This is a genomic window from Thermococcus sp. GR6 (genome assembly GCF_012027415.1).
Lineage (GTDB): Archaea > Methanobacteriota_B > Thermococci > Thermococcales > Thermococcaceae > Thermococcus > Thermococcus onnurineus.
The window spans coordinates 761,128-817,990 of sequence record NZ_SNUM01000001.1; the positions used below are offsets into that span (position 1 = coordinate 761,128).

Genomic DNA, 56,863 nt, shown 5'->3' on the forward strand with positions numbered 1-56,863 from the left:
TGGCCCTTGTTATCCAAAATACTGTAGCTTTGGGATTTATCCACTGTTTGAGCCTGTTGATATCCTCGCGTGTTATCATAACCAGTCCTGACTTGCTTTCCCACTTGCCAAACTTCCCAGAGACGTCATCTTTTGTATAATAAAGAAAAGCTCCCGAGGGAATATCCTGCTTACCTGAAACTTCAATATGGGGAAAAGGGTTGAACACAAATTTGATTGCCCCCACAGCGGCTATGAGTCTGAAAAGAGCGCCAAGAGAAAATCCTACTGGAACGAACTGATCGAGATTCCTGGTAAACGGATACGTGAGGTTCAAAGCTCCAAGGAGTATCAAGCCCCATGGAAACAGTGCATCTATACCATGGCCTGAAATCTTATGGCGTTTCAGCACCAAGCCGAAGTATATAAGGGCTCCGCCATAGGCAAAGGACGGAAAGAGGGAGCTCAGGATAAAGTTATCCCCAAAGACATTAGTGGCTAAGAGAAGCAACCATACATACGAGGCAACCAGAAACACTGAGAGATACACAATGTGTTTTAACTTGCTCACCTCGTACTTTAAATGAATTGCTCCCCAGATAAGTAGAGTCGCTATGAAGAAGTTGGGGATCTCGGAGACGATTCTGTAGGCCTCAGAGCTTAGTTCAATACCTAGGGGGTCAAAAATGTAGCTCTCAACATCGAGAGCATTAATGAAAAAGGCAGCACTCAACAGCGCCCAGCCCTTTTCCTTGGTTTGATACGTCTTGTACGCCACGGCAAAAAACAGCAACCATCTTGAAAGAAAGTTAACATGTGGGATAATATCCCCCCAAATCATCTTTCCATCACCACCTTCTCCTGTCTCACTACCACGAGGCTGTTGCTTGGTATGTTCTTATCCACAACAACCCCCGGCCCGACGAAGGAGTTGCTGCCTATCTTCCTGCCAGGGTAGATGGTCACGTTTATGCCCACCTTGACGTTGTGGCCTATTATCGCCCCAAGCTTTCTCTTTCCAGAGTCCTCGAGTTTGCCCTTTATCTCGACTTTTATGTTGCCTTTATCATGTCTGAGGTTTGCAGTGATCGTTCCAGCGCCAAGGTTTGTGTTTTCTCCAATTATCGAGTCTCCCACATAGTTGATGTGGGGAGCGTTGCTGTGATCCATGATTATGGAATTCTTAACTTCGACGGCGTTGCCTATGTGGCAGTTGTCACCTATACTCGTGTATGGCCTTATGAAGCAGTTTGGGCCGATACGAGAGTTCCTTCCAATCTTCACTGGGCCGATGATATAGGCACCGCTCCTAATGATGGTTCCCTCACCAATCTCAACAGGGGGAACGAGAGTCGCACCTTCCTCCACTATGCCCTTAATCTCGTGCCTCAGCTTATTCTTTAGGAGGTACTCATTGAGCTCGAGGAGGTTCCACGGTCTTCCAACGTCGTTCCAGTAGCCGGAATAGGCCGCGTAGGTTACCTTTTTTCCGGCTTTTATCATAAGGTTCAGTGTGTCGGTTATCTCGTACTCCCCTCTCTTGCTCAGCGGCGTTTTTGAGATGAATTCAAAAACATCGGGCTTGAAGATATAGACACCGAGATTAGCGTAACCGGAGACCTTTCCGGGCTTTTCCAGCACAGCCTTGACGAGGTTTCCATCCACCTCTATCTTTCCGAAGTGACTCAGATCCTCGAACTCTTTAACCAGCACTGCAGCATCTGCCTTTTCCTTCTTGAATGCCTGGATGAGCTCCTTAATGCCATCTATCTCGAAGTAGATATCGCCGTTGGCAACTATGAACTCTTCTCCTTCAATATAATCCTTAGCTGACTCCATGGCCTTGGCAGTTCCTTCCCCTTCAAGCTGGTCAACGTAGGTTATCGGCTTTCCGTTGAACTCATCTCCGAGGGCTTCAATCAGCTTCTCTTTCTGGTATCTGACTATCAGGATGAACTCGTCCACAAACGGGTCAAGGTTTTCGAGAACGTACTCGATTATCGGCCTGTTGGCAACCTTGAGTACAACTTTCGGTCTGTCGTCTGTGAGGGGCCTCAGCCTTTCACCCTTTCCAGCGGCGAGCACTACAGCCTTCAAAGGATCACCCCCAAGATACAGACAATCACCGCGATTGAACCGAAGAGTATAAGGAAGGTCCTCCTATTCAAGGACTCCGCGAGCCTGAGAAGGAGGTTCATCGTGAGAATGCTTGTAGCGAAAGATGCGAGGAATGCGGTAAAGAGAAGGGCCACTGGGAGGTCCGGATCCCAGCTCTCTATAAACGCAAGCCGCATAATGAGGTACAGCGGGGCGACGAGAAAGCTCAGCTCAAGGGCGCGTTTTACGCTCGCCCCCGTGCTCAGGAGGACCGTTAAAGTGAGTCCGCTCCTCGATATGCCCCCAATAAGAGAAATTCCCTGGGCCAAACCGACAACCAGGGAGTCGATGAGCGTGGGTTCATCCTCATGCTCTCGGAGACAATCATCAACGCCCCTCAGAGGGACGCTAACGCGTCTGGCCATTAAAAGTCCGGCGGTAATCATGACCAGGCCAATGATGGCGTTAATTATGTCCGCGGTCTTTGGGCTGAGGATTTCCGGAAGTCCCACAACCACCGGATACCCGATGAAAACTGTAAACAGCGAGGAATAAAAGACGAACTTTCCATCCGGGTCAATGCTCATCCTGATAGCCTTTTGGGCGCCCGTAGCTATTTTCTCTCGAAAATGGAACAGGATAGCGAACAGAATCCCCAGATAAGCGGGGACAAGGTAGCTTTCGTACAGCGGATCAATACTCTGGAGCATTAGGTTTACAGAATACCCTTCGGGGCTGATTGGAAACCACGAGGACAGTGCAACGATGATGCCCGAAATCAGGGGGAGGTAGTATTCAGTCAGATATATCATGGTGACCACATGAAAGGTTTTAACCCTACGGGAACATAAACTTTTCGAGGGAGTGATATGAAACTGACGGTTCTCTACGAAAATAACTCGGGTTTTAAAAAGGGCCTCCTCGGGGCTCATGGCTTCTCTGCCCTGGTGGAACACCGGGGAGTTAGGGTTCTCGTTGATACTGGAATGGACGGGAGGATCCTTCTCAACAACATGGAGGAGTTCAGAGTAAAACCAAGAAAAATCAATTACATATTCATCACCCACGGTCACTACGACCACACGGGCGGGCTTAAAGTGTTCCTCAAAGCGAGGGGAAAACCTATCAAGGTGATAGCTCATCCAGAGATATTCCGGAGGAGAATAGCACTTAAGCCACACAGGCGCGATATAGGGATTCCGTTCACGAGGGAAGAGCTTGAAGCTCTTGGAGCCGAGTTTATTTTAAGCGAGAAGCCCCTCGAGTTCGCGTCCGGCTTCATCAGCTCCGGCGAAATCGAGAGAAGAGCCTGGGACAGGGCGGTAGGTTATCTCGAAGATAAAGGGGAGCTCATCAAAGACCCCGTTAGGGACGACATCGCTCTCATAGTCGACCTGGGAGAGAGCGCTGCAGTTATCACTGGCTGCGGCCATTCCGGAGTTCTTAACATAGCCTGGCACGCCGAAGACGTTTTGGGGAAGCCCGTTAAAGCCCTAATCGGAGGGCTGCATCTCCTCGGTGCGAGCAAAGAACTCCTTGATGACGTAGTTGAGAGAATTGACGCCGAGAAGCTGTACGCAGGCCACTGTACGGGCATAGACTCCTACGCCTATCTGAAGGCGAGACTTGGGGATAGAATAGAACCCCTCCACGTGGGCAAAACGGTAGAGCTCTAGCGAACCTTTAAATACCCCGCCGAAAAGCTAACCACCGCGAGAGAAAAGGAGAGGTGAGAGAGATGAAGAACCCATTCGAGAAGATGCCAACTGTCCTTACTGCTGATGAGCTCATCGATAAAGCCTTCCGAAGGGCTGAAAAAGCCGCATCAGCATTTACCCCCAAGGGCAACCGGGTAATGAAAGCTCGGCAAAGGGAGGAGCTTAGGGTCAGAACGGTCTCCAATGTAGTAAGGGACAACCTCAGAAAGATACTCGACAGAACGCCGGGCGTTTCGACGCTTCCGAAGTTCTACCAGGACCTGGTTGACACGCTCGTTGACCGGGACCAGTTCCACCGCTCGCTGGCCCACGTCAACTGGGCGATAAAGACTATAAGGAACCTTGAGCAGAGATACGTTGAAAAGATACGCTACTCCAGAGACCCTGAAGAAATAGCCAAGCTTAGAAGGCAGTTCTACGGAAGAGTTGCAGACGTTATTAAGGAGATAGGAGACGACCTTGAGTACCTCAACCAGGCAAGAAACGTCCTCAAAGATTTACCGGTCGTTGATCTGGAACTTCCAACCGTTGTCATAGCCGGCCACCCAAACGTTGGCAAGAGTACTTTGCTGAGGGCCCTGACTAACGCGAAGCCTGAAGTTGCCAGCTACCCGTTCACCACAAAGGGCATAAATGTCGGCCAGTTCGAGGAGCACTACCTCAAGTACCAAGTCATTGATACCCCGGGACTGCTCGACAGGCCGCTGAGCGAGAGGAACGAAATCGAGAGGCAGGCAATTCTCGCTTTGAAGCACCTTGGGAGAGTGATAGTCTATATCTTCGACCCGTCAGAGTACTGCGGCTTCCCCATTGAGGAGCAGATGCACCTCTTCGAGGAAATCTACGAGGAGTTCAAAGACTTCCCGTTCATAGTTGTCCTCAACAAGGTGGACATCGCCGACGAGGAGAAGATTAGGCAGGTCGAGGAGTTCGTTAAGAGTAAAGGCCTTGAGCCGCTGAGGATTTCAGCGCTGAACGGCGAGGGGCTAGACGAGCTCAAGAGACGCGTCATAGAGTTGGTACAGCCAATGGTCGAGGAGCAGGCACGGAAAATAATGGAGAAGGAGCTGAAGAAGTTCAGGGAAGAGGAATTCTAGCTCTCTTTTCCCATCTTCTCAACCTTGACGCCGCAGTAGGGGCAGAACTCCAGATAGAGCGGTCTCATTGCCCCACAGTTCTCGCACTTTTCCTTCAGCCTTGCCCCGCAGTTGGGGCAGTAGAGGTAGTCATCCTTAACCGAAAATCCACAGCGGTAGCACCTGTTCTGTCCTATCCTGCGTCTGTAAACCCTCTCAGGCTTGAGGTACTCCTTCCTCAGGTAGTAGAGCGCCGCAGCTGAAGCTCCTGCCCCGAACAGACTCAGCCCTATCATCTGGATCGTGCTCCATATCGCTGAGAGGATTAGGTAGATGAGCAGCAGTGAAGAGTAGGCTATCAGAGAGGTTGTGTAGATGTTCCTGCGCTTTCTGAAGAGCAGGAATGAGATTATGAAAATCGGCAGGGCGAAGAGGAGCTTTAGCGCCAGGACTTTGAGCCTGTAAATCTGATACTCCCGATTGTACTCGTCCCAGATTTTTGCGTTCATCTCGCCTATAAGCGCATTCAGCTCCATCCACTGCCGGTGGACCTCTCCATAAGCGCCTTTAGCTGCTAAATACCTCGCGTATGCCCTTTCGTAGTTCTCCTTTGCCTGAAGGTATTCCTGCCTCAGCTCCTCCGTGGCATTGCCACTCTCAATGGCCAGGCGGTACTCCTCGCGCTTGAAGAGGTAAACCCTCTCCGCCTCAGTCAGGTTGTCCTCGGCCACTTGATACATTTTAAATAACTCCCGTTCCAGGGTAAGTAGCCTGCTCTGATTGTCGAGGAGCTCGTCTATTCCGTACTTGGTCTGGTAATCAGAATAGTCTGGCTCCGCAGGGATGCGTTCAAGCTCGCGAAGAAAGTTGATGCTCGCCAGAAGGAGGAAAATGACAAAAAGGGTTGCAAGTATCTTCTCAGCTCGGGAATATTCATTCTCCATAGGACACCATCACTGTAAATTGGTCGCCATACCATATAAGGGTTTGGAACTCATGAAAAGTTGACACAAAGACGTCAGAACCGAACATCTAAAGGAAAGCTAAAAGGGCACATCCAGAGGAAGAAGGAGAAATCAGGCGTTTTCCTCCTTGATGAGGACGGCGTTAACGACGCCATGCTGGCCGGGTCTGCTGGTAACGATGGCCCTGCCGATCTCAGTCTCGATGATGGCACCCTTGGTGATGATGTTCCTCCTAACGTACTGCCTGTTGGCCGGGTTCTCAACGACTCTGAGTACCTTAACCTTCTTGCCCTTGCCACCGTCGAAGACGTTGGCGTAGAGGGCCTCAATGAGCCTGACCTTCCTGTTGCCACCGTAGGTTCTGATTATCTTCTTCTTTTCCCTGCCCTCGGCAACTTTCGTGAAAGCGGGCTCCCTTCCAAGCTCCCTCTTCCTCTTCTTCCTAGCGAGGATAATCCTTCCACCTGAAGGCTTCTTGAGTGACCTTCCCTGCCAGATAGCCATTTATCTCACCTCATGAGCTTAATCTTCAACCTATCGCCACTTTGGGCGGTTCGTTTATAAGCTTTTCTGGAAGAATTTTTAAAGCCTTGTCCCCATTACTCCATCGGGTGGTGGTATGGGAGCTATAGATGCCTTCACAAAGACCTTTTCGATAGTTCTCGCCAACAAAAGGCTCTACCTCCTCGTTCTGACAATGACGCTCATTCTAGCCCTGCTGTCAGTATATCTAATACCAAGCGACTTTGAGTACACATACAATCAGACCTCCATCCAAAAGGGCAATGTCATAGTCGAGGAGTACGGGACGCCGATAACGGAAGACGAGATGGACATGCTGATTGAGTTTCTCAAAGGCCTGATGATTTACCTCATCATAACCATCGTTCTAAGTTCGATCGTTGAGTACGGGATAACAAAGGGCATTTTCACGTACCTTAACGATGAGGACTACAGCCTCGGCGAACTGCTTGCGGATGGACTCAAACATTTTCCGGGAGTGCTGGTGATAAACATAATCTATAGCCTCATAATGCTCGTTTTCATAGGCGTCGCGGCCATTCCAATGGTTGTGGGGGCGCTGTTCCTCCCGGCTGGAGCCGTGCTCATACTGATTGGCGTGGTTCTTTTGTTCTTGGTTCTGGCCTTCACTTTGGGACTCTCCTCTATGGCAATCCCCCTCTACGCGGACAAGGGCACCATAGGGGCCGCCTTCGAGGCCTTCGGCTTAGGGTTCAGGAACGTCCTCTCAACCGTTGGATTCGGCGCCCTGCTGGGTGTCGCAGCCATAGGCATCGCCATCATAGCCAGCCCTCTGGCTTTCATAATCCAGCTCACGCTTCCGGAGAACCTGGCTCCCTACGTTTCAGCCTTCGTGCAGGCACCCTTCGACGCCCTGCTATACTTCTTCCTCTGGGCCGGCGGGGTTGCCTTCTACAGGGAGCTCCAGAGAATGGAAGAGCTGAAAAAAGTTGATGAAGAGCTGGCAGAGCTGGGAATAGAAATTTAATCCCCAAACTTCTTTTCTTTTGCTGCTTTTACGAGCCCCCTGAAGACAGGCGCCGGGTTCATCGGCCTCGACTTGAACTCGGGATGGAACTGCGTTGCTATGAAGTAGCGCTTTTCCGGAAGCTCGAGTATCTCCATCCTCCTCTCGTCGTCTCCAGCCACGCCGCTGAAGACGAGGCCGGCTTTCTCGAAGCGCTCGATGAACTCGGGATTGACCTCCCACCTGTGTCTGTGGCGCTCGTAGATGAGCTCCTTGCCATAGAGCTCCCTTGCGAGGGTATTTGGCTTTATCTTGACCGGATAAGCACCAAGGCGCATGGTTCCGCCGAGCTTGTCGAGTTCCCTCTGTTCCGGCATGAGGTCAACGACGGGATAGAGTGTCTGCGGGTCGATCTCCGTCGAGTGAGCTCCCTTAAGACCGAGAACGTTCCTCGCAAACTCGACAACCGTCAGCTGGAAACCGAAGCATATGCCAAGGAAGGGTATGTCGTTCTCCCTCGCGTACCTTATCGCCATCATCTTGCCCTCAGTTCCCCTCGCCCCAAAGCCGCCAGGGACGATTATTCCGTCCACACCCTCGAGGAGCTTAACCCCATGTTTCTCAACGTCCTCTGCCTCTACCCAGCGGATCTTGACCTTGACGTCGTTGGCTACGCTGGAGTGCTTCAGAGCTTCCTTTATGCTGAGATACGAGTCGGAGAGCTTGACGTATTTGCCAACGATTGCTATCTCAACGGTGTCAGTGAGAGATTTGTACCTCTCCACCATCTCGCGCCAGGCATCTAGCTCGGGCTCCCTCTCAGGAAGACCGAGCCTCTTGGTGATGTATCTCGCAAGGCCCTCCTTCTCAAGCATGAGTGGAACCTCGTAAGTGTCCTCGACATCGTAGGCGCTTATAACGGCCTCCGGTGGAACGTTTGTAAAGAGGCTTATCTTCCTCCTCGCACCCTCCTCGAGTGGGTCTTCAGAACGGGCAACTATGGCATCGGGCTGGATTCCCAAGCTCCTGAGCTCCTTGACGCTGTGCTGGGTCGGCTTGGTCTTCTGCTCACCGACAACGCGGAGCTTGGGGACATAGGTTACATGCACGAAGGCAACGTTATCCCGGCCTTCTTCAAGCTGCATCTGCCTTGCCGCCTCAAGGAACGGCATACTCTCGATGTCGCCGACGGTTCCGCCTATCTCAACGACGACGACATCGTAGTCCCTCGCTATCTCCCTTATGCGCTCCTTTATCTCGTTGGTGATGTGCGGTATGACCTGAACGGTGGCGCCGAGGTAATCCCCTCTTCTTTCTTTCTCAATGACGGCTGAGTAAATCTTGCCGGTGGTGATGTTGTGGTCGAAGGTAAGGCTCGTGTCCAAGAAGCGCTCGTAGTTGCCGAGGTCGAGGTCAACCTCTCCGCCATCGTCAAGGACGAAGACCTCACCATGCTGATAGGGATTCATAGTTCCAGCGTCGTAGTTCAGGTAAGGGTCAATTTTAATGTTCGTCGTCTTGAAACCCCTGGCCTTCATGAGCATACCAAGAGAAGCGCTGGTTATACCCTTTCCAAGACCGCTAACCACACCACCGGTTACAAATATGAACTTGGCCATGGCAAAACCTCCACCGGTTATGTCGTTGGTTGATTAGTGAGTGCTTAAAAGCTTTGTTGAGGTCCGGGCTGAAACTGAAGAAAAGTTTAAGAGTTGCGAGTTTGTACTATGCTGGGGTGTACTATGGAAACTTATAACTTTAATGTTAATGGAACCCTTAAGAATAGGAAGTTCATAGCACTCATGGTCATTGCGATCCTCGTAACATACGCAATACCTTTTCCGTTTATCAGCGGATTTCTGGATGATTACAGCCGGCTCAAGGACGTGGAAAGGCAGATGGGAAAGGAGAACGAAGCGATAGTCTGCCACGAGGTTTACGATGTTGACCCCGACTTCTTCGGTGAGCACGGATTCACCTGCAACGACGAGTACTACCGCCCAGGGGAACCAACAACTTCCTGCTGTGGAATGCACGTCTACCGAGACACCTACGGGGAATACCTTCAAGTCAAAGAGAGCCTGAGAGAAGAACTGCCTGGCTTTGTTGCCTTTGTTATCTTTGCGTTCCTCGCCGTCATAGTCTTCAGCTACGCCCTTATCGACCTGGCCGTCCGCATTGGCCGGGGCGAATTAGATAAGTTGGGCATAAAAGACTCGGTTCTAAAGGGCCTCCACGCACTTCCTGGCCTCGTTGTGTCAGAGGCAATAACGTTCGTCGTGGTGTTGATAGTCCTCATACTTCTCGCGATTCCCATAGCAATATTCGGACCTTTTGGGACGGTGATAGCCTCGATTCTCGCGGTCCCAGCATTTGTTCTCGTGATCCCTGCATACTATTTCACGAAAAAGATAGGTCCCGTTGGGGAAATCTGGAGGGTCGCGAAGACAAACCCTGGCGGCTACTTAACCCTCGGGCTGGGCTTCGCAGTGGTGGACGCACTAATGGTATTTCAGTACGAGTACTATCTCGGGATTGGAACGCTACTGCTGATGCTACTCACGGGGACCATCAGATACCTGCTGAACAGTGCAGGGGCACTGATGGTTTACATGGAGGGCACAAAAGAGGAAGAAAGCGTCTGATTATTCCTCAAACTCTACTCCTTCACCCTCTTCCTCTTCGGTCAGCTCCCTAATTTCATAAACCTTGAGCGGAACCTTCTTGAGGGCCTTCCCGATGACGGCCTTCGCTATCCTCTCGGCGTGCTCTATGGTCTGGGCATTGTAAACCTTAATCGTGAGGTACATGCCTACGAGTCCGACCGAACCGATCACGAAAGCGCTCTCGAAGTGGGCGCCGCAGACCGGGCACTGGGAGTAGCCAATCTCCACCCTCACGAAGTCGAGCTTTTCCTTGTTGAGCGCTTTGGCAACCTTCGAGACAGCAACGTTTATGGCATCCTCACTCGTTTCAACGTCCCTGACTATAATCGGCGCCTCCAAAACGACTACGTAATCTCCCATCGCTCTCACCTCTCAGCCAAAAGCAAATAGCCTATCGTCTTCTCCCCTAAAGACTCCGAGCCTTACCCCGGCATCGATAAAGCCGTGGGCGTAGTTGAGCGCGGCGAAAGCCGTTACATAGTCGCCTTTCTTGTAGTAGTATTTAGCGTCTTCAAAATAGCTCCTCGCCATAGTGAGGAAGTCCTCCGCAACGCTCCTCAAAAGACTCTTTTCGTGGACAGCTATCTCAAGCGTCCTAAGCGCCTCCTCGGTGATTCTAAAGTACTTCTGGAGCTTTTCCTCGGTTATCTCTCGCTCCACCGGTCTCGCCTCACGGTTGGTAAGGAAGGAATCTTATAAACCTTATCCTGTCAACCCTTTGCTTCGCATGTTGAGACTTTCGTCTCAACACGCCGGGAAGTTTCCCAATTTTAGACGCTTAAAGGGCAACGACAACAGTGAAACACCGGGCTTTTCCTGTTTTAACAGGGGAACTCTACCTGGAGAACTATCAAATTTAGAAGCAACATACAATCTTCGATGAAACCTCTCGCCAGAAGAGTTTTGTTTTCTGGTGGGCCCGCGGGGATTCGAACCCCGGACCTCCACCTTGTCAGGGTGGCGTCATAACCAGTCTAGACCACGGGCCCAACCCAAGGATGGTGGACCGGCCGGGATTTGAACCCGGGGCCTCCGCCTTGCCAAGGCGGCGCTCATACCAGGCTGAGCTACCGGCCCACTTCCCATCGACGCCGTAATCACCTATCAGGGTGGATTTATAAATTTTTTGGTCTCTTTAGATGGGCATCGAAAAGCTAATATGGGTGTTTGTCGAGGTTAATGCGGTGATACCATGAACCCCATTGAGGAGGCCCTGAAAATTAAGGATGAGATAATAGCCTGGAGAAGGGACTTTCACATGCATCCAGAGCTAAAATACGAAGAGGAGCGGACTTCCAGAATCGTCGAGGAGCACCTGCGTGAGTGGGGATACAAAATAAAGCGCGTCGGCACTGGAATAATAGCAGACATCGGCAAAGGGGAGAAGACTATAGCCCTCCGCGCGGATATGGACGCTCTGCCTGTCCAGGAAGAGAACAACGTTCCCTACAGGTCGAAAATTCCCGGAAAGATGCACGCCTGCGGCCACGATGCTCACACTGCCATGCTCCTTGGAGCTGCGAAGATAATAGCAGAGCATGCGGACGGGCTGAGCGGAAAGGTTCGCCTAATCTTCCAGCCGGCAGAGGAAGGCGGAAACGGAGCACTGAAGATGATAGAGGGAGGAGCCCTCGATGGAGTCGATGCTGTCTTTGGCTTCCACGTCTGGATGGACATACCAAGCGGGGTCATAGGAATCCGTGACGGTCCGTTTCTGGCAGGGGCCGGAATATTCAGAGCCATCATCAAAGGAAAGGGCGGACACGGAGCTTCACCACACGAAACCATCGATCCAATTCCAATAACGGCTGAAACGATCCTTGCCCTGCAGACGATAGTGAGCAGGAACGTCGATCCGATAGAGAGCGGCGTCGTCAGCGTTACATCCATCCGCGGTGGGACTGCCTTCAACGTGATTCCCGAAGAGGTCGAGCTGAAAGGAACGGTAAGGTTCTTCAAACCAGAGGTAGGCGACCTAATAGTGCGGAGAATGAAGGAGATATTCGATGGCATTACTCGGGCTCATGGCGCTTCATATGAACTCGACATCGAAGAGCTAACGCCACCTACAGTGAACGATAAAAGAATGGCAGATTTTGCAAGAAGAGTCGCCGGAAAATACGGCTTCAGATACGGTGATGTCAAGCCGACGATGGGTGCTGAGGACTTTTCGTTCTATCTGCAAAAGGTTCCAGGGGCGTTTTTAGCGCTCGGCATAAGGAACGAGGAGAAGGGAATAGTCCATCCCCACCACCATCCGAAGTTCGATGTAGATGAGGACGTCCTGCATCTCGGAACAGCGATGGAGGTTGCCCTCGCCTTTGAGTTTCTGAGGGCGTGACCTTCCTCTTTTTTGTAGCCCCACCTATCAAAGACGCTTGCCAAGTATCAAATTCTCCCCTATGACCCCGGGCTTTAACTTAAAGGAGTTCGTTCTATCCACGACCGTGAGAACCTTTCTGAACCCAAGCTTTTTAGCCCGCCCCAGCGCGAGTGGAATATCATCTCTCCTGCCCCACATGAACAGAATGGATTCATGTTCTTTCCCTGAGAGTCCTTTCAGCACGTAGTAGGACTTTCCAAGCCTGCCGCTTTCGAACGGCGGCTTATCATCGACACCGGCTATTCTGTCCACAAAGGAGACAAACCATTGGTGGTAGGAGGTCTGAAACCTTCCTGCGGCCATTTCCATGTTCTTTATGTCGTCCCACGAAAACTCAAAGAGTTCTGGCTCTTCCGGCGTCGGGAAGCTAGAGGTCTCAAACTTCACGAGATAGCCCCTGTAGAGAACCTCCGAAACGCCGATCTTCTGGTAGAACCCCACAGCGTCCGGGTCGGGGTTTGTGGTGAGAAGGGTACATCCCATATCACTGGCCAGTTCTTCTAAGAACTCTACAATCACCCGCCCGATTCCGCGCCCCCTGAATTCCCTGTGAACTTCGATAACATCCAGGTGCGCTATCCGCTCAATCCTACCGTTCACAGGCTCTTCGCTTATCAGAAGCTCAGCCTCTCCGACTATTCTCCCGTCTATCTCGGCGACCACGGGGAGATGTCCATTGAGAAGGAGGTTGTTGAGATGAACCGCACAGCTCTCGATACTCATCCAGGGGCCGCCGTGGAGATAGCGCTCCCTTATGCTCAGCTCCTCATAGCGAGCCTCCCTAACCCTTCCGTCTTCTCGTTTAAGCCACCGCTCAACTCCGGATCGGTGAACGTCCACTATTCCAGCCGCGTCTTCAAGCGACGCAATCCGCACGTTCAGGGTCGAGACCATAGCCATAAGCTTCCCCCTATTCCTTCGCGAGGTACCCAAACTTCCGTAGGACGTGCATTATCCCCTCGGCCCCTCCCTCCCCGTAGGTCGTCTGCGTCACGTAGTCGGCTTCAGCTTTCAGTGTCTCTGGGGCCTGCCCGACGGCCACGCGGTAGCCAACAACGCGGAAGGCATCAAGGTCGTTCTCACCGTCCCCAATGTGGGCAACCTCTTTCGGACTTATGCCGAGAATCTCGCAGGCCTTCTCTATGCCTACCCCCTTGTTTATCCAGGGCTTCTTGATGTGTATTGCGAAGCCAGAATCCACCGCAATAAGGTTGAGTCCAAGCTCCCCAATGAGTGCCCTGACAGCCTCGACTGGAATCGTGCGCAGTACAACGAGACCTGCCTTCCTTTCGGGCATTGAGAAGCTGAGAACCGCCTCGGGATAGCGTCTCTTTATCTCGTTCCAGAGGATCCACTCCTCGTCCATCGTTGTGAGGTATATCCTCTTTCTCAAGCGGCCGTCCTTTACCGAGAGGGCACCACCATCTTCGGCCACGACCGGTCCTGTGGTTCCTATCATTATTGCCATTGCCTCAGCAAACGGCACGGAATTGCCCGTGACGAGCATGACAGGGACACCGAGGCTCTCGGCGAGCCTTATGGCCTTTAGAGCATCTTCGTGGAGCCGCCTGTCCGGATAAGTGATGGTACCATCTATGTCGAGGGATATGGCTTTAATCATTCTCTTCACCCTGAGGCCATTCAACGGCCACCGATAAAAGGGTTTCTTCCCATTCTTGTGGTGGCTAATGATCTTTCATTATCTCCCTCAGAACGCTAGTGGCGTAAACCCCCTTAGGCAGGAAAAAGCGGAAGCACATTCCTACGCTCGGAACATAGCCGTAAGTCAGGCCGAGGGGCCTTATGAGGAGCTCCCTCCTCCCACCGGGCTCAGCCATTAGCTTCGGGAGTCTCTTGAAGTCTTTCAATGAGAGGTTTTCCTCAGCGAGAAGCTCCTCTTCAAGCTTTCCAGGGATGCCTCTGGCTCGTCTCATCGAGAAGCCAAAAAGCGGTCCCGAAACCATTGCTTCCCCCTTGCGGATTTTTTCTTTCACAAAGTCGATGTTCGTCTCTGTGACGCGGTAGGTTCTGTCGCGGTAGGGGATGCCTCCTTTAATCTGGACGACGATGTCTCCAACCAGAGCCTCATTCAAGGGGAGTCCCTCTTCGATTCTCCGGGAGATGTAAAGGTTGAAGAGGTAGGACTGATAGGCGTGGATGAAGATACGCATTATGGGCAGCGGAAGCGAGAGGAAGGCTTTCCGCCAGCTTCCGGTTTCCTTGTACCTGTAAAGCATTGCCCTCTCGTAGCGGAGGAATCCGGGAAATTCTTCAAGGGCCCTGTTCACGTCCCCGGTCTCCCAGAAGTTCTTTCTGGCCTCATCCCCTTCCATTCCCCCTCCATGGGCGCCAAGAAAGAGCCTTGCGGCACCTTCAAAGTCTCCCTTCAGAAGGAGCTTTCCAATCAGATGGTTAGTAACACGTCTCTCACCGAAGCGCTGATAGCCGAAGTAGTTGGGGAAGCCCCCCTTCGAGCGGAGCTCTCTCACTATTTCCTTCGTTCTCTCGAAGGCGCTCTCGTCAACGTCGCGAACGATGATTTTAAAGCGGTTCCCAAGCAGGTGGCCAAGTTTGAGAGCTCTCCCATAGGAAACAAAGCGGAGTTCGATGTCTTTGATTCGAACAGCCTCAACTTTTTCCTTCGCATCCCGCGGCACGCTGATGTATTGATAAGTCACGGCATGTCTGTCTTTCGTTCCCGCGAAGCCGATGTCCTTATAAGAGATTCCAGCACGTTTGGCTATCTCCTTCACTGCCGCCATCGTATCCCAGTTGCGCTTTTTGAGGAGGAAAATCGCATATTTTTTGCCATCGAAGGCACTCCTCAGGGGCTCTTCCATAACGATGAAGTCCCCTGGCTGGGCTTTTATTCTCCCACCTATCCCGGGCTTTTCACTCAAATACTTGAACTGGGAGAAGAACTCACGGTAGTCCATGCCTCACACCAGCTTTAAATGCCCGGTAACCTTATCAACGAGCTCCTCTGGAGCGGGCCCTACCGCCAAACAGGTTATTGTTCCCGGGGAAATTTCGGTCAGTCCTGCGTCCCTGATGAGTGCCGTTGGTATGCCCAGCTTTTCCGCATGGGCCTTCAGTTCGAAGAGCTCCCTCTCGTTCTCAGCCTTGACCACGACCTTCTTCTGTCCCTCATGGAACCATGCCTTGAACCACTCTGGCTTCTCCTTCTGGGCTTTTAGAGCAGCCGTCACCGCACCATGAGCAACTTGAACCGCCATTTTACCCTTGCTGAGCTTCAGATCCTTCCTAATGACCATGACCTGCTTGTACCTGAACATCTCCCATCCCGTGGAGAGTGAGAAAAGGGATTTATAAATTTAAGGAGGAGGAAAAAGCTCAGAGCTCAACTACTTCAGAGCTTTCCCGCTCTTCTTCCTCGACCTTCTTAGGGAGTCCGCCTGGGCGCCTGTGCTTCTTCCTCTCGAGCTTTTCTCTGAGCTTCTCGGACTCGTCCCAGTACTTGTAGGCCAAACCTCCTAAGACCAGTGTGAGTATCAGGAAGAGTATTCCCAGAACCTTCCAGTAGTTGGTCGTTGGGTTGTACTTCTCGACGACTGCGCCTATCTCCTTGGCAAATGGAGTTGGATCGCTCATATTGGCGAGGGTCTGGTTGATGTACTTCGGAAGCTCCTCTGGGCCCGGATAGACCGGAACTTCTTTGACGATGACCCTCGGTGGGATGCTGTTTATGGTGACGAGATTGCCGAGCTCAAGCTGGTGTTCATTTCCGAGCGGGTCTGCATAAACAAGTACCGCCTTGACGTTGGTGAGGTTCTCCTTAAGGACCTTGAAGTCAACCTTGACGGTCTTCGTTTCGCCTGCCTTTATGGTGCCCACCTCAACGGCAGTGGGGCCATCAACGCTGTTGGGCAGGTCGAGGAGGAGTGTGGCGTTCTGGACGAACTCGTAGTCCGGATTTCCATCAGCGGCCGTGAGGATGAACCTGACGCTGACGATGTCGCCCGCATTGGCGGTGACGTAGCTTCCCCACGTTCCGTTGTAGGCCTGGGCTGTGACGTCAATGGCAGGTATACCGTATACCTTGATCCCAGTGAGAGGCTGGGAGTATACCATCCTCTTCTGGCCGGTTTCGAGGCTCTTGTCGTCGTAGAAGGTGACTATTACCTTACCGATGTCAAATTCCCCAACCTTGGTTGGCTTGAGGACGTAGATAAGAGCGGGCATGTTAGTGAAGGCAGGGAACGTCTTGAGGCTCCAGGTCTTCGTCATGCTGACCAGCTCGAAGTCGTTTGGTATTGGAGCTGCAACGCTGACATCGTAAGCATCGCCCCTGCCAAGGTTCTCGACATTTATGGCCACAACGAGGTTGTCGCCAAGCATTATCTCCTTAGGAACGGCGTCTATCTTGGCGAGGATGTTGGCCTCCCTCAGTATTGGCGTCACGATGGCCCCAACTGGAGCGTAAACTCTGATAACAGCTCGCTTGTAGTCAGGTTCAACACTCTGAACAGACAGCTTGAGAGGAGCGTTCGGGGCGTCCTTCGGGATGTCGCCAACCTCCAGTAGCATCGTTCCAAGGCTCTGGTCGCCCTTGAAGACCTCCACCTTGGCAACGTCCGGAATCGTTGAGACGAGCTTAACGTAGTAGGTAACATTGTCAACGGTTATCGGGAGCTTCTCGTTGACGTAAAGGAGGTCATTGTAAACGAGAACTGTCTCAACGGTTGTCGTTGGATCGGTTTCTTCCTCCCCTTCCCTCACTATCTTGAAGTCAGTCGAGGCGACCTTCGGAACGTAGACGTCAACTGTTGCCGGACCGTCACTCGTGGTGTTCAGGAGGTGAATGTAAACGTAATTGGAGTAGGAGTAAACATCACCGAGCTTATACCTAACGCTTCCACCGGACCCCTCAGTTACCACGAGGGTCTGGGTCTCGCCGTACGGGAGAGTCACGAGGAAGGTAGCCTGTGTGTCCGAGGTTGAGGTGAGTTTAATGCTTATCTGGGGGAAGCCCTCGGGGAGGTTTATTGTGTCCCCCACGTTGAGCTTCTGGCCAGAGAGTAACTTCTGGAGGGGGGACTGTATCTCGATGAGGGCGGTCTTGGTATCAGATCTGATCCAGGTCAGAGTAATGTTGAGGTACTGGTTGTCGGCCGCGGGATAGACGAACGACTCGCCCTGCCCCACAACGTAGAGCTTTGGCCCATCCGGTCCGTTGACCTGGAAGCTCAGCCTGCTCCAGTACATATCAACGTCGATGAACTGCACCTCAAAGGGACCCAGAACAGCCTTGTCTTTTAGTCCAAGCGAGATTCCCGTTATGCTGGCGTACTCGGGCACCGTTGCGGATTTTACTAGGTGTGCCATAGGTGCAAATGAGAAAATCATCAGACCCAAGAGGATTAAAGCGGCAGCCTTTTTCATATCTCCAGCCTCCAAAGAGTAGTCAACTAATCACCAAAAGGAAAAGGTGGTATAAAGGCATTACGGTGTGAGTCTTCTCCTGTCCCTCGGGAAGAGTACGACTTCCCTAATGTTGTTGATGTCGAGCATCTGTTTGAGAAGTCTCTCCGCCCCGAGACCGAAGCCACCATGGGGAGGCATGCCGTAGCGGAAAGCCTTGAGGTAGAACTCGAAGCTCTCCGGGTTAAGACCCTTCTCCCTTATCTGCTCGATGAGGACATCAACGCGGTGCTCCCTCTGGCCGCCGGAGGTTATCTCGACTCCACGGTATTCAAGGTCAAAGGCGCGGCATATCTCGGGCTTGTCGTCGTACTTCATAATGTAGAAGGGTTTGGCCTCGCTCGGATAGCGGTAGAGGAAGTAGATTGGCGCATTCTCGTTTTCCATCATGTACTTTCCAAGAAGCCTCTCGCCCTCCGTGTCGATGTCCTCCCCCCAGGGAATCTCCTTGCCGAGGTCGGAGAGGATCTCAAGTGCTTTGTCATAGGTCAGCCTTGGGAACGGCAATTTTGGCTCCTCAAGCTCGAAGTTCAGCGTTTCAAGCTCCTTCTCGTTGTGCTCGCGGACATGGTTGATAGTGTAAGCGATGAGCCTCTCAAGGAGCTCCATTACCTCCTCCTCGTTTTCTATAAAGGCCATCTCCGCATCTATGCTCCATGCCTCGTTGAGATGCCTGGTGGTGTTGTGTTCCTCTGCCCTAAATATGGGAGCGACTTCATAAACACGGTCGAGGCCGCTCGCCATCATTATCTGCTTGTATAGCTGCGGGCTCTGGGCAAGGAAGGCGTCCTTCTCGAAGTACTTCATAGGGAAGAGCTCGGTTCCACCTTCGGTTGCGGTGGCGATTATCTTTGGCGTGTGAACCTCTATGAAACCCTCGCCGTGGAAGAAGTCGTGAACCGCTTTGAAAACGCTGGAACGGATTTTGAATATCGCCGTTACCTCGGGCTTTCTGACGTCCATGAAGCGGTTGTCGAGTCTTGTGTCAAGCTCGGCCTTGACTTTTCCCGTCGGATCAAGGGGAAGGGGTGTTTGGGCCCTGCTGAGAACTTCGAGCTTCTCGGGGAGGATTTCAAAGCCGAGCTTTGCCTTGGGTGTGAAGTTGACTATTCCCTCGACGGCTATGACGTCTTCTGAGTTGAGCTTCGGGATGAGTTTGAATATCTCTGGGTCAACCTTCTTCTTCGGTGCGGTTATCTGAACTATGCCTTCCCTGTCCCTTATCCAGAGGAACTTTATTCCTCCGAGATCCTTAACTTCCCAGACCCAGCCAGCAACCTTGACGCGCTGGCCGTTTAGGTCTTCTGTAATCTGACTCGAGTAGTGCGTCCGGTACATCTCCACAACCTCCATTAAGAAAAAAGAAGTCAAATGAAGTTTATTTTAACTTCCTGGCCGACTATCTGGGAGAGTATGCTCTCCAGAACCTCGGCCTTCTCCGGGAGCTTCTTCCTATCCCTGCTGAGAACGAGAACCTTGTAGTAGGTTCCTCCGCCCGGCTTGTAAACGATGTTCACGCCAAAGACTCCGGCAGGGTAGAGCAGATCAGTGGCGAGTTTCTTGACGTCGTCAGTGCCTTTCACTTCAACGCTCTCAATGACCCTTATCCTCTTACCGAGCTCCCTCATAAGGGCCTTTATGTTCTTGCCACCCTTTCCGATGGTTATAGGAACGTCGCCCTCGCCGACCATGATTATTACGAGGTCACCAGCTTCAACGGCCTTCTTGAATTCAACGTCAGCGTCGCCAATGAGCTTGTATAGGAGTCTCGCGACTTTAACATCCAGCTCGGAAATAATCCCTTCTTGAAGCTTTTTCTCATCAGCCGGGCACAGAATGTCGTCGGTCTTCAAACACACCTCACAGATTGGCGCCTTCATCTCCTCACCTCCCTCAGCCTGAAGAATGACCTTAAAGGGCTAACCCTTAATTCTGGAAGTCCTTTAAAAACCTTATTATGGAAGAAAAGGCTAAAGGGGAGTTCAGATTTCTCCCTCTATCTCGCGCCTTATGCGCTCTATGAACTCCTCTGTAAAGCGGTGGCGTTCTTCGGCCATCTTTTTAGCGGTTTCCGTGTACATGAGGTCTTTGAGCTTAAGTATCTTCTCCTCAAAGTGTCTTAGAGAAGCCTCTATGTCCCTGCCGTGCTCGCCTGAGTACATGAAGACCCTCGCAATGCCTATCGCCCCTATAGCATCGAGCTTGTCGGCGTCGCTGAGTATCTTCGCCTCAAGAGTGGTCGGCTCCGGACCGCGCGAGAAGCGGTGGGCCTCTATCGCATGAGCAACAGCCTCGACTTTCTCTTCTGGATAACCTAAGCTTCTCAGGTACTGTCTGGCTATCCGTGCCCCTTCAGCGGCGTGGTCTTCCACCTTTCCGGCGCTCTCAAGAGGTCTGGCAACATCGTGGAGAAGCGCCGCTAAAGCTAGGATTTCTAGATCCGCACCCTCTTCCCTGCCTATGTGCATACATAGGTTGAAGACGCGCTCCACATGGCTGAAGCCGTGGGTCCCCTCGCGTTCAAAGAAGCTCATAGCAAATTCTCTGGCACGTTCTATCAATTTGAGAGTTTTCTTATCAGTTATGAACGCGTCCAGCTCCATTCAACCACCTAAATGGCTTCATCGACTACTGCCTTTAAAAGCTCAACGATTCCTTCGTGAACCATCAAACGTATCCCGTCCACGCTCGGAGCCAAGGTCTTTGAGACGCCGTCTATTAACCCAGCGCTGGAGATGGCCTCAACAACTCTTCTCTCGTCCCACCCCTCGAGGAGATTTCTTCCAACTTCAATCGATGCCTGAGCAACCAAGCCGTAGGCCCCCCAATTGGAGACGGCGGAAACTATGAGCTCGTCCGTCTCGACAACACTCGCTATCTTCTCTCCGTGTGGAACGTGACCCACAACCAGCTCCCGGATTTTTCCCATGCCAATCTCGTTACCTCCGTCGCCTACCCCTATCGTGGGAATTCCAAGGGCTCTCGCTTTGAGAAAGATGCCGTCCAGGGGATCTCTCTTTATCTCCAGGGCACTCATGGAGTAGTATCTGCCGTCGGCAGCCCTACCCGGGGTCTCGACGCTGATTATCAGGGAGTAATCCTCTGGCTCAGGATTCCTGGCAAGGGAAACGCCGAAGGGTTCGAGAGCCTTTTCGACCTCTGAATACGTCAGGATTTCAGCCTTTCCTCCAAGCATCTCAACGGCGCGATAAATGGCCAGTGCTCCCGGTGGCCCGTCAGTTTCGGCCACCATCATCGGTGGAATGGGAAAGCCCGTAACTATGAGAACCCGCTCGAGATTGTCTAAGAACAGCTTTGCAGAATTATGTAAAAAATTAAAGTTCTTCCTCCTGTAGTCGAGGTAAACCTTCAGCACTCCTCTGTTCCCGATATCGGTGTTTATTAGATGCGCTATCATAGCTCATTCCTCGATCTCATAGACAACGATTCTAACCTTCTTGCCCTTCACAGCTTCCTTCAGCTTCCACCAGAGCTCCGTCGGTTCCTCGCTCCTGTGGGTCAGCTCGTCGCCGTTCTCGAGCTTCACCTTCTTTTCGGTATACTTAACAAAAAGGCCCTTAGCATTGAATATTTCCTTCATCTTTCACCACCCAAAACCTTTCTAAGCTCGTAAAGGGTTCTAATCTCGTAATCAGCCATGTTGTAGCCCCTATCACCATTACGGTTTATCCACACAGCGGTCATGCCGACGCTCTTGGCGCCATAAACGTCTTGGCTGAGGGAGTCGCCGACCATAACGGCTTCGCCGGGCTCGACTCCGAGCCTTTCAATGGTGTAGAGGAAGATTTTAGGCTCGGGTTTTATGGCGTTGACGTCGTCCCGTGTAATGACGACGTCGAAGTAATCCAGAAGACCGGCGAGCTTAAGCTTGAGCCTCTGATATTTCGGCCCGCTCGTCACAATACCAAGCTTGTATCCGGCATCCCTCAACCATTCCAGGGTAGGAATAGTGTCCGGATAAACCTGAAGTTTGTGGGGATACCTCTCGAGAAGCTCCTCGTATTTCAAATCGAGGTCAAACAGTTTGAAAAAGAAGTTCCAATCGTGCCAGTCGTAACTGTCCCTCCTGCCGAGTATCTCTGCGAGGAATCTCTCCCTGGCCTCGTCCTTGCTGATTCCAAGCTTTCTAGAGAGCTTATCGTAGACCTGCGGAAGGAAAAGCATTATCAGAGGCTCCTCAGTTAGTATCGTTCCATCGATATCGAAGAGAACGGCCTTCATTCTACCACCTCTTAACGAGCAACGCCAGTATCTCGACATCCCTCGTCAGCTCATCCTCCATAATGACTCCCCATATTATGTCTTTCTCCTTAAGTATATCTTGGAAGCGGCCGAGTATCCCGTGGGCGTCCTTGAGCGGGAACTCCCTCCCAACAAGAATTCCAATTAGGCCCCGGTCCCAGATGCCCCAGTGCCAGTTGAAGTCTACTCGGTCAAGGAGACGCAGGATCCCAACGTTTCCTCCACGTATCATATTGAATAAATCGGCATAGTCTATGTTGACCAGCATCTGAGTCTCAAGGTAGTAGTAGAGCCTGGAGAACATCTCCGCTATATTTTCGGATGCTCCCTGAAAGGCCAGTGATAACGAAATATTGCCGTCGGTAAGAAAGTCCCAGAGGGAGTCGTAAAAGACCGTCTCGAAATCATTGGCCCAGTCCGGCTTTTTCTCAGTCACCAGCTCCTTTTTGGGAGTCAGCACATAAGCAAGTTTTATGGTGTCTCTCGGAGCGCTGCTGACGATTATTTCTCGAAGTTCGTGGTTTACCTCCTTGTCATCGAAAACTAGCCACAGGAAAGTGTTCTCCGGAAGGCTGGAGAAGAAGTTCCTGAGGCGCTCCTCGTACTTATCGGAGCGGGGAAGGAGGTAATAGGCTGGATTGACAGTTACCTTTACGATTCCATCTGCGCGTATACTGTTGACTATCCTTGCTCCCGTGCTCCCTATTCCTACAAAAAGATGGGTAAAAGACGGCATGGCGACCCCTTACTCAAGGGTCGCATGCTTCTTCTTCATATCCTTTTCGGTCTTCTGGAAGGTGGCCATTAGGAGAGCTATTATGCCGTCAAGGAATATCATGGTAGAGTCCTCAAAGAGGGTGCCCATCGGCGCTATCCACTTGTATTTGGTGAGCATCTGCCTAGCAATATAGTCCGTTGGTATGTCAGCTTTTGTTCTTCCGGGTATCTCAACGACAACATCGGAGAGTTTTCCAAGGGTTGAGTTGGCATAGGAAGTTATTGCCACAACCTTTCCGCCCTGTCTCTTGGCTATCTCAGCAGCGTCAACGATGCTCTTGGTCTCGCCGGAACCGCTGATGGCTATGAGCAGGTCTCCCGGCTCGAAGGCAGGAGTTATTGTCTCACCGACAACATAGACGTTGAAGTCGAGGTGCATGAGCCTCATTGCGAAGGCCTTTCCGACCAAACCGCTCCTTCCGGCGCCATAGATGAATATCTTGTTGGCTCCGATCATGGCATCGACGAAGCCCCTGACCTGCTCGAGCTTTATGCTCTCAGCAACTTGGTTGATGTGCTCCAGGATATCAGTCATGGCCTTCCTGATGGTCATCATGTACTCGCCCCAAAAGAGATCGATTATCTTCCTAGTGACGTCCTCAGGGTCCTTCGCCTTGGTTATGGCTCCGCCAACTATGATTATCGTCGCACCGAGCTCTATGACCTTCGGGATGGTCTCGAGGTTCAAGCCGCCGGCAACAGCCACAGGAACGCTGACGGCCTTGACGACTTTCTCAAGATCCTCCATTGGGCTCTTGCCCTGGACCTGCTCGTCTATGCCCGTGTGGACAAGGATGTAGTGAACGCCCATCTTCTCAAGTTCCTTGGCGCGCTTGACCTTGTCCTTAACGCCGATTAAATCCACCATGATCCGGATTCCATATCTCCTGGCGACGTCGACAGCGTCCTTGATGGTCTTGTCGTCGGCTACGCCAAGAATAGAAACAACATCAGCACCGTGCCTGGCTGCCATCTCGACTTCCAGGGCACCGGTGTCCATGGTCTTCAGGTCTGCGACGATCTTCCTGTCCGGGAAGCGCCTCTTGAGAAGCTCAACGGCGCGCATGCCTTCCTTCTTGATGAGGGGAGTTCCAACCTCAAGCCAGTGAGCGCCACCTTTAGCGGCCTTCTCAGCGATAGAAATTGCCTGCTCAATGTCAGTTAAGTCAAGGGCAACCTGGAGTATCATCTCCTCGCCTCCAAGGAGTTTTCGTTTTAATCTCAGAGGTCTACTTTTTAAAGTTTGGCGTCAAAATTTAACATGATTTTGTCGAAAGACCTTACCAAGGTTTAAAAGGGAGGAGGCCAACTCTCGAGGGGTGGAATCATGGTAACGTTCATCCCCTTCGGCGAGAAGCCTAACCGCGACGGTGTTCTCTACGTTCTGCAACTTCTTAGAAGGAACAAGCTCATAGAGGATTACATGATAGTCGAATCGAGCAGAGTCGAACTTCTGGCTGAAAGGATCCCCCAAGACAAGGCTTACATAATAGGGGATCATCTTGCCACATATGGCATCGTGGAGAAGCTCAAGCCGGGCTCTCTGATAAGTCTCGACGCTCATACCGATCTGATGCACGACTACCTTGACCACGGCTCGTGGCTCGCTTATGCCCTCGAGGAGCACATCCTTAACCGGGCCGTTGTTCTTGCCCCGGTTTTGATGATCCCGACAACGGAGAGAACCCAGCTCTGGACGAGGAGGGTTAAAATCTTCCCGGCTTTGCTAAGGAGCAGGAAGGTCCGCGGGAAGTGGAGGGCATACAAAAACCTACAGACTAACTCACTCGATGAGATACTAGCTGAGACTAAGAAATATCTCGGCGATGAGATTTACCTGACCATTGACATGGACGTCCTGAAGCCGGAGTACAAGATAGCCCGCTTCCAACACGGGGAACTGAGCCTCGAGGAACTCTTGGAAATCCTTGAGAAAATAAAGAGGAGATTCAAGATAGTTGCTTTCGACATAGCCGAGGTGTCTGACAGAATAAGGCGTTCTCGCCTCGGAAAAAAAGCCTTCATTGAGGTCTTCCAGCTGCTAATGGGGTGATTGGATGGTATTGAAAGGGCCCACTGAGGAAGAAATGAGAACCGTTCTTATGCCACTGATGCTTTCCGGGGCAAAGATGCTCGACAGACACTGCTCCAAGTGTGGCTCTCCGCTCTTTGAAAAGGACGGGAGGATTTTCTGCCCCATATGCGAGCACAGGACAAAGCAGAGGAAGGCTGAGATGGAAGGCATCGAGGAGAGGCTCATGGAGAAACTTAACGAGCTGGCAAATTCCATGCCCGGAGATCTTATCGAACTTGAAAAACACTTAAGAGTTATGGAGAAGATAATCGAACTGTTGGAGAGATACAGGAAACTGGAGGGAGGAGAATGAAGAGCATCAGGGTTATGAAGGCTCTCGAGGACGGACCTAAAACCATCGAGGAGATAGCAGAGACTACCAAGCTCCCAAAGATGGAAGTGAGACGCTACTTGCTTCGCTTCCTTGAGCAAGGAAAGATAGAGAGTTACCAGAAAGACGGAAAACTCTTCTGGAAGATACGCGAGAAGGATGAAGCAGAGGAAGAATTCAAGTACATCTGAGCCTTTCTTTTCTCTTCTAATAGGCTTAGGCACAGAAAATTGAACTGTGTTGATCCGGAAAACGTAGAGAAAAGGGAAAGGAGATCAGGCCTTCTTTGCCTTCTTCCAGTACTCGTTGAACTTGTTCTCGAAGAGGGCCTTGACGCGGAAGTCCTTGATCCAGATCTGGGTCTCGTAGTTGAAGTACCTAGCAGCCATGTCCTCGAGGGCGAAGAAGACCTCATCGTCGCAGATGAGCATCGGAAGCTCGAGCTTGTCGATGACCTTGAGCTCAAGCTTGCCGGCCTTGTAGTAGTCGAGTATCTTTGAAGTGCTGAGCCTGTGGTAGACATTCTCGGTGACGATTATCTTGGCCTTGGCGCCGTTGTCGATGGCCTTGAGGATGTCGCTCTCGAGGTTGATGGCGATGTAGCCGTCGTCAGCCAAGAGGATCTGCTCCTTGACTTCCTCAAACATCTCCTTGGTCTTGAGGGTGGCGTTCCTTATGCCCCTGACGACCCAGACCTTCTCGACGCCGTACTTCGGAATCTCGGTCTCAATAAGCGGGCTCATGAGCTCGAGGAGCTCCTCCTTCGCCTTCTTCTTGGCCTCAAGCTCCTCAGCGACGCGCTCTTGCCACTCCTCGATGAACTTCTCGAGAATGTTCTGGGGATGAACCGGCCTGTACTTGTTGACCTTACCGGGCTGGCTTATGGCGAAACCCTTCTTCTCGAGGCTCCTGAGAACGTCATAGGTTCTTGGAGCCGGAACCTCTGAAACACTGGCCAGCTCAGCTGGGGTAAGAACACCGAAGCCAACCAGCGCCACGTACGCTCTGGCCTCGTAGAGGTTCAACTCAAAGTGCTCCTGAAGGAGCTCTACCATCCTATCCTTAACCATTTTTACCACCACCATCTTTCCTATTTTAATTGTTGTGTTTAACCCCATATAAATTTTTTCCACATTCTGTTAGTGCCTCTAGTTTGCACCGAAGATTATTCGGCAATGACTCCTTTTGATATTACAGCAGTTGCGTGTACATGCAAATCTATTACTACAAAGAGATTTTAAAATTTTTGGTTTTACTAAAGAGCAAATCTACAGCCAATAATTGAGTATCAAATGTGACAACTATAGTCAAAAATACAGCATAATGTAACATTTTTGCAGAATCTACAATAATTCGTATATACATCAATCTAGAATCTGTTGAATTTCAAAATTTAAACCATAATTAGAAAATAGGTACAAAAATCAAACCTATAAAAACGGGAGGGAAAGTTTTGGTATCATCTAATGCAGACTCATTTCAAGTACTCCCGTATCTCACTGTAGAGTCCTCTGAGAACTTCCTGATAGTCTGTCTTGTTCTCCTCTATCATGTCCATTATCTCCTCCAGTTCCCTCGTCTTCTCCTCGCTGACTAATTCCTTATATTTACTTATGAGATAGTGATAGACCTTGATACCCTGATCGGTTGGCACGAGCTTCTTCCTTCCACGGGTTTCTATGACGTAGTAGCGCTGGAGGAGTGTCTGAACGATTTTGGCGTAGGTCGAAGGCCTACCAATCTTGCGCTCCTTCATGAGGGCTATTATGTCTCCCTGGGTGTAGAGTGGAACCTTAGGTGCCTTCCACTTCTTTGCCTCAACGACCTTAAGACTGACTCCCTTTTCAAGTCTCGGGAGCTGCCTCATGGGCGGACTTCTGAGCTTGGTCCAGCCGTCCTCAATTACCTCCACATAACCTTCGATCTCGGCCTTTCCAACTTTTGCATCGATTATTGCCTTCTCATAGAGAACTTTTGCCGACTTCATCTGGCTCGTCATGAAGCGCTTGAATATCATGTCGTAGAGCCGGTAATGGTTCCTGGTGAGGTTCTTGGAGAGCTGGATTATGCCGTCGCGGATGAGTTGCATCAAGCGACCTGTGTCTATCGGCCGCGTTGGCCTTATGGCCTCGTGGGTTCCCTCCTCCCCCCACGGTCTCGGCCTGAAGTACTCCTCGCCAACTTCCTGGGTGATGTATTCCTTGGCAACCTCAATTCCCATGTTGCTGACGTGGGTTGAGTCTGTTCTGTGGTATGTGATAAGACCGAGCTCGAAGAGATCCTGAGCGAGGCGCATCGTCTCAGAGGCGGAGAGCTTGAGGAATGTTGATGCATCCTTGAGCATGGCATCGGTTGTGTACGGTGGAGCAGGATTCAGCTCGCGCTCCTCGAGGCTTACATCTTCAACGAGAACCTCTTCCGGCGGTTCAACTTCTTTTGCATCTTTGCCGAGTTCGATTGTTACACTGAGCTCGTTCTCGAGAGCCAAACCAAGGAAGTAAGTTTCGCTTTCCGTGAACTCCTTATAACGCTCGATTATCCACCCAAGAACAGGAGTCTGAACCCTTCCGGCAGAGAGGTTGCGGTTCTCGAAGACCCTCTGGAGTTCCTGGCTCAGCTCGAAGCCTATCCACCTGTCCTCTATGCGCCTCACAAGCTGGGCATTGACGCGGCCCTCGTTTACCTCGCGCGCCTCTTCAATTGCCCTCAGTATGGCTGGCCTCGTAACCTCGTGGAACTCTATGCGCTTGATATTGGGTGTATAGGGCGAGAGAACGTTCCTGATATCCCAGGCTATTTTCTCTCCCTCGGTATCTGGGTCCGTGGCGATGAGTATCTCGTCAACCTCCTGGGCAATCTCGCGCATCGCCTTCACATTCTCCAGGGCATCGCGGACGTTGGTCGAGCCGCAGCGAGGACAGATGCCCTTCTCCTCCCAGTCAACGAACTGATGTCCGCAGTCGCGGCAGCGCTTGATGGTGTCGTAAACCGGGATGAACTTGAGCATGTCATCTTTTTCCTCAATCAGAACGCCGTGGTAGCCTTCGTTCGTAACGAGGTCGAACATGTGCCCGCCGCTGGCCAGAATGGTGAGCATTTTGTTGCCTATGCTCACCTCGTAGGCCACCAAATCTCCAATGCGCCTCTTACTGGGCTGGCCGAAGAAGTTGGCTATCGTCCTTGCCTTGTTCGGACTCTCGACAATCATAAGGGCAGATTTAACGAGGTCCTTAACCTTGGCGCTTATCTTGCCCTCCATGACGAGCCTGACCTTCTCCCTGTCCTCGTCTATCTGCCTGAGGATTTCATCAAGGTTCAACTCCCCAAAGGGGGTCATCTTGAACTCCGTGAAGCGCCAGCGCATCTGCCTCACTAAGCCGTTGAAGACTTTCTCGTTGTCCACTATGAGGACGCTGAGACCCTTGGTAATTCCGCCCGCAAAGAGCCTGCTGGTCCTTCCAGTTGCCTGTATGTAAGTTCTCACGTCGGGAATCTCGATGTACCACTTCCCACCCTCTTCCTTCAGGCTTATGAACGGATCTTCGGCAAGCTTCCTGAGGACTTCTTCGTCGCGGAGGACCTTCCTCAGAAACTCCACCAGCTCGCGGAAGACGTTGAGAACGTGGTTGTGGAAGGAGTTGTCTATCGGAAGGCCTTCGGCCAAAGCTTCCTCAATCTTGAGGAGCTCGAACTGAGGGATGTTCCTTATGAGCCTTCTAAGTCTCGCGTGGAGCTTTTCCGCTTCCCTCCTCTGCTCGTCGCTCAGGAAATCCATTACCTCGCTCAGCAGGCCGAGCGCACGGTAGATGGTCGGCCTCTCAAGGTCTATTGAGAAGCGGAACTTCGGAACTCCGGTGAAAACCGCGTAACGTATGAGATGTGGCATATCAAGACCCCTAACGAGGGAGCCGTAGTAGGTGGCCGAGCCGATGAGGTAGTCAGCCTCGCCGTTCTCAAACCTCTCTATCGCCTTCTTGTTCTTTGAAGAGACCAGCTCGATGCGGAAGCCCTTCCCCCTTAGATAGTTCACCAACTCCTCGGCGTAGGCCAGTCCCTGGTCAATGGGTGTGAAAATGATTCCACCCTTTCCGAGCCGGGTTAGGAGTTCCTCAACGTGTTCCTTGATGTCCTTGGTAGGCATCAGATAACTATCCACAACATTTCTCAAAGCTGAACGGCCGCTTCCGACCTCAAAGCCGAGCAGCTCGCGGTAGAGCTTTATTCTATCGCCGCGGGCGCTTCCGGTGGCTGATGCTATGATCATTATGCCGACGCCGTTCTTCTCTTTAAACTCCTCGATCTCGCGCTGGAGCTTCTCAATCTCCCTATTGAGCTCCTTCAAGCGTTCGTCTCTATCCTCAGCACGGCCGTTGATGTATTTGGCCATGCTCTTCTTGAGTCTTATTATCTCCCAAGCCTTGTTAATTACCTCCTCCGTGAAGCCCAGAAGGAGGAGCGAGCGGTCTATGTTCTTGCTCGCCTTTAGGAAGGCATCGACGTCGTCAACGAATATGAAGTCGAAGCGCCTGCCCCTGAGCTTCTCGTCGAAGTTCCTTGCAAGCCATTGAGCGCTTGTTACGAGTATCTGGTAGTCCTCATCCTCGATTTTAGCCAGCATTTCCTCCTTTTCCTTCTTCCGTAGGTTGCCGTGATAGTAGGCGAGGTTGATTTGGACGCCTGATTTCTCAGCTATTGCCTGGATTTTCTTGACAGTCTGGATGACGAGCGGAGTGGTCGGAACCACTATGTAGCTCTTCTTGCCCCTGGTGGCGTACCAAAGGGCCATAAAAGCACCAAAGGTGCTCTTGCCCATTCCAGTCGGAGCTATTATCGAGAAGCTCCTTCCCTTGAGGAGCCTCTTGACCCACGTCCTTTGGGCGCTCCAGAAGGTGAAGCCGGTTGCATTCTCGAAGAATGCTTCGACTTCCCTCACACCACTTTCAAGTTCGTATATTCTCTCCCACTCCTTAAGCGTGCCCTTCAGCTGAAGGGCATTTCTTACGGCAGTTATGAGCTCAAAATAAGAGTCAGCGTGAGCGGTTTCGTCGAGACACTCATTACAGGGATTCTTCAGACAGAGCCTCTCGTCCGAGATTCTACCGAGGCAGTTTGGGCACATCTCCCGATAAACGGCCTTCATTTTCCCACCCTCTAAGTCTCTATTTGGTGTTTGGGGGATTTATAAGGCTTTTTAGAGACCGGCCTCAAGCTCCCTCAGTTCATCCTCCAGCTTTAAGGAGAGTTCATAATCGCTGAAGATGTGCCCGTACTCGTCGAGAACCTCCTCGAGGACGTGAAGGGCTTCGGCCCGTTTGGTAATTCCTACGAGCTTCAGTGCCCTCCGGAAGAGTCTTGCCACTTCACTGCCGCTCTCATCGGTGCTCATGGCGAAGCGGAGCTCCTTCAAAGTAACGTCGAGCGCTAACTCCGGAACACTCGCGAGCATCTCCATTGCCACCGCTTCGGGGTAGAGTTCGGCGTGCTTTTCCAGGGCTTCGAAGTAGAAGCCGTTCTCATAGGCCTTCAGCGTGGCAGCGACGTGTTTGCAGTCCCCTCCGAGAGGGCAGGTGCAGCGGTTTTCGCCGGTTGAGAGGTTGAGTTCAACGTAATAGGGGTAAGTGCCAAGAACCTTGGATAAGAGCGTATCCCCCTGTTTAACCACCCAGAGAACCTTTCCGGCTTTGTAATATCGCTCCCCCTTCTTAAGAGTCTTTTCTTCCATGTTCACCACTTCTTAGTGTGGTAATTGTTGGCAGTTTTAAGCCTTTCGACCGCAACTGTTTTATCCCTTCGCGAGGAGTAAATATGGTGGTGAGTTATGGACGTTTTTGAACTTGCAAGGAAGTATCACGACGAGCTGGGCATAAAAGATCCCAGCATGGCCACAATGGCTGCGGAGCTGTTCGATGAGCTTGGACTGAAGATGGTGGAGTTCCTCAAGGAGGAAGGCTACGCCCTCGTTGGGACCAAGTTCATAGACTACGACAAGGGCCTCGTGCTGGACGTGACAAAAGGAGAAAAGAGGTTCGAGATAACGCTTAGGAAGTCCTAATAGCGGCTCTCATAGTCAAAGGTTATCTCTTTCTTTTCTCCCGGCTTCAGCGTAACCTTGAACTCGACGTAGTTGGCCCTTTCGCTTATCGGCTCGATGCTCGAGCTGATTATCTTGCCCCACTTGTAGTGCCTAGCTATTATGGTTTTCGTCTTTTCCCCGAAGTTCTCGAGCGTGACCTTCACCTTGTAATAGTAGTAGCTCTCTGCGTGCCTCTCCTCGAGGAGAACGGTGCTTCCTTTCAGGTCGTAGTCTCTGCCGATCCCTATTCTGAGCATGTCGCCCTCAGACGTGTGCTCTATCATCCTCTCACCTATCAGGAGCGTCCCGTCTTCAGTCTCCCTGTAAATCTCAACGACTCCAGCCGGAAGAACGTCATCCGTCTTAAAGGAGATTGACTCGTAAACTGCACCCTCTCCACCGTAGGTGTAGCTCTCGTAGAGGTACTCCCTCTCAAAGGTGGCCTCGAAGCTGATGTACGGGAAGACCATCTTGCTCGAAGGGCTCAGGTCGACTATACCGAGCTTGTACAGATAAAATGCCTCTATCTTCTCCGGTTCGCCCGGCTCTACAACACCAATCTCGGCCTTTTCGTAGAGAACCCTCGGCTGCGGGAAGGCCTGCTGATAAAGCTGAACATTACCGGCGACGAGGAGAACCCTCGCACCCTCAAAAGCCTGGGCAGTGGGGTTGTCTATCACGATATAGCCGTAGAGCTTAGCGGTATCCCCAATGTAGAACTTGTAGCGAGAGTACCAGCTAATGTTTGCCACACGGTATATTACGTCGAAGCGGTACTTGCCGGCTGCATCAGCCTGAATAGCCGCATAAACGCTCGAGACCCCCTCCAGGTTCTCAACTTTAGAGTAAACCACCTCGTTCGGGTTGATAAGGTAGTATGCATCGCCCTGAATGGCAAGCTTGCCGTTCTTGATGCCAAGGAACTTTCCGGTAACGGTATCGCCGCTCCTCAGCTTGACTTCAATCTCGCTTCCAACGTTGGCGCTGTAAACGTCTCCAGTGGAGCTCTTACTGAAAATCCCTAGAACTCTAACTCCCTCGTCGAGAGGCCTTATCGTGACCTCTGCTATGTTCAGCCCGGCCAGCTCCTCAAGGGGAACATCGTTAATTCCCCCATTCAGGTCGAGCTCAATGGTCTCTTCGATAACCCCAATCTTGACAGAATTGTAGAGGACAACCGTGGTGTTGGCATCCATGGCCTTCTCCCCCTGAAACGAGAAAACCGCCAGAATCAGAATTAAAATTCCTCCGAGTCCAGCGATCATTTTTCTATTCATCGCAATCACCTATATCCCTTTCGGCGGCATAGTATTTATACCCCGGTTATCGCTTCAAATCGAGCCGAAACGAAAGGTTGGCAAATGGAAACCCTTTTAACTCTCCCGAGAGATTCACAACTGTCAAGCTGATGAGGTGATTGGTATGGACAGGATTGCAAAGGCTAGGGAGATAATCGAGAAGGCGAAGGCTGAAAACAGGCAGCTCGTCGAGCCGGAAGCCAAGGAGATACTCAAGCTCTATGGCGTCCCCGTTCCGGACTTCAAGGTCGCCACTAATGAGGAGGAGGCCGTTCAGTTCGCCCGTGAAATCGGCTACCCAGTCGTCATGAAGATCGTTTCTCCGCAGATCATCCACAAGAGCGACGCCGGCGGTGTCAAGGTCAACATCAAGAACGACGATGAAGCTAGGCAGGCATTCAAGACCATCATGGAGAACGCCAAGAACTACAAGCCGGATGCCGACCTCTGGGGCGTCATCGTCTACAAGATGCTCCCGCTCGGCAAGGAGGTCATCGTCGGTATGATCCGCGACCCGCAGTTCGGCCCGGCCATCATGTTCGGTCTCGGTGGAATTTTTGTTGAGATCCTCAAGGACGTCAGCTTCCGTGTTGCCCCGATAACCAAGGAGGAAGCCCTCGACATGATAAAGGAGATCAAGGCCTACCCGATCCTCGCCGGAGCTCGTGGTGAAAAGCCGGTGGACATCGATGCTCTAGCGGACATCATCGTCAAGGTCGGCGAGCTCGCTCTTGAGCTTCCAGAGATCAAGGAGCTCGACATCAACCCAATCTTCGCCTACGAAAACTCGGCCATTGCCGTCGACGCGAGGATGCTTCTCTGAGCTTTCGGCCCTTTTTCTTCCATTACTCACGTTTTGTTTGAGTGGAAGAGTCTTCGGTGAACTTCTCTTTGTACTCCAAACCGTGAGAAAAAGTTATAAGGTTTGAAGTCGTATCTTTCTGTGCATCTTTATACCTTATCGTACCAATAGATGAGGTGATACCGTGCGCTTTGCAATAAGACTCCGCCCGGAGAATGAACCGTTCCGGATACCCTTCAACCACCAGCACAAGCTCCAAGGTTTGATATACAGGCGCATCCAGCGCGTAAACCCTGACCTCAGCCTACGTCTCCACGCCCCCAAGGTTCCGAAGCTGTTCACGTATTCTCTTTTCATGGCAGAAAGGCGCGAGCTGGCTGAGGACAAGAGCTCTCTGCTAGGCTACAAGCGCGGCTTTTTCTACTTCTCGACGCCCATCTCCGAGATTGCTGAAGCCTTCATCGGCGGCCTGCTCCAGAATCCTGAGGTAGAACTCTGGGGCGAGAAGTTCACGGTCGAGGAAGTCCAAGCTCTCGCTGAGCCACGAAAGCTGAGTGGAAAGAAGTTCGTGACCCTCTCACCGATAGCCGTGACAACCAAGAGGGTTCAGTTCGGGAAGCCGAGAACCTACGACCTCAGTCCAGCCGAGCCGAAGTTCTACGAGCTGATCAAAGAGAACCTGCGCGAGAAGTACGTCCGCATTCACGGTGACAGGCCACCGGAAGAGTTCGAGATGAAGGTCCTCAACGCCAAGCCCAAGCGCTTTGAGGTCAAGCCGGGAATATTCCAGATCGCGTGGCATCTTGTCTTCAGGACCTACGGCGACGAGGGTCTGCTGAAGGTCGGCTACCAGACTGGCTTTGGGGAGAAGAACTCGATCGGGTTTGGGATGGTGAAGGTTGATGGGAGGCGAAAGTCAAAAGTAAAAAGGCGCTGAAAAGGAGGTGAAAGAGATCGGGAAGGAAAGGCCCCTTGATGTGTATTTTGAAAACTTTGGAAGGCCAACGCCTCGTAAATCAAGAAGTAAATCTAACAAGCATTCAACCATGCAACTTATAGAGACTTCAAGTTCTGAGCCCAATTCTGCTCTAATCAAAGGCACAATAGCCAGAACTGACCCAATAAGTGGTTTACCTCACTTGGATGAGCTAACTCACCATCTGATCGCCGTTGCTACGGCTTCTCTGAAATTTAACTCTCCGGATGTGGTTTTGGCGGCATTAATTCACGACTATTTTAAGCCAGTGTTTGATTTCAGAAATGGCAAATGGTATCATTTCATAACGGATCCTGATCTGTATTCACAATTATTATCTGAGTTCGATGACTCAACCAATATCTCTAACGTTGCTAACATCTCACAATGGCACCACAAGAGGGAAAACTGTAATGAAATATGCCAGATTGAGAATAGCGAGCTCATATCCACATTAGAAACGAGTGTTCCGTTTATTTTGCCAACTCAGAGAGAATATACTGTGGTTCATCATTTACGAGTCCTAGGAAAGTACAGGATGTTCATCTTAGCCCTCCTAAAAGAGAAGCTCGCCAAGATATTGAGTGAAAAATACTCAGAGAGATTTCAGAAAATCCTGGGTGTTTCAAGAATACGTTACGAGTACAGGCCAGTTAATAGTGCTGACACCCTCGAAGACGCTGGAAGGCTAATAAAAGAGAATGACTGGAGAATTGAGGTTAAAGACAACACGATGGTAATACCTCTTCCATCCCGATTCCATAAGGATACTTTCTACTTTGAATACTACGAGGGAACAGAAGTAGTGCTCGATGTGGATACAAAGGCAAAGGCTATCCGTGGAGTCAAAGTCCCCTTTGGAAAGGCCTTGTCCACAGTATATCTCACTGGATCTCAGGATGCATATTTGCTCTATGTGGATGCCGGGTTTGGTTCGTTGTCCTTAGAGTATCTCCTTGATGATGTGCTCAGCGACCTAAAGCAATCTTTGTCCGAGAAAAAGCGAAAGAATGCATTTGAGTATGTGGACTTAGACAAAGTTGTAAAATCTCTAAGTGGTGACCTTCATAGTGACGAGTTATGTGTTCTCTGTGGGGAACCTGGAGAGCCAATTGAGAGCCACGAAAAAGTTAGTAGTATCCTGAAAGCTAAGTTCACAGACACCTGGTTACTTTTAACTTATGGAACAAGCGTATGTCCTGTATGTAAGTTAGGATTCGAGATTGAAGAGCTTTTCAGAGGCTCGGGAATGAACAAACATATAGTTCAAGAGGCGTTATTAGAGGATTACCACCTGATTCATAGTGTTCCAATCTTTGGAAAAGAGCATTTTATGAAAAGTATCTCATCTAAGATCTGGTTAGAGTTGCTCAGTGAGATCTATTATTCTCTATACAACTCCAAGGAGTTGCAGAAAATAACAAAAAGGAAAGAATGGGTAGTGAAGTTCTATTTAAATCCCAAGGTATTGTTCTATCCATATGTGGCTGACCTAATTCCACAGGTCTTGACGGTTGCTCTCCGATATTCAAAGAAGAAGTTTGTTCTTCAAAGTGGCCTTCATTCCAATATTGTGTTTCCGGGTAGTGAAAAGGACTTAACTCCTGAGGAGTTTTCAGCAATGAGACGATTTTACATTTCACACCCGAGTACTGGTATACATCTCCTTCAAAAAATTAGGAATGTATACTCTCCAGTTTTTGGTGTTCCAAACGTTGAGATACGAAAAGGAGGTGTCTCTCGTGCAAGAAAACGAAAAGGTTGAAGATCTGGTTGTTTCCCTGTTGGGAGCTATAGATGGCCTCGTGGACTGGAGTTCAATGGGAGATAAAGTACGCAAAAAGAAATACTCAATTCTTGCAAAGAGAATAGCAGTGGTAGCTAAGAGCTCCAACAACCTCAATGAGTTCGTTGAAAAGCTACTAAGCCAAGTAGCAGGAGATTCTCTTTTTGTTTCCAGAGAACAAGGAGAAAAGTTTAGAAAAATTTACATGACCGCAAAAGACCATGAGAAGGATGTTCTTGAATTTCTAAAGAATTATCCGTACCTAAGCACAGTTCTATATGCTGCCTATGTTGAAGGATTAGGAGGTGACAAAAAATGAAAGTGATATTAAAAATGAAGGCTCTTGAGCCGATAAGTGTGGGATATGAATCTATAGGTATCGAAACACTCCTGTATTCAATTCCAATAATACAAGAAGACGGAAGTGCAATTGATGTTCCAATTATACCTGGGAACAGCCTTAGAGGAGTTCTGCGGGATCAGATGACACTCCAGTTCCTTGAGGATTTAAAAATGGCTATTGAAAAAAACAGAGAAAAGAACAAAAAACCAAATAATGGACAATATACCTTAAGTGCCCACGTTGGAACACTTCTCTCCCTCTTTAGTGGAGGTATATTGAGTGGTGAAGAGAAAAGTGATGGTTCTAAGGAACCTAACATCAAGGAGATTATGGACAATTATGTCTACCCACTCCTGCCACTATCGATAATGGGGGTTGCCCTCAAAAAGATTATAATTCCGGGGAAAATAAAAGTGGGTATTGGATATCCTGTTACTGAGGAGACTAGACACTTATTGGTTGATCTTGGAGTTGCTTTGGATAGGGATATACCTACACTCCCAGAGATTGTTTCCTCGGTTCTGATAACACGCAAGGACGATACGAACAAGGTGATGCAGTTAAACGAACTCCTGGATATCACAGGCGAACCGAAAGACATCAAAGCTGAAGACAGTGCAATCCAACAGAGACTGTACAGGCAAGTCGTTGTACCCGGAACTACATTCTACAGCTACATCGAAGACGTAATTCCAATGACCGAAGCTGAATGGGGACTCATACTAAAGACACTTGAAAGGTTAGACAAAATCGGAGGTCGCATCGCTGGGGGGCTTGGAAAGATAAAGCTTCAGGTTGAAGGAATTGAGGAGGGTAAAAGAAACGAACTGATTCAGAAATACGACGAATACATTGAACAGAACTTGAAGAAAATCTTAGAGGCATTAGGAAAGAATCCGAACGACTTCTTCAAGAACTCCTCTAAAGAACAAGGGAGGAACGAAGAACAAACCACAAATGAGGAATAAATACAACGTTTACTGGTGATGACAGTGATATACTTAGTGACCCTGAAATTCAGAGTTTATCCCCTTTCCCTGTCTCTTTCTAACCCAAATGAACTTTCGCAGGAGCCGTTTACATTAGACGGCCCATTAGCCTTTGCAGAGTATTACAAAAAAAGACTTTCCAATAATGCAGACTGGAGAATTCAATACTTGGAGGATATTTTGATAACAAAAGAGTTAGAGTGGGAATCTAATATCAGAAGCTCTTACTTATTACCCGCTACTTTACAAGGAAAGAAACTCACAATAACCACGCCAATGGGGTTTGAGGCAGTATTTGCTCTTGATACCAAAGCTAGTTATAAGCTCTCACAAAAGCAACATGCTAAGAGATGGGAGTCTTCCCAGATACTTCTTAGACTGGGACGCAGGGACGACATTATCAAGATGGAAAGTCTGCGTAATTCACTTGGAATCACATTGACTAGAAAGACCAAGTTACCAAGTTCACTCTCCCAGAGCGGTCCATATAAGGCTATAGACTATACAGTGAAACTTTATACGCCTAACTTAATGTGGGCTTCGGTGGTTAGTGGCATCTCCCAGAAAAAGCTTGAAGAGCTCCTAAGCATTCTCAGGAAATTTGGGATAGGCAAAAAGCGTAACATGGGATGGGGAGATCTTTTAGAGTATCGTATTTACCCATTGAAGAGCGGGACTACCATAACTCCTGACTATATTCTTCATGTTCATGAGAATTCTAAATTCCTTGAAATGTGGAGACCAGTGTCACCAGAAAAAATCGCAGAACTGATAAAAGGGCCACAGAGAGTGACACAATACAGGAAATTTTCTCTCTTAGACTCCAAAATTGGATACGGTGCCGAAAAACCACCTTACTGGAGAAGGCATCTAGTCATCAAATCTGCCCTGTTCCAAGTTTCGTAGCAGAAATCACCAGCCACTGGTAGCGTGGTTCTGAGGTGGATGAGATGGAGTATCCCGAAGAGATTAAGGAGTTCAACGAGAGGATTCGGAACGCGATAGTGGGAAAGACCCCTGAACGGAAGATATGGGTGACATCTTTGAGCTACTGCCTTAGAAAGGCTGCACTTTCCATCTACCTAGGCACATTCAAGTACGAGAGGACGGGCGAAATGCTCGTGGGGAGTGTTCTCCATGAATGGCTTGGCAATGCGATCAGCGGCGAAGACATAGAGTTTGAGGTCACCGTTGAGTATCCCCTAGAAGACGGATGGAAGCTCGTAGGTAGGGTGGACGCAGTAAAGGGGGATTATCCACTTGAGTTCAAGTTCAAAGGCTTCAACGGAGAGGACGAGAGCAGTCCAAAGACACCGGACGAGATGAACGAACCCCCAGAGCTTGCAAAGGAGCAGCTCAACGCATACCTTAACATGATGGACAAGAAACTGGGCTACATCTATGTCTTTGACCGAAACGGTCTAAGCTTCAAGCCGTTCCCCATAGAAAGGGACGAAAAAGCCTTTCAAAAGATGGTCGGGAGGGCCAAGGTGGTCATTGAAGGTGTGAAGCAGCTCGAATCAGGTAGTTTTCCAGGGTGGATAAAGCCCCGCTACGGAAAACGGGAATGTAAAGGATGCCTCTTCAGACCCATATGTGAGGCCGTTGAGTCTAAATGATGTCATCCAGAGGGTTCTTTTCCATTCCCAGCACTTCCCTTTTTGGCATTGAGCGGAGCTTGTAAATGACCACGGAGTCTTCGTCTTCATCAATCAGATCGAGCAGGCCGGCTTTTATGCGCTCGAACTCGGCGAGGGTTACCTCACCCTCGAAGACGCTATTCTGAACCCAGTGGAGATGCCGGCGTAGGAACTTCTTGACTTTGTTCACCCTCTCAACGGCCACATCGTAGACGATGACCACGTACATGGGCCCACCTAAAAGAAATACTGAATAAGGTCTTTTAGGGATTTTGGAAGGTGATATCAAGTTTGGAGGGGCACATTTTGGAACTGGTGTACTCTGAGGATTTAAAAGGGAAAACATAGCACTGTCGTCGGATGGGAAGTCTTTAGTAACATAAAGTAATTATGAAACTTAATGTTGCATCAAAGACATTTGATGTAACGAAATTTTTTCTAAAAGTTGAGATGAAACTTTATGGACCTCCAAAAAGTCAGCAACCTGTTTAAACTCGGTGTTTTTATAACCTAAAGAATATAGTTGCCCGTTAAGTCAATCAAAGCGATCTCTACCCTCTGGAACTTACAATGATTACTACACACAACACCAGAAAGACGTCTTGGAGCTTTCTATTTTTCCGATTGATTATTTTAATCCGGAGATTTCCAAGGCCGTATAGATACGCATTAGCAGACCTCCGGAGAAAGGCTTATAAAAACTAAGCTCTCATAATCTTTTGTTAGGCAGAAGAAGGAAAAAGCCGCCCTGTTGCAATAAGACTCTAGGAGAATTGAAAGCAGGGGTCAAGAAGAACAACGCAACCGCCAGGCTAAGGGTTGCAATAAGACTCTAGGAGAATTGAAAGGAGTTATTCATTGAGCTGGATGAATACGCAGACAGGGTTGCAATAAGACTCTAGGAGAATTGAAAGGGGTTCAAAAGCCGTCTTCATCAACACCCAAGTTGAGGGTTGCAATAAGACTCTAGGAGAATTGAAAGAAGGAAGCTCAAAACCCACTCGTTACCACTCAGATAAGTTGCAATAAGACTCTAGGAGAATTGAAAGAATCCAGCCCTTGCCGCCGTCGTTGAGAATATAGATGGTTGCAATAAGACTCTAGGAGAATTGAAAGTACTTTTGTAACTGCTTCTTATTCCCCTCAATGCTCTGTTGCAATAAGACTCTAGGAGAATTGAAAGTTGAGGTAGTTAGGCGTCTTTATCTCATAGCTAAATGGTTGCAATAAGACTCTAGGAGAATTGAAAGAACGAGAATGGAGGAACTGCCTGAGGGATGTTGAGGGTTGCAATAAGACTCTAGGAGAATTGAAAGTCCGAAGCGGCTTCGTTCTCCAGCGGAAAATAACCCCAGTTGCAATAAGACTCTAGGAGAATTGAAAGAGTTGCTGCAATGAAGGCCAGGACCTCAAAGGCAAGAGGTTGCAATAAGACTCTAGGAGAATTGAAAGGCGTAGTAGTCATTGCCGAGAAGACCGCGGTAGTGCAGTTGCAGTAAGACTCTAGGAGAATTCTAGAAGTTCTTCTGGGAAGGAATTAATTACATAATTCTACAATAAATCAATAATCTAATTGTGCAAAGATAGATCTGGAGGGAAATCGCAGCAAATTAGCGTTAAGTAAAAGGCACTATGAAACCCAAAGAAACAGAAAAGGAACAAAATCGCCCTCACTCGAGGGCAGCCAAAAGCTTCTCCATGAACATCTTCTCCGGGTAAGCTCCCTCAAACTGAACCTTGTCCTCCCCGTCCACCTGGATGACGATCTTCGGGACGGCCATGACGCTGTACTGGTCAGCCCATTCCGGATACTCGATGGCCTCAACCATGTCTCCCCTGATCTTGCCCTTGCCGGCGTTGGTGTTCTCGATAGCGAACTTGTGGGCCATCCTGACCGCGAGCGGGCAGTATGGGCAGGTCGGGGTGACGAAGACGAGTATCCTGACGTCCCTGTCGACCTTGGCAAGCTCCTCCTTCGTATCGGGCATAAGGTCAGTCTGGGCGTTGCTGACATCGACGATGTCCTCAAGGAAGGCACCGAACTCGTGGCCGGCAGGAAGGCCGAAGAACCTTACGCCCATGTCCTTGCCGTCCTGGGTTATGGTAATAGCCGGAGCGCGGTCGATACCGTATTGCTCGGCGAGCTTCCTGCCCTCCTCACTGTCGAAGTCATAGAACTCGTAGCTGAGCTTGTCGCTGAGCTCCGAGAGTTCCTGGACAAGCTGCTTCAGCTGATCACAGTACTGGCAGTGATCCTTACCGATGAATCCGATAATCTTGACTGGGTTAGTCATCTTGGAGAAGAACTCTTCCTTGATAACCTTCTTGTCCGCATCACTAATCAATCCCATTTTCGACACCTCCACATCTAAAGGTTTATAACGCTTTGAGTACAATACCTGGTGGAGTTTAATCTCCAGGTTTGCAACCTAAGGTTGAATGTTCACTATATAAGCTTTGCGTCACAGATCTGGGTGGTGTGGGTCATGACTGAACCGGACATCTTTTACATATTAGGAAACAAGGTGAGGCGCGATCTGCTCAGCCATCTCACCTGTACGGAATGCTACTTCAGCTTCCTCAGCAGTAAAGTAAACGTTTCCTCAACGGCAGTTGCCAAGCACCTTAAAATCATGGAGCGCGAAGGCATACTCAAGTCCTACGAGAGAGAAGGCCCCTTCATTGGGCCCGCGAGGAAGTACTATGACATAGCCATATCCAGAACTTACGTCACCACGGTAACCCCCAACCTGTTCTGGTACCGCGGCCTTGATCTGGGCGGGTCCTTGATAGAAAAAGCCGAGATAGACCTCTCCCGCATACCCCTCGAGCACGAAACACTCATCAGTATGGTCGCCTCATTCCTTGAGCTTACCGGAGAGCTCGAGAAGATTCTCCAGGCCCTTCAGGCAGTTGAGAGCAGAAGGGATAGGCTGATGAAGGAGATAAAAGAGCGCTACCTGGAGGAAATCGGCGACATGACTCAAATGGCGATACTCCATTACTTACTCCTCAACGGTGAGGCCACTATCGAAGACCTGAGCGACAGACTGAACCTCAAGGAGAGGGAAGTCATCGTCAAAGCCCAAGAGCTGGACAAGTTTATACCGTTAAGAATAAAAGACGGAATCGTCAAAATCGACGAGGAAAAGCTCAAACAAAAGCTTGGCGGTGTCGAAGATGCCGGAGAAGATTAAAGTCGTCGTTAACGAAGACAGATGCTACCTCTGCGGCGGCTGTGCAGGCGTCTGCCCAACGCTGGCCATAAAAGTAGGCTCCTCAAGGTGGGAGTTCTTCCAAGACAAGTGCATATCATGTAGAATCTGCATCAACGCCTGCCCGGTTGGTGCCCTAACCGCTGAACCCCTGGGGGTGTCCGAATGACCGAGATGAAGTACGATGTAGTGGTTGTCGGCGCAGGAATCGCCGGCCCAATCGTCGCGAGAAACGTTGCTAAAGCTGGCTTTTCCGTCCTGCTCATCGATAAGAAGTCCGCGATAGGCACTCCAAAGCAGTGCGCCGAGGGAATCAGCAAGACGGTCTTTGAGAAGTACGACATACCCTACGACAGACGCTTCATCAACCGTGAAATTTACGGTGCCAAACTCTACTCCCCAAGCGGCTACGAGCTCGAGCTCAGATACAAGGAAGCCAGTGGTGTAATCCTCGAGAGGAAGGTCTTTGACAAAATGCTTGCTTATTACGCTGCCAAAGCTGGGGCCGACGTTCTGGCTAGAACTGAGGCAATGGATGTCATAAGAAAGGACGGAAAGATAGCGGGAATAAAGGCCAAGCACGAGGACGAGCCCATTGAGATTTATGCTGACATCATCGTTGCTGCCGATGGCGTGGAGAGTACCATAGCGAGGAAGGCCGGCATAAACACCTACGCCCCGCCGCACGAGTTCGATTCTAGCTACGAGTACGAGATGCTCATCGAGGGCTTTGACCCTGACCTAATCCACCTCTGGTTCGGGAACGAGATAGCGCCGAGGGGCTACGTCTGGGTCTTCCCCAAGGATGAGGATAGGGCCAACGTCGGAATAGGCATAAACTCCGACAATCCCCGGACGGCCAAGTACTACCTCGACAAGTGGCTAAAGGAGAATAACATCCCCGTCAAGAAGCTTCTGGAGATAAACGTCGGCGTCGTTCCGGTTGGCGGCTTCGTCAAAGAGCTCGCCAAGGACAACGTTATCGTCGTCGGCGACGCAGCAAGGCAGGTCAACCCCATGCACGGAGGTGGAATGGCCGAGGCAATGGAAGCCGGAACCATAGCCAGCAAGTGGATAGTCAAGGCTCTGGAAGAGGAAAACCTGGAACTTCTCAAGAACTACACGACCGAATGGTGGGAGACCGACGGAAAGAGGCTTGAGAAGGTCCTAAGGGTCAGGCGCGTCACGGAGAAGCTCACCGACGAAGACCTTGACCTCTTCATCCAGCTGCTCAGTGGTGCAGATGCCGAAAAGATAGCCAGCGGCGACTATGGAGAGGTTGTAAAGGTCCTGCTCAAGCACCCCAAGGTGCTCATGAGCAAGAGAAGGCTGAGCCTCCTAAAGGAGTTGCTCTAATCACTTCTCTCCCTTCTTCCAGTCCTTGCAGTTCATATCCAGGCAAATCTCATACTCCCTGCCCTTTTCGCGGATTTTGACAACAGGGGCACCATCACAGCAGGTCTTGTTCGTTGGGATTATCCGCCCGCGCTGGAGGAGTGGATACGTAACGTTGCACTTCGGCCAGTTCGAGCAGCCAACGAATCTCTTCCCCGTCTTTCTGTTGTAGCGGACGACCAAATCGCCGCCACATTTAGGGCACTTGCCAACGACAAGGGGCGTCTTTTCTCCCTTTTCAATGGTCTTCTTCACCTCTTTTTCCTCGGTCTCACTGAGCTCCTTCACCGTCCCAGCGCGCTTGGCATTTTCTTTGCTCGTTGTTACACCGGTCCCCGTGGTTTCCATGAGGGCCTTTCCGATGTCCAGCTCCTTTTCTTTGAACTGCTGAAGGATCTTGATGAGTTGCTCCTTGCTCTCTTCTATAACCCGGTCTTTATCGGCCTTGCCAGCCATTATCTCCTCCATCTTCTCCTCGAAGGCCCTTGTCAGCTCGACGCTCACTATGTCCGGGACGTTCCGCTCCAAGGCCTCGACGACTCGCATGCCAAGGGGAGTTACCTTTATCTTCTTCTTACCCTCGATGTAGCCCCTACTGTAGAGCGTTTCGAGTATCTGAGCTCTCGTTGCCTTGGTTCCGATTCCGAGGTCCTCCATCCTCTTGATTACGGCTGCGGGAGAGTATCTCGCCGGCGGCTTGGTTTTCTTCTTCTCACGCTTTATCTGGAGGACCTTAACAGGCTCGCCCTCCTTAAAGGCGGGCAGGATAGCCTCATCAAACTTGACATACTTTCCATAAACCTTGAGCCACCCTTCCTTAATCGTTCTGGCTCCGCTCAGAATGAAGCGGTGACCGTTTGAGTTTATAATGACCTTCATTATCTCCCTAACGGCCGGCTCCATAAAGAGAGCCAAAAAGCGCCTCACGATTAGGTCGTAGAGATTGGCCTCGTCTTTAGTCAGCTCTCCCGGCTTTGGAAGCTCGCCTGTAGGGTAAATGGCAGGATGGGCTGGGTCGTCCTTCTTGCCTTCGACAGGTTTGAGCCTCTCCTTACCCAGAAGCTCATGGGCAAAGGGCTTGTACTCCGGAAGCTTAGCCAGGTTCTGGAGTATGGAGCGGAAGTTGAGGTTCTTTGGGAGTTTCTGCGAGCTTGTCCTTGGATAGCTCGCTAATCCGCGCTCATACAGCTTCTGTGCGAGCTCTAATGTCTTTTTAGGTGAGTATCCAAAGGCTGAATATGCTTCCCTCTGGAGCGTTCCGAGGTCGAAGGGAACCGGAGGATGTCTGTTCTGCTGCTTCACATCAACCTTCTCGACGAAGGCCGGCCCCTTCTTGGCCTCTTCAACGATGCGCTTGGCCTCATTTTCATCAAGGATGCGCTCCTTTTCGTAAACGGCCGTGTACTGCTGGCCGTTCTTCTCTAAAACCATTTTAATGACCCAGTATGGCGTGGGTTTGAAGTTCTGGATCTCCTTCTCCCTGTCCACGAGGAACTTAAGAGTGGGCCCCTGGACTCTACCGGTGCTCAGAACCATCCACTTGCCACTGGCGCGCTTTATCGCAGAGGTTAGGGCGCGAGAGAGGTTCACTCCCCAGTACCAGTCGAGGACATGGCGTGCTATTCCCGCGTCGGCCATTCCAAAGTTTATGGTCGATTCCAGGTTGTACCAGGCCTTTAGGAGGTCCTTCTTCGTTAAGGCGGAGAACTTCATGCGCTTGGCCTTTGAGGGGTCAACGCCGCAGGCGTATTTGAGGGCTGTATAGCCGATAACCTCACCCTCGGTATCGTAGTCGCAGGCAACTACAAACTCGTCGGCGCGTTTGGCTAGAGTTGCCAGAGCCTTGATGTAGTCTTTAGCGTAACTCTTGCCCTTCTCGGCAACATAGACAGGAACCCATTCAATATCAAAGACCGGATAACCGTAAGTCTTCGTCTTTGGGGCGAGCGAGAAGAGGTGGCCAACTGCCGGAGCTACGATTATTCTCTTCCCGTCGCGCGTGAACTCATAGTAAGGAACCTTACCGATGGTCTTCCTGACCGGCCTACCCTCTGCCAGGGCATAGGCTATCTTTCTCGCGACGTTAGGCTTCTCGGCGATAATGAGCGTGACCATGACGACACCTCTACTCCCTACGGGACGGCCGTATAAAAATTCTGCGGAACAAACTTTGATGGGCAAAGTTAATCAAAAAGTTAACCCCTTGAGAACAAGCACTTTTAGGACTGTACTCAAGTTTTCCGTCAACGCTTCATGGGAAGCGAAGCTTCCCGACATGTTGAGACTGCGTCTCAACATGCGCCAGCAAGCGAACTTCGCTCTGCAAAGTCTGATCAAGTGGTAAACTCCCCCAATCGGCTGAAGGAGTTTGCATGTCATCTTAAGACTGCAAGTTCAACGAGGGTTTAACAAGGAACAAGCAAGTTAGGCGGTTTATCCTCTCTCAACGCCAATTCAGGCGTTATTTTGAAGTAAACACTGAGAAACTGACAACTTAATGAGTAAACTCACTTAAGAACCAGCCATTCTGGAACCCACATGCGAACCCCGATCAAATCTCGCGAAGGTGGAGTTTGTTAGAATGGTGCGGGGGCGGGGATTTGAACCCCGGAACCCCTGCGGGAGTGGATCTTGAGTCCACCGCCTTTGACCAGGCTCGGCAACCCCCGCGCCGCAGGCGCGCTTTCACCAAACCGAACAATCTCCACAGCTGGCTCCAAATTCAAAGCCACCTTAAGCAGCCGCTCCACCGTACGGCTCACATTACCGAACCTTCCCTTTGCCGAACCTTCCCTTTGCAAGTGTCCAAACCTGCTCATCCACGGTTATAGTATGGCACTTCCTCCGCTGCTCAGACACCTCCACTCGAGCCGAACGGCCAGCAGCTGCCTTCCTCCGTGCACGTGCGTGCACACGCATACACATATCACCTAACCAAACTTTTAAGCCTTATGGTCAAAAACCATAGACACCAAAACTGCACCATTGTCCCGAAAAAGAACGCCTGTTTTTCTGGCCAAAAACAGACTACTTCCGGTGATCCTCGTGGCCAGCCGGGTAAAACGTGAAAATGAGGAACGAAAAAACTCGCCACACGAATAGCAACCTATTTCAAGAAGCATTACGGCATCGAACCAGACTCGTTGACTATTACACACTCGTTGACACGAGTTTAACCTACAAAGAAAACATCGAGAACCTTAAACGAATTTTGAACCAGCATAAGAAAATCCAGCGCTTACGTGATCAACTCATTAAAGAAATCCCCCAATACCGAGACTATTGGAGAGAATACGGAAGCCAGAGTTATGCCACTGACAAAAGCAAAAAAGCCAAGAAAGTATTCGACCTCGAAAAATCCAGCCTCAAAGACCTAGAACGCTGGTTGAGAAGCCCAAACAAATACGACATCCCCGGCATAGACACACCAGAAAAACCAAAACCCAAAAAGACAAAAGCTAAACGTTAGCGCTTTTTTGTTTTACGAGTTGTCTTCTTTCTTGTAGTTTTCTTCTTTGAAGGTTTTTTCTTAGTTTTCTTAACAATTGTCGCTTTTTGGAGAATCTTTTTTAATTCCTTTAACTCTTTATTAATATCCTTAAGATCCTTCTCAATTTTCAAAAACCGATTTTCATATTTTGGTACTGATTGTTTCTTAGTCTTCTTTTTTTTCTTTTTAATTACCATCACGATTCCTCCGCTTCTGTCGTCCCAATTAATGAGCGCTCAATCATGATCTGCAACTCCTTTAGCTCATTCTTGATATCACCCAGCTCTTGGTCTATCTTATCAAAATGCTTGTCAAAATTCTGAATATAAGTTTCATTTGCTGCTATCCTCGAATGATCCTCTATAACTATCCGTATCAAATAGAAAGCAACCGATGCACTGGCACCTGCCACCGTTGGAAAAACCAAGAAATTAGCAATAGAACTCCAATCAGCCATTATCACCACCTACAGCTAGAATACACTCTCAACACTTATATCAATATCGGTAAAAAACAAGCTAAAACCTCTTCTTACTCCTCTTTTTAGACATTCTATCTTCTCCAACTCATTGAAAAAACTCCAAAAACTTGCAGAATATGGGGAAAAATTATATAACTAAAAAATGGCATAAAAATTAAGGTGATGCTATGAAGTACACTAAACTACTATTCTCCGTTCTATTGGTGACCATCCTGGTAGTTGCCACAGCCGGCTGCATCACATCGCCAGAAGACACTGCCGAACAAACCAACAAAAATGCCGGAGTCACCGAAACTTCAGCTACCTCAAGCACCCCAACCTGGACTCCACGCGAATGGACAGCATATGACAGCACTGAAAAATTAGACTCACACCTATACATTGGCTCAATAGACATAGACCACACTTCCACCATATCAATGACCATAAAAATCCTGGATCCAAGAGTTGATACAATCTCATACATCGGTATAATTCCGGCCAGTGAACTAACTACCTGGAAACAATCAAAAGAAATCGCTGAATACAAATACCTGAACAAACACATCAGAAGCAACACCTTTACCGCAACGCTTGAACCCGGCTCATACTATTTTGTAATTGGCCTCGCAGATCCAGTACAAGAAACACTTGCCAGCGGAACCGAGGTCATTAAAGCCAGAAGTTACTTGGCAGTACCGCTCGATCTATCAGATACACTATACGTCATGAACCTAGAAGCATATGTCGACATCCGCGAAGACCTTGACATAGACATTGTATTCACAACACCAGAAGAATACAAAATCTTCACAGAAGGAGGGACCGCCAAAGCCATAGAATACTACAAAAAAGCCAAAAGCGGCTATTATCCACTCGCTGACTATCTCGAGCCAGGCCTATACTACTTCATCCTCGACAACGGCTATTCACTACTCACTAAGAAAACCGTCGACTACAGAATAACCTCTGATGTAATCTATCCGGCCACAGTCCACATCACAATCAAAGTAAAAGAAAAAAGCTAACACTTTTTTATTCTTTTTATCTGCCTTTATGACTTCCATAATCTCCAAACCAAGATATCTCTATATTTCAATACCATACACTATCTGACTTCTTCTAGAATCGTGACTTCGAAAAATCGAAAAAGGAAAGAAACGCATCTCAGACCTTAATCGGCGCCCCAAATGCTCTGTCTCCAGCATCGCCAAGGCCCGGCAGGATGTAGCCTTTTTCGTTGAGCTCCCTGTCTATCGCCGCGACGAACATCTCCACGTCGGGGTGAGCTTCCTTTATCCTGCTTATTCCCTCTGGAGCGGCCAGGACGCCGACGATGACGTAGCGCTTAGCCTTTCCGTACTTCTTGACCTCGTCGAGAACCTTAATCAGCGTCGAGCCTGTCGCTATCATAGGGTCGGCTATGATGACTGTGTCTTTCTCAGTTATTTGGGGCACCTTGACGTATTTCATCTCTATTTCGAACTTCGGAGCCTTGCCGCGGGAGGCTGAGACAATGCCCACGCGGGCGTGGTCGAAAACCTTAATGAGTCCCTCCATAAGAGGTATTGCTGCCCTCAGAACGGTTATTATGACAACGTTACGCCTGTCGGCAATGAGGATCCCGTCGGTCTCTTCGAGGGGCGTCTTTATCTTGATCCTCTCCGTCTCCATTGTCTTGGTTATCTCGTAGGCCATGTATCTGCCAAGCTTGACAAGACCCTTCCTGAAGGCTATCGGGCCTGTGTTCTCATCTCTCAGCTCAGTCAAAATCTCCATAATGAATGGGGAGTCCTCAAAAGAGTAGACACCTTCCCAGCGTTCGTCCCTGATCATGCCATCACCAAAAGGGGGTTGGGGAGGGGGTTTATTAGTCTGACTCCTGATTTGAGCTGCTGATTTTACCCCCATGATTTTAGATTCGAATATTTACTTATAATTCGCAAGAAAGTTTAAAAAATTATCGGTTCTTACTCGTGAAGGCAGGAAACTTTTCACGAACATCTTTACTTAACGACTTTTCAGGCCCTACCCTTTGGGGGGCAAAATAGGAGGGTATTACCATCTTTCAATGATCCTTTTCATCCATGTGCCCCGCACGAACCATATTAATGCAACACCTGCGGCTATAAAGTTGCTCAGTCCCATGCCGAAGAAGACGCCCTTGCTGGTGAAGTCAAAGAACTCGGCAAGGGGTATCGTGAGTCCGAGTATTGTTATCGCCGGTATATATCCAAAGGCGTAGCTAAGAGGTACTCTGAGCCCCCAGAGGCGCAGTATGCTCAGCGTCATGCTCTTTTTGGTATGGCCGGCACTCCTAAAGACGTTGGTCACGACGACAAAGATGCCATTGAAAAATGGGACTGAGATGAGGAAGTACTTGAGCACTATCTCACTCTCTGCTATAACGGCTGGATCATTGAGGAAGATGCGGAAAATATCCTCCCGGAAGATCCCTATCAGGAGGACTGAAAGCGAGGCTATCGCGAAGTTCACCATCATTGTCCTCTCGGCTATCTTTTTGGCCCTCTCGTACTGCTCCGCACCAACGTTCTGGGCGACCATTGTGCCCATTCCCATTCCTATTCCCCTTGCTATACTCGTGAGGACGTTCACGAGGCGAGTGGTGATTATATAGGCAGCGTAAGCTACATCGCCGAAGCCAAATATAATCCTCGTCAGAACTACGAAGCCAAAATTATTTGCCGACTGCCCGACACTCGAGGGCAGTCCTATGCGGAATATCTTGCCGTAGAACTCCAGATTGGGCTTGAGGCTTTCAAGTGTCAGGTGAACCCCAACCCTACCGCTGAAGAGGAGGTACGCCCCGATGAGTGAGCCAACGCTGTTGGCCGTTATCGTTGCCAGAGCGGCTCCCTTTATTCCCATCTCCGGAAGGCCGAGCCAGCCGAAGATAAGTATCGGATCAAGAATTACGTTTATGGCAACCGTTAAAAGATTGAGCTTCATTGGCGTTTTGGTGTCACCAACCGCCCTCAGGAGGAAGCTGAAGGCGAAGCTGGTGAATGCAAAGGGTATGCCGAGGAAGATTATTCGGGTGTAGGCCAGGGCGTAGGGATAGACGCTCTCCGAGACCTTCATGAAATGAAGCGCATAGGGGGTCACGAAGTAGCCGAATACGCCAACGATTGTCGCAAATATGAGGACAAGGGAGTAAAGCGAGCCAGCTGCATTGTTGGCCTTGTCGTATCTTCCGGCTCCAACATACTGGCCTACCAGAGCAAAGCCGGCAGTTGCAAAGCCCATGCCTAAAGCCATGAGAGTCCCTATCATTGGCCATGCCGTTCCAGGAGCTGAAAGTTCTGCCCTACCAAGGCGTCCTAACCAGAAGGTATCCGTGAGGTTGTAAAGAACCTGCACTAAGTTGTTGATTATTAGGGGAAATGAGAGCGCAAAAAGCGTCTTCTCGATGGGCCCTTGGAGTATCTCCTCGCGCATTTTCTGAACTTTTTTGCCCCCCATGTTCAATCAGACCGCAATCGAAACGTTGATATAAAAGGGTTATGGTACTTTTTCTATTATTTTTCTCATCCAGCTTCCCTGGAGGAACCAAGCGAGGGCAAACAGCGCGCTGAGGATGTTGCTTAGCCCCATACCGAGCCAGACTCCAATGGTGTCATTCAGGAACAGCCCGAGACCGTAAGCGAGAGGAATTCTCAGGATCCAGAGCCTTATCATGCCAAGCACCATGGCCTTCTTAGTGTGGCCAGCGCTCTGGAAGACGTTGCTTACCGCGGAGAGTATGCCGAAGAAGGGCAGCGAGACCGCGAAGTACTTCACGAACTTGACGCTCTCCGCTAAAACCTCTGGGTCCTTTAGGAAGAAGCCGAATATCTGCAGCCTGAAAACGATGACTATGGCCGTTCCAGCGCTCAGGATTATGAAGTTGATGAGCATCGCTTTTTCGGCTATCTTCTTGGCCCTCTCGTACTTCTCTGCCCCAACGTTCTGACCTACCATCGTACCCATGGCCTGGCTTATGCCGTTGGCAAAGGCGAACATGAAGTTGATCAGCCTGTTGGCTATGCTGTACGTTGCGAAGGCTACAGTTCCATAACCGTATATAATCCTTGTAAGCACAACAAAGCCTAGGGCATCCGTGGAGAAACCAACGCTTGATGGAATGCCTACCCTGAAGATACGCTTGTAGAAGTCCCAGTTCGGCTTCAGGTTTTCCAGCGTTAGGTGGATTCCAACCTTGCCTGTGAAGAGCAGGTAGCCGCCTATGAGCGAACCGATGCTGTTTGAGACCATCGTAGCCACAGCCGCTCCGACGACACCCATCTCTGGAAATCCAAGCCAGCCGAAGATCAGAAACGGGTCAAGGACTATGTTAAGGAAGACAGTGAACGCGTTTATTTTCATCGGCGTTTTAGTGTCTCCTATGGCCCTCAGGAGGAAGTTAAAAGCGAAGAGCGTAAAAGAGAAGGGTATTCCGATGAAGACTATCCTCGTGTAGCTCAGGGCATAGTCATACACCTCAGGCGTGACGTTCATGAAATCCATCGCCAGAGGCGCTATCAGAACACCGACGACCGCCACAATGGCAGAGAATATCATCATGAGGGAATAGAGGGAGCCCGCCGCTCTGTTTGCTTCGTCGTACCTCTTAGCTCCCACATACTGGCTCACGAAGGCGAAGCCTGCTATTGCGAAGCCCATCCCTATGCTCATGAAGAACCACACGAGGGGCCACGCGGTCCCCGGTGCAGAGAGTTCTTCCCTGCCGAGCTTACCGAGCCAGAAGGTATCCGTGAGGTTGTAAAGAACCTGCACTAAGTTATTGATGATGAGCGGGAAAGCTAACTTGATGAGGGTCTTCTCCACGTGTCCCTCGACGATTTGCTGCCTCATCGCATCTATTTTGTCCCTTCTGTCGCCGTCCATATCAATCAAATGAATGTCGAAACGCTAATATAAAAGCCTTGCCGTGGATAAAGAATCCATTTCTGTTTTTCGGAAAACCGGAGAATGCGTTAAGTCACGGAAGATAGAAATCAAAGGGGATAGAAAAGAAGGAAGCGCAGAGCGCTACTTGAAGAGGTTCACTCGAAGAGCCTCTTCCTGGCAGCCTCAAGCATGAGCTTCTGCTCTTCCCTGGCGACGGTCTTCCTGACGAGCTCGACGGCGTCCGGGTTGGCGCTGACGCTGTCGATGCCCATCCTGACGAGGAGCTTGACCATCTTCGGGTCGCTGCCGGCCTGGCCGCAGATGCTGGTCTCGACGCCGTACTTCTTGCAAACCTTGATGACGTTCTCGATGAGCTTGAGAACGGCCGGGTGCTTCTCGTCGTAGAGCTTGAAGACGCGCTCGTTGTCCCTGTCGATGGCGAGGGTGTACTGGGTGAGGTCGTTGGTACCGAAGCTGACGAAGTCAAGGCCCTCCTTGATGAGGTCCTCGATGATGAGGGCTGAAGCCGGGGTCTCGATCATGACGCCCCACTCGACGTCCTTGTGCGGAATGAGGCCAACCTCCATGGCTATCTCCTTGGCCTTCCTTATCTGCTCTGGGTGGCTGACGAGCGGGAGCATGACACCGATGTTGTCGTAGCCCTCGTCAACGAGCCTCTTGATGGCCTTGAACTCGGCCTTAAGGAGCTCAGGCTGGTCGAGACCGCGCCTGATGCCTCTCCAGCCAAGCATCGGGTTCCTCTCTTCTGGCTCGTCCTCGCCACCTGGGAGCTCGCGGAACTCGTTGGTCGGAGCGTCAAGGGTCCTGTACCAGACCCTCCTCGGGTAGAAGGCCTCAACGACCTTCCTGATGCCCTCGACGAGCTTCTCAACGAGCTCTTCCTCCCTGCCCTCCTTGATGAACTTGATCGGGTGGGCACCGATGCCGAGGATCATGTGCTCAGCCCTGAGGAGGCCAACTCCGTCGGCGCCGGTGGCGGCGGCCCTCTCGGCGACCTCCGGCATGGAGACGTTGACCTTGACCTCGGTGGCGGTGATGAGTGGAGCACCGGCAACGACGACCTTACCCTCGGCCTTCTCTTCTTCGCTCTTAACGAGGCTCTTGACTATGCCCTCGTAGACGACACCCCTGGTACCGTCGACGGTAACGAGCATGCCGTCCTTGAGGACCTTGGTAGCCTCCTTGGTACCGACGACGGCCGGGATGCCAAGCTCCCTACTAACGATGGCGGCGTGGCATGTTCTTCCGCCCTCGTCGGTGACGATAGCGCTGGCCCTCTTCATGGCCGGAACCATGTCCGGGTTGGTCATGGTGGTGACGAGGACATCGCCCTCTTTGACCTTGTCTATGTCACTCGCGTCGAAGATGACGACAACCTTACCGGCACCAATGCCCGGTGAGGCTCCAAGACCCTTGAGAAGAACCTTCATCTCCTCGGTCATCTCGGCCTCCTCCGTCTTAACCTCCTCCTTAAGGGTCGTAATCGGCCTGGACTGGACGATGTAGAGCTTGCCGTCGTCCTTGTCGTAGGCCCACTCGATATCCTGCGGCCAGCCATAGTGCTCCTCGATCCTGGCACCGATCTTGGCGACCTCGAGTATCTGCTCGTCAGTGAGGACCTGCTTCTCAACGTACTCTGGGCCGAGATACTCGGCGGTCTTAACGGTGACGGTTCCCTTGCCGGTCTCGGGGTTCTTGACAATCATTATCTCCTTCTTGGCGATGTACTTCTCCTTGATCTTCCAGGTACCCTTCTCAACGATGTACTCGTCCGGAGAAACGGCACCGCTGACGACGGCCTCACCGAGGCCCCAGGCGGCGTTGATCATGATCTCGCTCCTGTCGTTGGTGACAGGGTTGGCAGTGAACATGACACCGCTGGTCTCGCTGTTGACCATCTTCTGGACGACGGCGCTGAGGTAGACCTTGCTGTGGTCAAAGCCCTGCTTGGCCCTGTAGAAGGTGGCCCTTGCAGTCCAGAGGCTGGCCCAGCAGCGCTTGACCTTGTCGAGAACGTCGTCCTCGCCGTAGACGTCGAGGTAGGTCTCCTGCTGGCCGGCGAAGGAAGCCTCTGGAAGGTCCTCAGCGGTGGCAGAAGAGCGGACGGCAACGTAAACGGCGTCCTTGTTGAAGCGCTGGCTGAGCTTCTTGTAGGCGTCAACAATCTCCTTGGCTATCTCCGCGGGCATCTCCATGGAGATGATCTTCTCCCTTATCTTAGCGGTGTTCTCCTGGAGCTGCTTGGAGTCATCAACGTTGGTTCGGGTGATGATGTCCAGAATCCACTCCTGAAGGGTTCTACCATCCTCAACGCGGACGTTCTCAACGAAGTACTTGTAGGCCTCAGCAGTAACACAGAACCCGGGTGGAACCGGAATACCTGCGTTGGTAAGCTCACCAAGGTTTGCACCCTTTCCACCGACAAGGGCAACGTCCTTCTTTCCAAGATCCTCAAACCACTTTATAAACTTGTATTCGCTCATACGAATCCCTCCACAGTTGTTTACTGCGGGTGATATATAGAAAGTCTATATTTAAAATTAACTATCCAGTGATGTTCGGTGGCGTACAGAAATGATAGAAACTCCAAATGTACGCATTGGATGGATAAAGGTATCATAATTCTTTATTCTTTTTTGCGGAGCTCACGAAGTTTTTTCTGGAAATGTTTTTTGAATTTTTATATTTTTCGCCCATTCCCACAAATATCCTAATGCGACGATACTATTTGTAATTGCCGAGCACAATAAACAGAGAAGAAATGAGGAATATCTAATTAAATTTCAATCAATGAATGAAGCTCTAGCAGTTCGTTTAGCATCCCTATGGCTTTATTCCAGCCGTAGGCGTAACTGAAGTGGCGGTACATAGTTAAAACGGCGTCTAGTGGGTGAACTTCCCTGTTGGGATCAAAGGTGTTGAAGATGAACTGTATCGTCCTGTTTTCATCCTCGGTGAATCCAGCGACGTGGTATATATAGGCCATTTGAGCGTAGGTGGCGCGCGAGTAGGCGTACTCAAACTTCTCAGCCTTTAGCTTTCCACTCTCTTCCTGCTGATCCCTCAGCCACTCCGCGGCCTTCTTTATCGACTCGAGAACTGTCTCATTGCCCGTCAGCTGATAGTACCTGGCGAGGCCTGAGGCTATCGCCACGGTCGTTCCCACGTTATCGTTCCAGCTGCCTCCTCTCTTCTGCTCTTTAAGTATCTCCTCAAGCACGTTTTTCTCAGTGGTCTCGTTGAGTATTCCCAGCTCCTTGTAGAGAGGAAGTAGCATGGCATTGACGACAAGTGACCCCTTCTCGTCCTTCGGCGTCGTCATGAAGTAGTCTTCCATCTCCCGGCTCTCGAGGAGCTCAATTGACTTCTCTTTACCATCGAAATTGATGTCCCTCAGGGGTTCAAGGGTGTATGCCGTGTAGAGCGTGAAATCATTCGGCGGAACGCCCCACGGGAAGGCTCCGTTGTCCATCTGCTTGTAAGAGAGCCATTGGAGGAGCCAGTCGGTGCGTTCCTTGAATGCCTCATCTCCCGTCTTCTCGTAGAGCCTCGTGTAGAGCTCTACCATCCAAGCGTTGAGGTTGAAGTAGGCCTTGTAGCGGTCATCGAAGTCTGCGTAGTTGTAGCCGGTCCAGAACTTTTCCAGGAAGTTTACGAGAGGCTCATAGGTTCCGGTGTAGTTCAGAGGGAAGGGATCCACCGGCTTCAGTTCAGGCTCCGGAATGAAGCGGTATATCTGGGCGTTGCCGTTGCAGAACTCGAGCTTGAAGTGGGTATCGTAGGGGGCGTATTCCATGAGGCCGTACTTGATGAGGCCGTAGCTCAGTCTTGTCTTGTCCACGAAGATGTAGCTCACGTTGTATTTCTTCATGAGGAAATAGACGCGCTCCCTCTGATTGGAGCTGAACATCACAACGTGGTCGTTGTACGCCTGACTCGCTTCCATTGCCGTTGGCGCCTCACCAAAGAAGCCCTGATAGACTTTTTTCCAGATGACAACATCCTTCCTATGGGTGTTGCCTATGATGAGATATCCCATGTCCCACCAGACGAGTATAGTGGCGTTCTCGGGGGTGTTGTCGATAACCCACTGATAGGCCTCCTTGTCGCTAATTGTCGGTGGGTTGATGTACTTTAAGGCACCGTAGGTTCCTTGGGCGAAAGGAACGAAGAGCATCAATATGATAACTGCCGTTGCGAAGCT

55 protein-coding genes, 3 tRNA genes and 1 CRISPR repeat array (2 of these 59 running past the window's edge) are annotated in these 56,863 nt (G+C 50.4%); of the genes, 20 read left to right on the top strand and 38 right to left on the bottom strand.

Annotated elements, in window-relative coordinates; genetic code table 11:
* The 3 genes in view from E3E32_RS04280 to E3E32_RS04290 are tightly spaced (at most 59 nt apart) and all read right to left on the bottom strand, a layout consistent with a single transcriptional unit that may run on beyond the window.
* Positions 1-757: the 5' portion of a DUF835 domain-containing protein gene (locus E3E32_RS04280; protein WP_370456354.1), read on the bottom strand. It extends 290 nt beyond the left edge of the window; 757 of the gene's 1,047 nt are visible here — the first part of the coding sequence; its start codon is at positions 755-757; the stop codon falls past the left edge of the window.
* Between the two features lie 59 nt (positions 758-816).
* Entirely contained in the window at positions 817-2,076 is a 1,260-nt protein-coding gene (gene glmU, locus E3E32_RS04285) for a bifunctional sugar-1-phosphate nucleotidylyltransferase/acetyltransferase (protein WP_167730419.1), read from the bottom strand.
* On the bottom strand, positions 2,073-2,888 hold the full coding sequence (locus tag E3E32_RS04290; RefSeq protein WP_167730983.1) for an undecaprenyl-diphosphate phosphatase: 816 nt from the start codon (positions 2,886-2,888) through the stop codon (positions 2,073-2,075). Before E3E32_RS04290 ends, glmU begins: the two co-directional genes overlap by 4 nt.
* A gap of 57 nt (positions 2,889-2,945) precedes the next feature.
* Between E3E32_RS04290 and E3E32_RS04295 the strand changes: the two genes are divergently transcribed.
* Together E3E32_RS04295 and E3E32_RS04300 are read left to right on the top strand one after the other, a co-directional pair.
* Complete coding sequence (locus tag E3E32_RS04295) at positions 2,946-3,752, top strand: MBL fold metallo-hydrolase (RefSeq protein ID WP_167730420.1); 807 nt, start codon at positions 2,946-2,948, stop codon at positions 3,750-3,752.
* Between the two features lie 62 nt (positions 3,753-3,814).
* The gene (locus E3E32_RS04300) at positions 3,815-4,891 is read left to right on the top strand and encodes an NOG1 family protein (protein ID WP_167730422.1); all 1,077 of its coding nucleotides are present in this window, start codon (positions 3,815-3,817) and stop codon (positions 4,889-4,891) included.
* Here the strand turns inward: E3E32_RS04300 and E3E32_RS04305 are convergent.
* Positions 4,888-5,814, bottom strand: a complete 927-nt coding sequence (locus E3E32_RS04305; protein ID WP_167730423.1) for a zinc ribbon domain-containing protein — start codon at positions 5,812-5,814, stop codon at positions 4,888-4,890. The genes E3E32_RS04300 and E3E32_RS04305 overlap by 4 nt on opposite strands.
* A gap of 132 nt (positions 5,815-5,946) precedes the next feature.
* Positions 5,947-6,339, bottom strand: a complete 393-nt coding sequence (locus tag E3E32_RS04310; protein WP_167730425.1) for a 30S ribosomal protein S8e — start codon at positions 6,337-6,339, stop codon at positions 5,947-5,949.
* Between the two features lie 115 nt (positions 6,340-6,454).
* Here E3E32_RS04310 and E3E32_RS04315 point away from each other — a divergent pair, with 115 nt between their 5' ends.
* Positions 6,455-7,345 carry a hypothetical protein gene (locus E3E32_RS04315; protein WP_167730427.1) on the top strand — a complete coding sequence of 297 codons (891 nt, stop codon included), beginning with the start codon at positions 6,455-6,457 and terminating at the stop codon, positions 7,343-7,345.
* Here the strand turns inward: E3E32_RS04315 and pyrG are convergent.
* Positions 7,342-8,943 (bottom strand): glutamine hydrolyzing CTP synthase, encoded by a 1,602-nt coding sequence (gene pyrG, locus E3E32_RS04320; protein WP_167730429.1) that lies wholly within the window; start codon positions 8,941-8,943, stop codon positions 7,342-7,344. The genes E3E32_RS04315 and pyrG overlap by 4 nt on opposite strands.
* Positions 8,944-9,066: 123 nt before the next feature.
* On the opposite strand from pyrG, the gene E3E32_RS04325 reads away from it, so the two are divergent.
* Positions 9,067-9,969, top strand: a complete 903-nt coding sequence (locus E3E32_RS04325; RefSeq protein WP_167730431.1) for a hypothetical protein — start codon at positions 9,067-9,069, stop codon at positions 9,967-9,969.
* On the opposite strand, the gene E3E32_RS04330 is transcribed toward E3E32_RS04325, so the two are convergent.
* From E3E32_RS04330 to E3E32_RS04345, 4 genes are all read right to left on the bottom strand, one after another.
* Positions 9,970-10,350, bottom strand: coding sequence for a DUF555 domain-containing protein (locus E3E32_RS04330; RefSeq protein WP_012571307.1), 381 nt, complete (start codon positions 10,348-10,350; stop codon positions 9,970-9,972).
* A 12-nt stretch (positions 10,351-10,362) separates the two neighbouring features.
* A complete protein-coding gene (locus E3E32_RS04335; RefSeq protein WP_012571306.1) occupies positions 10,363-10,650 on the bottom strand; it encodes a DUF357 domain-containing protein in 288 nt (95 codons plus the stop codon).
* 251 nt (positions 10,651-10,901) lie between these two features.
* Positions 10,902-10,979 (bottom strand) — tRNA-Val (locus tag E3E32_RS04340).
* A gap of 10 nt (positions 10,980-10,989) precedes the next feature.
* Positions 10,990-11,067 (bottom strand) — tRNA-Ala (locus tag E3E32_RS04345).
* A gap of 115 nt (positions 11,068-11,182) precedes the next feature.
* On the opposite strand from E3E32_RS04345, the gene E3E32_RS04350 reads away from it, so the two are divergent.
* A complete protein-coding gene (locus tag E3E32_RS04350) occupies positions 11,183-12,331 on the top strand; it encodes a M20 family metallopeptidase (RefSeq protein ID WP_167730433.1) in 1,149 nt (382 codons plus the stop codon).
* A gap of 27 nt (positions 12,332-12,358) precedes the next feature.
* Here the strand turns inward: E3E32_RS04350 and E3E32_RS04355 are convergent, their stop codons facing one another.
* The 13 genes from E3E32_RS04355 to hxlAB form a co-directional block, all read right to left on the bottom strand.
* Positions 12,359-13,273, bottom strand: coding sequence for a GNAT family N-acetyltransferase (locus E3E32_RS04355; protein ID WP_240910562.1), 915 nt, complete (start codon positions 13,271-13,273; stop codon positions 12,359-12,361).
* A gap of 10 nt (positions 13,274-13,283) precedes the next feature.
* Positions 13,284-13,994, bottom strand: coding sequence for a phosphoglycolate phosphatase (locus E3E32_RS04360; protein WP_167730985.1), 711 nt, complete (start codon positions 13,992-13,994; stop codon positions 13,284-13,286).
* 64 nt (positions 13,995-14,058) lie between these two features.
* Complete coding sequence (truD, locus tag E3E32_RS04365; protein ID WP_167730435.1) at positions 14,059-15,309, bottom strand: tRNA pseudouridine(13) synthase TruD; 1,251 nt, start codon at positions 15,307-15,309, stop codon at positions 14,059-14,061.
* A 3-nt stretch (positions 15,310-15,312) separates the two neighbouring features.
* Positions 15,313-15,669, bottom strand: a complete 357-nt coding sequence (gene pth2, locus E3E32_RS04370) for a peptidyl-tRNA hydrolase Pth2 (protein WP_167730437.1) — start codon at positions 15,667-15,669, stop codon at positions 15,313-15,315.
* Positions 15,670-15,727: 58 nt separating this feature from the next.
* Complete coding sequence (locus tag E3E32_RS04375; RefSeq protein WP_167730439.1) at positions 15,728-17,776, bottom strand: hypothetical protein; 2,049 nt, start codon at positions 17,774-17,776, stop codon at positions 15,728-15,730.
* Between the two features lie 60 nt (positions 17,777-17,836).
* Positions 17,837-19,153 (bottom strand): aspartate--tRNA(Asn) ligase, encoded by a 1,317-nt coding sequence (aspS, locus tag E3E32_RS04380; protein WP_167730441.1) that lies wholly within the window; start codon positions 19,151-19,153, stop codon positions 17,837-17,839.
* A 29-nt stretch (positions 19,154-19,182) separates the two neighbouring features.
* The gene (locus E3E32_RS04385) at positions 19,183-19,695 is read right to left on the bottom strand and encodes a KH domain-containing protein (protein WP_012571299.1); all 513 of its coding nucleotides are present in this window, start codon (positions 19,693-19,695) and stop codon (positions 19,183-19,185) included.
* A gap of 102 nt (positions 19,696-19,797) precedes the next feature.
* Complete coding sequence (locus E3E32_RS04390; protein WP_167730442.1) at positions 19,798-20,418, bottom strand: HD domain-containing protein; 621 nt, start codon at positions 20,416-20,418, stop codon at positions 19,798-19,800.
* An 8-nt stretch (positions 20,419-20,426) separates the two neighbouring features.
* Entirely contained in the window at positions 20,427-21,233 is an 807-nt protein-coding gene (locus tag E3E32_RS04395) for a DUF4392 domain-containing protein (protein ID WP_167730444.1), read from the bottom strand.
* 3 nt (positions 21,234-21,236) lie between these two features.
* The gene (locus tag E3E32_RS04400) at positions 21,237-21,416 is read right to left on the bottom strand and encodes a hypothetical protein (protein ID WP_167712247.1); all 180 of its coding nucleotides are present in this window, start codon (positions 21,414-21,416) and stop codon (positions 21,237-21,239) included.
* A complete protein-coding gene (locus tag E3E32_RS04405) occupies positions 21,413-22,057 on the bottom strand; it encodes a TIGR02253 family HAD-type hydrolase (RefSeq protein ID WP_167730446.1) in 645 nt (214 codons plus the stop codon). The genes E3E32_RS04400 and E3E32_RS04405 overlap by 4 nt, the downstream gene beginning before the upstream one ends.
* Position 22,058: 1 nt before the next feature.
* Positions 22,059-22,814 carry a hypothetical protein gene (locus E3E32_RS04410; RefSeq protein WP_167730448.1) on the bottom strand — a complete coding sequence of 252 codons (756 nt, stop codon included), beginning with the start codon at positions 22,812-22,814 and terminating at the stop codon, positions 22,059-22,061.
* A gap of 9 nt (positions 22,815-22,823) precedes the next feature.
* A complete protein-coding gene (hxlAB, locus tag E3E32_RS04415; RefSeq protein WP_012571293.1) occupies positions 22,824-24,044 on the bottom strand; it encodes a bifunctional 3-hexulose-6-phosphate synthase/6-phospho-3-hexuloisomerase in 1,221 nt (406 codons plus the stop codon).
* Positions 24,045-24,182: 138 nt separating this feature from the next.
* Between hxlAB and E3E32_RS04420 the strand changes: the two genes are divergently transcribed.
* Genes E3E32_RS04420 through E3E32_RS04430 form a run of 3 tightly spaced genes read left to right on the top strand, consistent with a single transcriptional unit; the run spans position 24,183 to position 25,451 of the window.
* Positions 24,183-24,908 (top strand): arginase family protein, encoded by a 726-nt coding sequence (locus E3E32_RS04420; protein ID WP_167730450.1) that lies wholly within the window; start codon positions 24,183-24,185, stop codon positions 24,906-24,908.
* A 4-nt stretch (positions 24,909-24,912) separates the two neighbouring features.
* The gene (locus E3E32_RS04425) at positions 24,913-25,242 is read left to right on the top strand and encodes an Sjogren's syndrome/scleroderma autoantigen 1 family protein (RefSeq protein ID WP_167730452.1); all 330 of its coding nucleotides are present in this window, start codon (positions 24,913-24,915) and stop codon (positions 25,240-25,242) included.
* The gene (locus E3E32_RS04430; protein WP_167730453.1) at positions 25,239-25,451 is read left to right on the top strand and encodes a helix-turn-helix domain-containing protein; all 213 of its coding nucleotides are present in this window, start codon (positions 25,239-25,241) and stop codon (positions 25,449-25,451) included. Before E3E32_RS04425 ends, E3E32_RS04430 begins: the two co-directional genes overlap by 4 nt.
* A gap of 84 nt (positions 25,452-25,535) precedes the next feature.
* Here E3E32_RS04430 and trmBL2 read toward each other — a convergent pair whose 3' ends face one another.
* From trmBL2 to E3E32_RS04445, 3 genes are all read right to left on the bottom strand, one after another.
* Positions 25,536-26,330, bottom strand: coding sequence for an HTH-type transcriptional regulator TrmBL2 (gene trmBL2 / locus E3E32_RS04435; RefSeq protein ID WP_167730455.1), 795 nt, complete (start codon positions 26,328-26,330; stop codon positions 25,536-25,538).
* A gap of 404 nt (positions 26,331-26,734) precedes the next feature.
* Complete coding sequence (gene rgy / locus E3E32_RS04440) at positions 26,735-30,400, bottom strand: reverse gyrase (RefSeq protein WP_167730457.1); 3,666 nt, start codon at positions 30,398-30,400, stop codon at positions 26,735-26,737.
* Between the two features lie 51 nt (positions 30,401-30,451).
* Positions 30,452-30,982 carry an SWIM zinc finger domain-containing protein gene (locus E3E32_RS04445; RefSeq protein WP_167730986.1) on the bottom strand — a complete coding sequence of 177 codons (531 nt, stop codon included), beginning with the start codon at positions 30,980-30,982 and terminating at the stop codon, positions 30,452-30,454.
* A 96-nt stretch (positions 30,983-31,078) separates the two neighbouring features.
* Between E3E32_RS04445 and E3E32_RS04450 the strand changes: the two genes are divergently transcribed.
* Positions 31,079-31,312, top strand: coding sequence for a hypothetical protein (locus E3E32_RS04450; protein ID WP_012571286.1), 234 nt, complete (start codon positions 31,079-31,081; stop codon positions 31,310-31,312).
* Here E3E32_RS04450 and E3E32_RS04455 read toward each other — a convergent pair.
* Complete coding sequence (locus tag E3E32_RS04455; protein WP_167730459.1) at positions 31,309-32,610, bottom strand: DUF4139 domain-containing protein; 1,302 nt, start codon at positions 32,608-32,610, stop codon at positions 31,309-31,311. The two genes, E3E32_RS04450 and E3E32_RS04455, sit on opposite strands and share 4 nt — an antisense overlap.
* A 145-nt stretch (positions 32,611-32,755) precedes the next feature.
* Between E3E32_RS04455 and E3E32_RS04460 the strand changes: the two genes are divergently transcribed.
* The 7 genes from E3E32_RS04460 (at position 32,756) to E3E32_RS04490 (ending at position 39,146) form a co-directional block, all read left to right on the top strand.
* Positions 32,756-33,454, top strand: coding sequence for an acetate--CoA ligase family protein (locus E3E32_RS04460; RefSeq protein WP_167730461.1), 699 nt, complete (start codon positions 32,756-32,758; stop codon positions 33,452-33,454).
* Between the two features lie 163 nt (positions 33,455-33,617).
* A complete protein-coding gene (gene cas6, locus E3E32_RS04465; protein WP_167730463.1) occupies positions 33,618-34,370 on the top strand; it encodes a CRISPR-associated endoribonuclease Cas6 in 753 nt (250 codons plus the stop codon).
* A 7-nt stretch (positions 34,371-34,377) separates the two neighbouring features.
* Entirely contained in the window at positions 34,378-36,174 is a 1,797-nt protein-coding gene (locus E3E32_RS04470) for a hypothetical protein (protein ID WP_167730465.1), read from the top strand.
* Positions 36,152-36,514 carry a hypothetical protein gene (locus tag E3E32_RS04475; protein WP_167730467.1) on the top strand — a complete coding sequence of 121 codons (363 nt, stop codon included), beginning with the start codon at positions 36,152-36,154 and terminating at the stop codon, positions 36,512-36,514. Before E3E32_RS04470 ends, E3E32_RS04475 begins: the two co-directional genes overlap by 23 nt.
* Entirely contained in the window at positions 36,511-37,506 is a 996-nt protein-coding gene (locus tag E3E32_RS04480) for an RAMP superfamily CRISPR-associated protein (RefSeq protein ID WP_167730468.1), read from the top strand. The genes E3E32_RS04475 and E3E32_RS04480 overlap by 4 nt, the downstream gene beginning before the upstream one ends.
* An 18-nt stretch (positions 37,507-37,524) precedes the next feature.
* Positions 37,525-38,433, top strand: a complete 909-nt coding sequence (locus E3E32_RS04485; protein WP_167730470.1) for a hypothetical protein — start codon at positions 37,525-37,527, stop codon at positions 38,431-38,433.
* A gap of 44 nt (positions 38,434-38,477) precedes the next feature.
* Entirely contained in the window at positions 38,478-39,146 is a 669-nt protein-coding gene (locus tag E3E32_RS04490) for a nuclease (RefSeq protein WP_167730472.1), read from the top strand.
* Here the strand turns inward: E3E32_RS04490 and cas2 are convergent.
* The gene (gene cas2, locus E3E32_RS04495; protein ID WP_167730474.1) at positions 39,139-39,396 is read right to left on the bottom strand and encodes a CRISPR-associated endonuclease Cas2; all 258 of its coding nucleotides are present in this window, start codon (positions 39,394-39,396) and stop codon (positions 39,139-39,141) included. The two genes, E3E32_RS04490 and cas2, sit on opposite strands and share 8 nt — an antisense overlap.
* 521 nt (positions 39,397-39,917) lie before the next feature.
* Positions 39,918-40,686: direct repeats of the CRISPR family, unit length 30 nt; unit sequence GTTGCAATAAGACTCTAGGAGAATTGAAAG.
* 151 nt (positions 40,687-40,837) lie between these two features.
* A complete protein-coding gene (locus E3E32_RS04500) occupies positions 40,838-41,518 on the bottom strand; it encodes a thioredoxin family protein (RefSeq protein WP_167730476.1) in 681 nt (226 codons plus the stop codon).
* 135 nt (positions 41,519-41,653) lie between these two features.
* On the opposite strand from E3E32_RS04500, the gene E3E32_RS04505 reads away from it, so the two are divergent.
* The 3 genes from E3E32_RS04505 to E3E32_RS04515 are packed head-to-tail and all read left to right on the top strand — an operon-like array spanning position 41,654 to position 43,738.
* Positions 41,654-42,364, top strand: coding sequence for a transcriptional regulator (locus E3E32_RS04505; protein WP_167730987.1), 711 nt, complete (start codon positions 41,654-41,656; stop codon positions 42,362-42,364).
* Positions 42,348-42,551, top strand: a complete 204-nt coding sequence (locus E3E32_RS04510; RefSeq protein WP_012571274.1) for a DUF362 domain-containing protein — start codon at positions 42,348-42,350, stop codon at positions 42,549-42,551. The genes E3E32_RS04505 and E3E32_RS04510 overlap by 17 nt, the downstream gene beginning before the upstream one ends.
* A gap of 5 nt (positions 42,552-42,556) precedes the next feature.
* Positions 42,557-43,738 carry a geranylgeranyl reductase family protein gene (locus E3E32_RS04515; protein ID WP_370456360.1) on the top strand — a complete coding sequence of 394 codons (1,182 nt, stop codon included), beginning with the start codon at positions 42,557-42,559 and terminating at the stop codon, positions 43,736-43,738.
* Here the strand turns inward: E3E32_RS04515 and E3E32_RS04520 are convergent, their stop codons facing one another.
* The 4 genes from E3E32_RS04520 to E3E32_RS04535 form a co-directional block, all read right to left on the bottom strand.
* Positions 43,739-45,892: a DNA topoisomerase I gene (locus E3E32_RS04520; RefSeq protein WP_167730480.1), complete on the bottom strand. Its 2,154-nt coding sequence runs from the start codon at positions 45,890-45,892 to the stop codon at positions 43,739-43,741.
* A 467-nt stretch (positions 45,893-46,359) separates the two neighbouring features.
* Positions 46,360-46,447: transfer RNA gene (locus E3E32_RS04525), tRNA-Leu, on the bottom strand.
* Positions 46,448-47,242: 795 nt separating this feature from the next.
* Positions 47,243-47,467, bottom strand: coding sequence for a hypothetical protein (locus E3E32_RS04530; protein ID WP_167730482.1), 225 nt, complete (start codon positions 47,465-47,467; stop codon positions 47,243-47,245).
* Entirely contained in the window at positions 47,464-47,730 is a 267-nt protein-coding gene (locus E3E32_RS04535) for a hypothetical protein (protein ID WP_167730484.1), read from the bottom strand. Before E3E32_RS04535 ends, E3E32_RS04530 begins: the two co-directional genes overlap by 4 nt.
* A gap of 185 nt (positions 47,731-47,915) precedes the next feature.
* On the opposite strand from E3E32_RS04535, the gene E3E32_RS04540 reads away from it, so the two are divergent.
* Positions 47,916-48,755: a hypothetical protein gene (locus tag E3E32_RS04540; RefSeq protein WP_167730486.1), complete on the top strand. Its 840-nt coding sequence runs from the start codon at positions 47,916-47,918 to the stop codon at positions 48,753-48,755.
* 139 nt (positions 48,756-48,894) lie between these two features.
* Here E3E32_RS04540 and upp read toward each other — a convergent pair whose 3' ends face one another.
* The 5 genes from upp to E3E32_RS04565 all read right to left on the bottom strand — a co-directional run.
* Positions 48,895-49,563 (bottom strand): uracil phosphoribosyltransferase, encoded by a 669-nt coding sequence (gene upp, locus E3E32_RS04545; RefSeq protein WP_167730487.1) that lies wholly within the window; start codon positions 49,561-49,563, stop codon positions 48,895-48,897.
* Positions 49,564-49,785: 222 nt separating this feature from the next.
* On the bottom strand, positions 49,786-51,210 hold the full coding sequence (locus E3E32_RS04550; protein WP_167730988.1) for an MATE family efflux transporter: 1,425 nt from the start codon (positions 51,208-51,210) through the stop codon (positions 49,786-49,788).
* Positions 51,211-51,249: 39 nt separating this feature from the next.
* Positions 51,250-52,635, bottom strand: a complete 1,386-nt coding sequence (locus E3E32_RS04555) for an MATE family efflux transporter (RefSeq protein ID WP_167730489.1) — start codon at positions 52,633-52,635, stop codon at positions 51,250-51,252.
* Positions 52,636-52,793: 158 nt separating this feature from the next.
* A complete protein-coding gene (gene ppsA, locus E3E32_RS04560; RefSeq protein WP_167730491.1) occupies positions 52,794-55,142 on the bottom strand; it encodes a phosphoenolpyruvate synthase in 2,349 nt (782 codons plus the stop codon).
* Positions 55,143-55,435: 293 nt separating this feature from the next.
* Positions 55,436-56,863: the 3' portion of a glycosyltransferase family 39 protein gene (locus E3E32_RS04565; RefSeq protein WP_167730493.1), read on the bottom strand. 1,035 nt of this gene lie beyond the right edge of the window; 1,428 of the gene's 2,463 nt are visible here — the last part of the coding sequence; its start codon lies beyond the right edge, outside the window; the stop codon is at positions 55,436-55,438.

Coding starts and splice junctions, on each gene's coding strand:
- E3E32_RS04290 (WP_167730983.1), bottom strand. CDS start 2,888: ATGATATATCTGACTGAATACTACCTCCCCCTGATTTCGGGCATCATC.
- E3E32_RS04295 (WP_167730420.1), top strand. CDS start 2,946: ATGAAACTGACGGTTCTCTACGAAAATAACTCGGGTTTTAAAAAGGGC.
- E3E32_RS04300 (WP_167730422.1), top strand. CDS start 3,815: ATGAAGAACCCATTCGAGAAGATGCCAACTGTCCTTACTGCTGATGAG.
- E3E32_RS04305 (WP_167730423.1), bottom strand. CDS start 5,814: ATGGAGAATGAATATTCCCGAGCTGAGAAGATACTTGCAACCCTTTTT.
- E3E32_RS04310 (WP_167730425.1), bottom strand. CDS start 6,339: ATGGCTATCTGGCAGGGAAGGTCACTCAAGAAGCCTTCAGGTGGAAGG.
- E3E32_RS04315 (WP_167730427.1), top strand. CDS start 6,455: ATGGGAGCTATAGATGCCTTCACAAAGACCTTTTCGATAGTTCTCGCC.
- pyrG (WP_167730429.1), bottom strand. CDS start 8,943: ATGGCCAAGTTCATATTTGTAACCGGTGGTGTGGTTAGCGGTCTTGGA.
- E3E32_RS04325 (WP_167730431.1), top strand. CDS start 9,067: ATGGAAACTTATAACTTTAATGTTAATGGAACCCTTAAGAATAGGAAG.
- E3E32_RS04330 (WP_012571307.1), bottom strand. CDS start 10,350: ATGGGAGATTACGTAGTCGTTTTGGAGGCGCCGATTATAGTCAGGGAC.
- E3E32_RS04350 (WP_167730433.1), top strand. CDS start 11,183: ATGAACCCCATTGAGGAGGCCCTGAAAATTAAGGATGAGATAATAGCC.
- E3E32_RS04355 (WP_240910562.1), bottom strand. CDS start 13,273: ATGGCTATGGTCTCGACCCTGAACGTGCGGATTGCGTCGCTTGAAGAC.
- E3E32_RS04360 (WP_167730985.1), bottom strand. CDS start 13,994: ATGATTAAAGCCATATCCCTCGACATAGATGGTACCATCACTTATCCG.
- truD (WP_167730435.1), bottom strand. CDS start 15,309: ATGGACTACCGTGAGTTCTTCTCCCAGTTCAAGTATTTGAGTGAAAAG.
- pth2 (WP_167730437.1), bottom strand. CDS start 15,669: ATGTTCAGGTACAAGCAGGTCATGGTCATTAGGAAGGATCTGAAGCTC.
- E3E32_RS04375 (WP_167730439.1), bottom strand. CDS start 17,776: ATGAAAAAGGCTGCCGCTTTAATCCTCTTGGGTCTGATGATTTTCTCA.
- aspS (WP_167730441.1), bottom strand. CDS start 19,153: ATGTACCGGACGCACTACTCGAGTCAGATTACAGAAGACCTAAACGGC.
- E3E32_RS04385 (WP_012571299.1), bottom strand. CDS start 19,695: ATGAAGGCGCCAATCTGTGAGGTGTGTTTGAAGACCGACGACATTCTG.
- E3E32_RS04390 (WP_167730442.1), bottom strand. CDS start 20,418: ATGGAGCTGGACGCGTTCATAACTGATAAGAAAACTCTCAAATTGATA.
- E3E32_RS04395 (WP_167730444.1), bottom strand. CDS start 21,233: ATGATAGCGCATCTAATAAACACCGATATCGGGAACAGAGGAGTGCTG.
- E3E32_RS04400 (WP_167712247.1), bottom strand. CDS start 21,416: ATGAAGGAAATATTCAATGCTAAGGGCCTTTTTGTTAAGTATACCGAA.
- E3E32_RS04405 (WP_167730446.1), bottom strand. CDS start 22,057: ATGAAGGCCGTTCTCTTCGATATCGATGGAACGATACTAACTGAGGAG.
- E3E32_RS04410 (WP_167730448.1), bottom strand. CDS start 22,814: ATGCCGTCTTTTACCCATCTTTTTGTAGGAATAGGGAGCACGGGAGCA.
- hxlAB (WP_012571293.1), bottom strand. CDS start 24,044: ATGATACTCCAGGTTGCCCTTGACTTAACTGACATTGAGCAGGCAATT.
- E3E32_RS04420 (WP_167730450.1), top strand. CDS start 24,183: ATGGTAACGTTCATCCCCTTCGGCGAGAAGCCTAACCGCGACGGTGTT.
- E3E32_RS04425 (WP_167730452.1), top strand. CDS start 24,913: ATGGTATTGAAAGGGCCCACTGAGGAAGAAATGAGAACCGTTCTTATG.
- E3E32_RS04430 (WP_167730453.1), top strand. CDS start 25,239: ATGAAGAGCATCAGGGTTATGAAGGCTCTCGAGGACGGACCTAAAACC.
- trmBL2 (WP_167730455.1), bottom strand. CDS start 26,330: ATGGTTAAGGATAGGATGGTAGAGCTCCTTCAGGAGCACTTTGAGTTG.
- rgy (WP_167730457.1), bottom strand. CDS start 30,400: ATGAAGGCCGTTTATCGGGAGATGTGCCCAAACTGCCTCGGTAGAATC.
- E3E32_RS04445 (WP_167730986.1), bottom strand. CDS start 30,982: ATGGAAGAAAAGACTCTTAAGAAGGGGGAGCGATATTACAAAGCCGGA.
- E3E32_RS04450 (WP_012571286.1), top strand. CDS start 31,079: ATGGACGTTTTTGAACTTGCAAGGAAGTATCACGACGAGCTGGGCATA.
- E3E32_RS04455 (WP_167730459.1), bottom strand. CDS start 32,610: ATGAATAGAAAAATGATCGCTGGACTCGGAGGAATTTTAATTCTGATT.
- E3E32_RS04460 (WP_167730461.1), top strand. CDS start 32,756: ATGGACAGGATTGCAAAGGCTAGGGAGATAATCGAGAAGGCGAAGGCT.
- E3E32_RS04480 (WP_167730468.1), top strand. CDS start 36,511: ATGAAAGTGATATTAAAAATGAAGGCTCTTGAGCCGATAAGTGTGGGA.
- E3E32_RS04485 (WP_167730470.1), top strand. CDS start 37,525: ATGACAGTGATATACTTAGTGACCCTGAAATTCAGAGTTTATCCCCTT.
- E3E32_RS04490 (WP_167730472.1), top strand. CDS start 38,478: ATGGAGTATCCCGAAGAGATTAAGGAGTTCAACGAGAGGATTCGGAAC.
- cas2 (WP_167730474.1), bottom strand. CDS start 39,396: ATGTACGTGGTCATCGTCTACGATGTGGCCGTTGAGAGGGTGAACAAA.
- E3E32_RS04500 (WP_167730476.1), bottom strand. CDS start 41,518: ATGGGATTGATTAGTGATGCGGACAAGAAGGTTATCAAGGAAGAGTTC.
- E3E32_RS04505 (WP_167730987.1), top strand. CDS start 41,654: ATGACTGAACCGGACATCTTTTACATATTAGGAAACAAGGTGAGGCGC.
- E3E32_RS04510 (WP_012571274.1), top strand. CDS start 42,348: ATGCCGGAGAAGATTAAAGTCGTCGTTAACGAAGACAGATGCTACCTC.
- E3E32_RS04515 (WP_370456360.1), top strand. CDS start 42,557: ATGAAGTACGATGTAGTGGTTGTCGGCGCAGGAATCGCCGGCCCAATC.
- E3E32_RS04520 (WP_167730480.1), bottom strand. CDS start 45,892: ATGGTCACGCTCATTATCGCCGAGAAGCCTAACGTCGCGAGAAAGATA.
- E3E32_RS04540 (WP_167730486.1), top strand. CDS start 47,916: ATGAAGTACACTAAACTACTATTCTCCGTTCTATTGGTGACCATCCTG.
- upp (WP_167730487.1), bottom strand. CDS start 49,563: ATGATCAGGGACGAACGCTGGGAAGGTGTCTACTCTTTTGAGGACTCC.
- E3E32_RS04550 (WP_167730988.1), bottom strand. CDS start 51,210: ATGGGGGGCAAAAAAGTTCAGAAAATGCGCGAGGAGATACTCCAAGGG.
- E3E32_RS04555 (WP_167730489.1), bottom strand. CDS start 52,635: ATGGACGGCGACAGAAGGGACAAAATAGATGCGATGAGGCAGCAAATC.
- ppsA (WP_167730491.1), bottom strand. CDS start 55,142: ATGAGCGAATACAAGTTTATAAAGTGGTTTGAGGATCTTGGAAAGAAG.